Genomic DNA, 56,132 nt, shown 5'->3' with positions numbered 1-56,132 from the left:
TCGAAGCCCGGCCAGCGCGCGATCTGGTCCAGCCGCGCCAGCTCGTTCATCACGAACAGCTGGTCCTTGATGGGTGCCTTGTAGGCCATGGTCTCGTCTCCTTGTGGCTGTCGTTATGCGAAAAAAAGGGCGCCAGCGGCGCCCAGGAACTCGTTCGGCTTACAGCGCCTTGACCAGCGCCGGCACGGCCTCGAAGACATCCGCCTCCAGGCCGTAGTCGGCCACCGAGAAGATCGGCGCCTCCGGGTCCTTGTTGATCGCCACGATCACCTTGGAGTCCTTCATCCCGGCCAGGTGCTGGATCGCACCCGAGATGCCGCAGGCGATGTAGAGCGTCGGGGCCACGATCTTGCCGGTCTGGCCCACCTGCCAGTCGTTGGGGGCGTAGCCGGCATCCACCGCGGCACGCGAGGCACCCAGCGCGGCGCCGAGCTTGTCGGCCAGCGGCGTGAGCACTTCGGTGAACTTCTCGGCCGAGCCCAGGGCCCGGCCACCCGAGACGATGATCTTGGCCGCCGTCAGCTCGGGGCGATCCGACTTGGTCAGCTCGCGGCCGACGAAGGCGCTCTTGCCGCTGTCGGCCACCGGCGCCAGGGTTTCCACCGCGGCGCTGCCACCCGTGGCCGGCGCGGCGTCGAAGCCGGTGGTGCGCACGGTGATGACCTTCACCGCGTCGCCGCTCTGCACCGTGGCGATGGCGTTGCCGGCGTAGATCGGGCGCTCGAAGGTGTCCGGGCTGTCCACCTTGGTGATGTCGCTCAGTTGCGCCACGTCCAGCTTCGCAGCCACGCGCGGGGCGGCGTTGCGGCCGTTGGCGGTGCTGGGGAACAGGATGTGGCTGTAGGCCGGTGCCACGGCCAGCACCTGCGCCGCGACGTTCTCGGCCAGCTGCGTGGCGAGCGCGGGCGAGTCGGCGTGCAGCACCTTGCTCACGCCCTGGACCTGCGCGGCGGCCTGCGCCACGGCAGCGGCGTTCTCGCCGGCCACCAGCACGTGCACTTCGCCGCCGCAAGCCAGCGCGGCGGTGACGGTGTTGAGGGTCGCGCCCTTGAGGGTCGCGTTGTCGTGTTCGGCAATGACGAGGGCGGCCATGTCAGATCACCTTGGCTTCGTTCTTGAGCTTCTCCACGAGGGTGGCCACGTCGGGCACCTTCACGCCGGCGCCGCGCTTGGGCGGCTCGCTGACCTTGACGGTCTTGATGCGCGGGCTCACGTCCACGCCCAGGTCGGCCGGCTTGACGGTCTCCAGCGGCTTCTTCTTGGCCTTCATGATGTTGGGCAGCGTCACGTAGCGCGGCTCGTTCAGGCGCAGGTCGGTGGTCACCACCGCCGGCAGCGTCACGGAGACCGTTTCGAGACCACCGTCCACTTCACGCGTGACCTGGGCCTTGCCGTCCGCCACTTCGACCTTGGAGGCGAAGGTGGCCTGCGGCAGGTCCGCCAGCGCGGCGAGCATCTGGCCGGTCTGGTTGCAGTCGTCATCGATGGCCTGCTTGCCCAGGATCACCAGGCCCGGCTGTTCCTTGTCCATCAGGGCCTTGAGGAGCTTGGCCACGGCCAGCGGCTGCAGCTCGGCATCGGTTTCCACCAGGATGGCGCGGTCCGCGCCGATAGCCAGGGCGGTGCGCAGCGTCTCCTGGCACTGCGTGACGCCGCAGGACACGGCGATGATCTCCGTGGCGACGCCCTTTTCCTTGAGCCGCACCGCCTCTTCGACAGCGATCTCGTCGAAGGGATTCATGCTCATCTTCACGCCGGCGAGGTCCATGCCCGAGCCGTCGGACTTCACCCGCACCTTCACGTTGTAGTCCACCACCCTTTTCACGGGCACCAGCAGCTTCATTTGCGCTCCTGTCATCTGATTGAGGCTTGACGGCGGATTTTAGAGTGCCCCCTGCACCGGGCCGGGGCGAGGGATGCCGGCGGCTACACTGCCGCCGCCATGACTCCTGCCTCCTGCGCCGGCTGCTGTATCGGCGTGTTCGATTCCGGCGTCGGCGGCCTGTCGGTGCTGCCCTCGCTGCGCGCAGCGCTGCCCGGCGCGCGGCTGCTGTACGTGGCCGACAGCGGCCATGCGCCCTACGGCGAGCGCAGCGAGGACTTCATCGTCCAGCGCTCGCTGCACATTGCCGCCTTCCTGCGCGCGCAGGGCGCGCAGCTGCTGGTCGTCGCCTGCAACACCGCCACCGCCGCCGCGGTGGAGGCGCTGCGCCAGGCGCATGGCGACATCCCGGTGGTGGGCATCGAGCCCGGCGTGAAGCCCGCCGTGGCGCTGACCCGCAACGGCCGCGTGGGCGTGATGGCCACCGCCGGCACGCTGTCCAGCCGCAAGTTCCAGCGCCTGCTGCAGGCGCAGCCCTCGCAGGTGAGCTTCACGCTGCATGCCTGCACCGGCCTGGCCCTGGCCATCGAGCGCGGCGACCTGGGCTCGGCCGAGCTGCAGGCGGTGGTGCGCCGCCACTGCGCGCCGCTGCGCGAGGCCGGCTGCGACGTGGTGGTGCTGGGCTGCACGCACTACCCCTTTGCCGCGCCGCTGATCCGCAATGAACTGCCCGGCGTGACCCTGGTGGATACCGCCCAGGCCGTGGCGCGCCACACCGCCGCCCTGGCGGCGCGGTTGCCGGCCTCGACGCTCGATCTGCCCCCGCTGCAGCTGTGGAGCAGCGGCGAGCCGGCGCAGCTCGACGATTTCATGCAGCGCTGGCTGCAGTGGCCGGCGAAAAAGGCGCGGGTACTGGGTTGAGCCGCGCCCGGCTCCTCAAACCGCTGCCGCCTGCCCCCTGCGCAGGTCCAGCGGCCGCAGCAGCACCAGCCCCAGCACGAAGAACAGCCCCGTGACGCCGATGGCCAGGCGGTGGTTGCCGCCGGTGAGCCAGGTCACCAGGCCGTAGGTGACCGGCCCGGCGATGGCCGCCAGCCGGGTGGCGAAGGTCCACAGCCCGAAGAACTCGCCCAGCCGCGCCGGCGGCGCCAGCAGCCCCACCAGCGCGCGCCCGGCCGACTGGCTCGATCCCATGCACAGCCCGGCCAGCAGCGCCGCGGCCCAGAACAGCCCCGGCGTCGTGGCCGCCAGGGCCAGCGCCGTCATGCCGATCCAGCCCACCAGCGTCCAGCCCAGCGCGCGCTTGTGGCCGACCCGGTCCTGCCAGTAGCCGAAGGCGAAGGCCCCGGCGGCGGAGGCGATGTTGACCACGAACAGCAGCGTCATGGTCTGCGTCTGCACGAAGCCCAGCGCCTGCTCGGCATAGACCGCCGCCAGCGCCACCACCACCGCGATGCCTGCCTGGTAGGCCACGGTGCAGGCCAGCAGCTGGGCGAAGTCGGGGTAGGCGCGCGCGGTTTGCCAGGTGGCGCGCAGCCGCCGCAGCGAAGCGGCGATGCCCTCGCCCTGGGCCGCACCGGGCTGCGGCCGGGCCCGCTCCTTGAGCAGCGCGAAGGTCACCAGCGAGGCCAGGCCGTAGACGCCGGCGGTGATCCCCATGGTCACCGGCACGAACTGCGTGGCCGGCTGGCCCTGCCCCTGTGCCCACAGCACGTAGGCCAGGCACAGGCCCAGGGTCAGCATCCCGCCGCAATAGCCGAAGCTCCAGCCCCAGCCCGAGACGCGGCCCATCGCCTCGCGCGTGGACAGCTCGGGCAGGAAGGCCGCGCACAGCGACTCGCCGGCGCTGTAGAAGGCGTTGGACAGCAGCACCGCCGCCAGCGCCAGCGCCACGTCGCCCCTGCCGCCGGCGGCCAGCAGCGCGGTGGCCAGCACGCAGCCCGCGGTGACGGCGGCCAGCAGCCGCTTCTTGGCGCCATGCCGGTCGGCCCAGGCGCCCAGGGCCGGCTGCAGCGCGATCACCAGCAGGTTCGACCCCGCCAGCGCCAGCGTCCAGGCCAGCGTGGCCCAGGGTGCGTTGCCCGCCACCACGCCGACGAAGTAGGCGTTGAACACCGCCGTGAGCACCACGGTCGTGTAGCCCGAGTTGGCGAAGTCGTACATGGCCCAGCCGAACACCTCGCGCTTGCGCACGCCGGGGTTGAGCAGGGTCTGGTCGAAGAGGGACATGGCGCGGGCCGCGGCCGGCGCCGGGTGTGAACCAGGGTCGGGACCGCGTGGCAGTGACGGAACGAGGCCGAAGTGTGCGGCCTGCGCGCACGCGCGCCGGCCTGGACAGGCCACGGCAGGCCGCTCGCCGTCCAGGCGGGAAGGAATCAGAGGCTGAGGCGCGGGCTGCGCCCCAGCTCAGCAAGGCGCTTGCGTCAGCGCCCGGTGCTGCCGGAAGAGCCCGTGCCGGAGCCCGAGCTGGTGCCACCCATGCCGGAGCCCGTGGCCGCGCCGGCGCTGGGGGTGCCGCCGGTACCGGAGCCGGCACCAGGAGTGGCCTCGGTGCCCGGGGCGGGGCCGCCCTGGGTGCCGCCCTGGGCCGGTTTCTTGGCCGGGCCCGCGCCCGACTGGGCCGCGGCGGCCACCGGCGGCTTGGCGGCCTTGTTGCCGCCGGCGGGCGTGCCCGAGGCCGAGGGCTGCGCCGGCGACGCGGCGCCCGCGCCGGTGGTGGAGTCGGAGGTGCCGGTGCTGGTGCTGGTGCTGCCCTGCGCCAGGGCGGCCGGGACGAGGCAGGCGGCGAGCGTCAATCCGCCCAGCCAGCGCGCGAGCGGCACCGGGCGGGCATGGCGGTCGGTGGAAGCGGTCATGGCGAGATCTCCTCTTTGTGCTGGCTCACGGCCCGTTCACGTGCGGCGCACGGGGTGGGCGTGCCGTTTCAGGCGTGGGCAAGCGAGGGTCCCGGAACGAGAGACGAGTTCAAAGCCCGGCCGTGGCACGCAGCTCGACGCGGCAAGAGGAGATGAAAGGGAACGGGAGCGGATTGATCAGGGAGCTGGCGCCCCGCTGCGGACGCTGCGAACGTCGTCCGCCGTGGTGCCCGGAACGGGACTCGAACCCGTAAGCCTGTTGAGGGCGGCGGATTTTAAGTCCGCTGCGTCTACCGATTTCGCCACCCGGGCCACCGCCGCATGAGCTGCGGCGAGCCGCGCATTATCGCGGCAAGGCTGCCCTCTTCCTTACGGGATGTTGAGCAGCTTGTGCGTCTGCAGCCCCAGCCGCCACTTGGGGTGTGCCAGGCAGTAGTCCAGCGCCAGCCGCGTGTTGCGCTCGCGCTCCGGGCCGTCCATGGGCTGCAGGATGAAGTGCTTGAAATCCAGGCCTTCGAAGCGCTCGGGCCGCGCCTCGGCCTGCGGGAACACCAGCTTCAGCTCGTCGCCGCGCGTCAGCATCACGGGCGCGTCGGCCTTGGGGCTGACGCAGATCCAGTCCAGCCCGGCCGGCGCCGGGTGAGTGCCGTTGGTTTCCACCGCGATCTGGAAACCGCGCGCGTGCAGCGCCTCGATCAGCGGCACATCCAGCTGCAGCAGCGGCTCGCCGCCGGTGCACACCACCAGCGGCTGGCCGCCGCCGGGCCAGTGCGAGGCCACCGCATCCGCCAGCGCCTGCGCGTCGGCGAACTTGCCGCCACCCGGGCCGTCGGTGCCGACGAAGTCCGTGTCGCAGAAGCGGCACACCGCCTGCGCCCGGTCCGCCTCGCGCCCGCTCCACAGGTTGCAGCCGGCGAAGCGGCAGAACACGGCGGCCCGGCCGGCCTGCGCGCCCTCGCCTTGAAGCGTGTAGAAGATTTCCTTGACCGCGTATGCCATCGCGCCGCCCTCCCGCTCAGATCGGCAGCGCCGGCGTATCGGTGCCGAGGTGCAGCGTGGCGCCGCAGCCTGGCGTCTCGTAGAGGTCCACCCGGTCCACCTGCGGCAGCCGCTCGCGCGCCTGGGCCAGCACCCAACGCGCCAGCGTCGCCGTGTCGCAGTCGGCCAGGCCGTCGATCTCGTGCAGCGGCTGGTGGTCCAGGGAGCGGAACACCGGGTCGAACAGCCGCTTCACGTCGCCGAAGTCCAGGGTCCAGCCCATCAGCTCGTCCAGCGGCGCCGCCAGGTGCAGCCGCAGCGTGTAGGTGTGGCCGTGCAGCCGGGCATGCAGGCTGTCCGCGGGCGCGCGCTTCAGGCGCAAGGCGCTGTCCAGCGTGAACTCCTTCCAGGTGCGCCAGCCGCGGCCGTCGAAGCAGGCGCCGCAGGAAGCGGTCTCGAACACCGTCACATGCGCCAGGCCGGGCAGCGTGGGTTGCAGCTCGCGCCAGATCCAGCTGGACAGCATCTCGCTCGTGGGGTTCTCCAGCCCGGGCAGCTCGTTGAGGCAGGCGTGATGCAGCAGCGACTGCAGCGGGGCCCAGAGGGCGTCGAGCTGGTCGTGGCTCACGCCCTGGGCGTGGATCAGTGCCTCGAAGCCGTGGCCGTGCATGCGCCCGCACTTGTGGCCCTCCGGCACGTTCGGCAGCCGGTGCGCGGACTGGAAGGCATAGCGCCGCCACACATGCGCGCGGCCGGCGCCGTCGAGGTCCACGCCGCGCGTGGGCATGCTCTGCACGCCCACTTCGAGCGGCAGCCCCAGCTCGGCGCCGATCCAGCGCGCCAGGCGCTCGTCGCTGGGCTCCTCCAGCACCTCGTTGAGCAGGTGGTGGTCCAGCGCCGCGACGACCTCGCCCAGCTGCGCCTGCAGCCGCTGCACCTCGCCGCCGGGGAAGTCGGCCCAGCCCGACGGCAGCGCGCCGCGCACGCGCACCTGGAAGCCATGGCCGTGCAGGTTGCGGGCGCGGTGCCCCTCGGGCACCCCTTCCAGCCGCCGCGCCGCCTCGAAACCGGCCGCCGCCGCATGCCACACCTTCCCGTCCATCACGTCCTCAACTCCTTGCTGCCCGAGGCGCGCCACACCGGCGCGCAAAAAGCGCGGCAGTCTACGGGCTGGGTCGGCGCCTTACCGACTCATGCCGCGATGGCCTTGCAGCGGGTGCGGCGTGGTGCGCATTCCGCCACGCTGGTGGCGACTCAAGCCGCCCCTTGCCGCCACGGCGACGGCCGCTCTCAACGCCGCCCATCCTCTCGGCGCTCCATGAAAATGTCCCAGGCGGCCATGAACATGGCGGCAATGACCGGGCCGATGACGAAGCCGTTGAGCCCGAACACCGCCAGCCCGCCCAGCGTGGAGATCAGCACCAGGTAGTCGGGCATCTTGGTGTCCTTGCCGACCAGGATCGGGCGCAGCACGTTGTCCACCAGCCCGATCACGACCACGCCCCACACGATCAGCCCGACGCCCTTCCACAGCGCGCCGGTGACGATCAGGTAGACGGCCACCGGCGCCCACACCATGGCCGCGCCCACGGCCGGCAGCAGCGACAGGAAGGCCATCACCACGCCCCACAGCAGCGCGCCGTGGATGCCCAGGAACCAGAAGGCCAGGCTGCCCAGCGCGCCCTGCGCCAGCGCCACCAGGATGTTGCCCTTGACTGTGGCGCGGATCACGGTGGCGAAGCGCGCCAGCAGCGCGCGCTTGTCCTCCTCGTCCAGCGGAATGGCGCGCCGCACCCGCGCCGCCAGCCCGACGCCGTCGCGCAGCAGGAAGAAGAGCAGGTACAGCATCACGCCGAAGGCGACCAGGAAGTTGAAGGTGTCCTGCCCCACGCTCAGCGCCCGGCTGGCCAGCAGTTGCGTGCCGGCGGTGAGCCGCTCGCCCAGCCGGGCCTTGAGCGCGGCCAGGTCGGCCAGCCCGAAGCGGTCCAGCAGCCCGGTGAGCCAGTGCGGCAGCGCGGCGTAGATCTGCTCGGCGTAGCGGGTGAAGTTGATCTCGCCGCTCTGCACCCGCTGCAGCACCCCCATGGCCTCCTGCACCAGCATCGACATCACCAGCGCCGCCGGCAGGATGACGATGAACAGCACGATCAGCAGCGTCAGCAGCGCCGCGGCGTTGTCGCGGCCCTTGAGATTGACGCGGATGCGCCGCTGCACCGACGAGAACAGGATCGCCGTCACCACCGCCCAGAACACCGCGCCGTAGTAGGGCAGCAAGATCCAGCCGAAGGCCAGCGTCACCAGCACGAGCAGCCACAGCAGCGTGCGGTATTCCAGCGAGTGGCTGCGGGTGCGGGAGGCGACGGACGGTTCTTCGGGACGTGGCGGCATCGGGTTTTTCATGGGCGGCAACGGGCCGCCGCGGTGCGTGACGGCCCCTTAGCAATCCGCACGCCTCCCCGGCCTCACTCGTGCCGCAGCGCCTCGATCGGGTCCAGCCGCGCCGCGCGCCGCGCCGGGAAGTAGCCGAAGAGCACGCCGATGCCCGCCGAGAACAGGAAGGCCAGCAGGTTGATGGGCACGTCGAAGCTGTAGGGCACGTCCATCAGCCGCGCACCGGTGATGGAGAAGATGGCGGCCAGCACGATGCCCACCACGCCGCCCAGCGCCGCCAGCGCCACGGCCTCGATCAGGAACTGCAGCAGCACCTCGGCCTCCAGCGCGCCGATGGCCAGGCGCACGCCGATCTCGCGCGTCCGCTCGGTCACGCTCACCAGCATGATGTTCATGATCCCGATGCCGCCCACCAGCAGGCTCACCGCCGCCACGGCGCCCAGCAGCATCGTCATCACGCGCGTGGTGCTGGAGAAGGTCTGCGCCAGCTGCGCGGTGTCGAGCACGTTGAAGTTGTCCTCCTCGCCGGCGCCGAGCTTGCGGCGCTCGCGCAGCAGGTCGCGAATGCCGGCCTTGACGCGCTCGGCGTCGCTGCCCTCGGCCATGGACACCAGGATGGTCTGCACCCGGGTGCTGCCGGTGACGCGGCGCTGCACGGTGCTCAGCGGCAGCAGCACCACGTCGTCCTGGTCGTTGCCCATGGCGCCCTGCCCCTTGGAGCCCAGCACGCCCACCACCTCGCAGGAAAACTGTTTTACTCGCAGCCGCTGCCCCACCACCGCGGCGGCGTCGGCGCCATTGAACAGCTCGCGGCGCAGGGTCTCGCCGATCAGGCACACGGCGGCGCCGGCGCGCTCCTCGGCCTCCTCGAAGCCCCGGCCGGCGCCGATGCTCCAGTTGTTGGTGAAGAAGTAGTCGCTGGTGGTGCCGGTGACGCTGGTGCTCCAGTTGCGGCCGTTGGCCACCACCGTCACGCCGGAGCGCACCTCCGGCGCCACGGCGGCCACGCCGCCGATCTGGCTGCGGATGGCCTGCACGTCCTCCACCGTGAAGCTGGGCGCGCCGGAGCTGCCCGGGCCCAGGCGCTGGCCCGGGCGCACCATCAGCAGGTTCGTGCCCAGGCTGGTGATCTCGTTCTGCACCGCCTGCGTGGCGCCCTTGCCCAGCGTCACCATGGTGATGACGGCGCTGACGCCGATGACGATGCCCAGGATGGTCAGGAAGCTGCGCAGCAGGTGGCGGCGGATCTCGCGCAGCGCCAGCAGCAGGCTGTTCCACAGCATCAGTGCGCTCCTTGCACGGCGGTGGCGGACGCGGCCGACGCCGCGGCGCCGGCCGGGTGCGGGTTGCGCACGTCGCTGTCCACCTGTCCATCGACGAAGCGCACGATGCGCCTGGCGTAGGCGGCCATATCGCTCTCGTGCGTGACCATCAGCACCGTGATGCCGCGCTCGCTGTTGAGCCGCCACAGCAGCTCCATGATCTCGCGGCTGCGCTGGGTGTCGAGGTTGCCGGTGGGCTCGTCGGCCAGCAGCACCTTCGGGTGCGTCACCAGCGCGCGCGCGATGGCCACGCGCTGCTGCTGGCCGCCCGAGAGCTCGGCCGGCGTGTGCGAGGCCCATTGCGCCAGGCCCACGGTGTCCAGCGACTCCAGCGCCAGCCGCCGCCGCTCGGCGGCCGGCGTGCCCCGGTACAGCAGCGGCAGCTCGACGTTCTCCTGGGCCGAGGTGCGAGCGAGAAGGTTGAAACCCTGGAACACGAAGCCGAGCTGTTCGCGGCGCAGGCGGGCGCGCTGGTCGCGATTGAGCTCGTGCACCGGCAGGCCGCGAAAGAAATATTGGCCGCTGGTGGGCACGTCCAGGCAGCCCAGCAGGTTCATCACCGTGCTCTTGCCCGAGCCGCTGGGGCCCATCACGGCGACGAACTCGCCTTCGTCGATGTCGAGGTCCACGCCCTTGAGCGCCAGGAAGGAGGCTTGGCCCTGGCCGTAGCGCTTGGTGATGCCGCGCAGGCGGATCAGCGGCAGGCGCTCGGCGGGCATGGCGGTGGGTTGGGGGCTCATCGTCGGCTCACTCCTGCGTCATCGCGGCTGCGAGCGCTGGTCCACGATCACCGCCATGCCGGGCTGCAGCTGCTCGCTGCGCACCTCGGTGCGGCGGCCGTCGCTGGCGCCGGTGGTCACCGTCACGGCCTCGGGGCGGCCCTCGCGCAGCAGCCACAGCGTCTTGGTCGCGCCGCCGGCGGCGGACTCGGTGGCCTGCTTGCGCCCGCCGCGCGGCATGCGCGGCATCAGCACCGAGGCCACGCCGCCCCCGCCGCCCGGGGCGGCGCCGTCCTGCGGCGCGGCGGCCATGGCCGGGGTGAAGCGCAGCGCCTGATTCGGCACCAGCAGCACGCCGCGGCGCGGCTCGCTGTGGATGGTGGCGGTGGCGGTCATGCCCGGGCGCAGGCTCAGGTCCTCGTTCTCCACCTCCAGCAGCGTCGGGTAGGTGACGACGTTGTCGGTGGTGGCCGAGCCGAAGGCCACGCGCGTGACGCTGGCCGGATAGCGGCGCTGCGGCCAGGCGCTGACGCTGAAGTCCGCCTTCTGCCCCACCTGCACCGAGCCCACGTCGGCCTCGTCCACGTTGACCTGCAGCCGCATGCGGCGCAGGTCCTCGGCCAGGGTAAAGAGGGTCACCGCCTGCAGCGAGGCGGCCACGGCGTTGCCCGGGTCCACCGCGCGCGTGAGCACCACGCCGTCGATGGGCGAGCGGATGGCGGTCTTGCCCAGGTTGGTCTCGTCGATGAGCACCTGCGCCTGCGCGTCGGTCACCGAGGCGCGGGCGGCGGCCAGGTCCGACTGCGCGCGCGACACCGCGGCGCGGGCGCTGTCGAGCTCGGTGGCCGAGGGCACCTTGCCGCCGGACAGGCGCGCCACCTCCTCGAAGCGCGACAGCTGCGCCTGCGCCTCCTTGAGCGTGGCCTCGACCTGCGCGACCTTGGCGCGGTTGGAGGCGAGCGTGGCGCGCGAGCGCTCCAGCTGGCCCTTGAGCCGGGTCTGGTCCAGCTCGACCAGTACCTGGCCCTTCTTCACCTGGTCGTTCACGTCCACCAGCACGCGGGCGACGGTGCCGGAAAGTTCGCTGCCGATGTTGACGGTGCGGGTGGGCTGCAGCGTGCCGTTGGCGCTGACGCTGAGCTGCAGGTCACCGCGCGTCACCGGCTCGGTGACGAACACCGGCGCGGCCTGCTGGGCCTGGCGCGACTGCCAGACCAGACCACCGGCCACCGCCGCGGCCAGCAGCCCGGCCGCGATCCAGGTGGCACTGCGCCGCCACCAGGGCCGCGGCGTCGCGCCGGGGCCGAGCAGCGCTTCGAGGTCCGGGGCGGGGGCTTTGTCTTGGGGTTTCATGGCGTTGGAGGGCAATTCGGAGATCCGGGGCCGGCCGCGGGTTTCAGCATCGCGCGGCCAGCGAAAAAGTCAGGGCGCCGCCGGGGCGCCGTCCGGCTGCCAGCCGCCGCCCAGCGCCTTGTAAAGACGCACATGGGCGATGGCGGCGTCGGCCTGCGCGGCGGCCAGGTTGTCCTGCAGGGCAAGCTGGGTGCGCTGGGTCTGCAGCACGGTCTGGAAGTCCACCAGGCCGCTGCCGTACTGCTGCGTGGCCAGCAACGCGGCATTGGCGGCGGCCTCGGCGGCGCGGCCCAGCGTGGCCTGGCGCTCGCGGCTGCTGCGCAGCTCGACCAGCGCGTCCTCCACTTCCTTGAGCGCATTGAGCGCCACGGCCTGCAGGCTGGCGGCCGACTGCTGCGCGGCGGCCTGCTGCGCGCGCACCTGGGCGTCGATGGCACCGGCGTCGAACACCGGCAGCGACAGCCCGGCCAGCAGCGAGCTCACCACCGTGCCCGGGCCGGTGAGGCTGCCCAGCGTCAGCGCGCTCAGGCCCAGCGAGCCGCTGAGGCGGAAGGTGGGGTAGCGGGCGGCGTCGGCCTGGGTCACGCGCGCCAGCGCGGCGCGCACCCGGGTCTCGGCCGCGCGCACGTCGGGGCGCTGGCGCAGCGTGTCGGTGGGCAGGCTCTGCGCCAGGCCTTCGGGCGCGACCGGAATGGGCGCCACTTGGTTCAGCCGCGGAAGGGCCGGCGGGCGGCCGGTGAGCACGGCCAGCGCGCTGGCGAACTGGGCCATGGAAAGCTGCAGCGCCGGGATCTGCGCCTGCGTCTGCTCGGCGGCGGCGCGCGCCTGCTCGGCTTCCAGCGAGGTGGCGAGACCGGCCTGCAGCCGCCACTGGGCAATCTGAAAAGTCTCCTGCTGGCTCGCCAGGTTGGCCTGGGCCAGGGCCAGGCGCGCCTGCAGGCCGCGCAGCGTGATCAGGTCCACGGCGACCTCGGCCGCCAGCGACACCTGCACGTCGGCCAGCGACAGGCGGCTGGCCGCCACGTCGGCCTCGGCCGCTTCGACACCGGCGCGGGTGCGGCCGAACAGGTCGGGCTCCCAGGCCGCGTCGAAGCCGGCCTGGAACTGGTTGCTGCTGACGTTGCGCGCGCGGTTGCGGCCGGCCGAGGCCGAGGCGCCGACGTTGGGATAGAGCCCCGAGGCCGCCAGGTCGCGCAGCGCGCGCGCCTGGCGCAGCGCCGCCTGGGCCGAGGTGACTTGAGGATTGGCGCGCAGCGCCTCCTCGACCAGGCCGGGCAGCAGCGGATCGCCGAACTGGGCCCACCAGGCCGCCGCGGCGCGGTCGGCGGCCGTGGCTTCGGCGGGTTGCGCGACGGTGGCCAGCGGCGCGGCGGCCTCGGCCGAGGGGCGCACGCTCGCGCAGCCCGCCAGCAGCGCCACCGCCGCCAGCGCCACGGCCTGGCGCAGGGGACGGAGGGATGTCACTGATTGCTTCACATGCTGGAGTCTGCCAGCCGGATGTGACGCGGCCGATGCGGCTCCTTTGCTGCCGCGTAAAGCGTGGGGACAGTGCGGGGACGGCTCAGGGCTGCGCCGCAGGCTGGTATTTCCACGCCCCGTTCTCGATGCGCACCATCACGCGCGCGCGCTGGTCCAGGCCGAGGTGGTCGCCGGGCGTCATGTTGAAGATGCCGTGCGCGCCGGGCAGGTCGCGCACGTTCTCCAGCGCGTCGCGCAGCGCGGCGCGGAACTCGGCGCTGCCGGGCTGCGCCTTTTTCAAGGCCACCGGCACGGCCGCGGCCACCAGCAGTCCGGCGTCCCAGGCATGTGCGCCGAAGGCCGAGACGCTGCCCTTGCCGTAGGCGGCCTCGTAGGCGGCGACGTAAGCCTGGGCGCTCTTCTTCACCGGGTGCGTGGCTGGGAGCTGGTCGGCCACCAGCACCGGGCCGGCGGGCAGGTACGTCCCTTCCACGTCGCGGCCGCCCACGCGCAGGAAGTCGGCGTTGGCCACGCCGTGCGTCTGGTAGAAGCGGCCGGTGTAGCCGCGCTCGCGCAGCGCCTTCTGCGGCAGCAGCGCCGGGGTGCCGGCGGCGGCGATGAGCACCGCGTCGGGCTTGACCGCGAGCATCCTGAGCACCTGGACGGCGACGGCGGTGTCGGTGCGGGCGTAGCGCTCGTTGGCCACCACCTTGATCTTCTTGAACGCGGCGGCCTTGCTGAACTCCTGGAACCAGCCCTCGCCGTAGGCGTCGGCGAAGCCGATGAAAGCCACGTTCTGCACGCCCGCGGCGGCCATGTGCTCGGCAATCGCCACGGACATCGCGATGTCGTTCTGCGGCGTCTTGAACACCCAGCGCCGCCGGGCGTCCACCGGCTCGACGATGCGGGAGCTCGCGGCCAGGGAAATCATGGGCGTCTGCGACTCGGCGGCCACGTCGATCATGGCCAGCGAGCCCGGCGAGGTGGTGGAGCCCAGGATCACGTCCGCCTTGTGCTCGTTGACCAGCCGGCGCATGTTTGCGACGGCGGTGCCGGTGTCGGAGGCGTCGTCGAGCACCAGGACATTGACCTTCTGCCCGGCCATGGTCGTGGGCAGCAGCGCGATGGTGTTCTTCTCGGCGACGCCCAGCGTGCCCGCCGGCCCGGTGACCGACAGCGTGACGCCGATGTTGACGTCGGCCTGAGCCAGCGCGGCGGCCAGCAGCGCAGCGGCCAGGACGACGAGTCTTGGCGTCGGATGCTTCATGGCTTGTCTCCTGGGCCCGGGAAGCGGCCTGTGCTGGGCCAGGCGCCCCGGCGGTCTTGGGCTAGAGCGCCATTGTCGCCGCAGGGCCCCGCCCCCCACGACTGGACGGTGCGCCCGGCCATGGGCGTGGCGGTTGCTGCACTGCACACAGGACACACCGCCGCATGCCCGCACTCCTGATCTCACCCCATCTCGACGACGCCGTCTTCAGCTGCGGCGAATGGCTGCAATCTCATCCGGGCACCCGGGTGCTCACCGTCTTCGCCGGGCTGCCGCCAGACCCCGGGCAGCGCACCGACTGGGACGCGCAATGCGGCTTCTCCAGTGCTGGCGAAGCGGTGCGTGCCCGGCGCGAGGAGGATCGCGCCGCGCTGGCGCTGCTGGGCTGCGAGCCCTGCTGGCTGAGCTTCGGCGACAGCCAGTACGGCGCCACGCCGACGGTGGACGCCGTGGCGCGGGCGCTGGAGGCCGAGCTGGAGCGGCACGCGGCACAAGACCCGCTGCTCTTCCCTATGGGCCTGTTCCATTCCGACCACCGGCTGGTGCACGAGGCCTGCATGGCGGCTTGGCGGCGCCGGCCGCGCCCGGCCCTGATGTACGAGGACGCGCTCTACCGCGGCATTCCGGGGCTGCTGCAGGAGCGGCTGGCCGAGCTGCTGCGGCAAGGTTGCACCCTCACACCGGACAAAGAGATGACCCCGCGCGCCGAGGCGCTCAAGGCGCGCGCGGTGCAGTGCTATGCCAGCCAGCTGCGGGCCTTCGGCCCCGGCGGCCATGACGACACGGCGCGGCCGGAGCGGCGCTGGCGTTTCGACGCCCGGCCCGACGCGGCCTCCGCGCCCCAGCAGGAGGACGACCGATGAATGCCCAAGACCCGCGCGTGAGCGTGGTGGTGCTCACGCACGAGCGCCCGCAGGAGCTGGAGCGCACGCTGCAGCGGCTGCAGGCGCTGCCGGAGCGGCCAGCGCTGATCGTGGTCAACAACGGCAGCGCGCCGGCCGCGGCCGAGGTGGTGCGGCGCTTCGAGGGCGTCACGCTGGTGCAGTGCCCGCGCAACCTGGGCGCGGCCGGGCGCAACCTGGGCGTGGCGCGGGTGCGCACGCCCTATGTCGCTTTCTGTGACGACGACACTTGGTGGGAGCCCGGCTCGCTCTCGCGGGCCGCGGCGGTGCTGGACGCCCATCCGCGCCTGGCGGTGCTGAACGCGCGGGTGCTGGTGGGGCCGGAGAACCGCGTCGATCCGGCCTGCGAATGCATGGCCGCCAGCCCGCTGGACTCGCGCGGGCTGCCCGGGCCGCGGCTGGTGAGCTTCATGGCCGGCGCGGTGGTGATGCGGGTGCAGGCCTTCCGGGAGGCCGGCAGCTACGAGCCGCGCTTCTTCCTGGGCGCCGAGGAGGTCCTGCTGGGCCAGGACCTCATGGCCGCGGGCTGGGACATGGCCTATGTGGCGTCGGTGTGCACGCACCACCACCCTTCCCCGGCGCGCGATCGCCGCGCACGGGCACTGGTCACGACGCGCAACCGGTTGTGGCTGGCGTGGCTGCGGCTGCCGTGGCCGCTGGCCTGGCACGAGACGCGCAAGGTGTGGCGCGACGGCGTGGCGCAGGGCGTGGCCGGGGCGGCGCTGCGCGCGGCATTGGCCGGCCTGCCCTGGGTGCTGGCGCGGCGGCGGGTGCTGCCGCCGCCGGTGGTGGAGCTGATCGTGCAGGTGCATGGCGGGCCGCCGCCGGCGCGGCGCCGCGTCCACGTCACGCCCGGAGTGCAGCGCTGATGGCGGCCCCGGCACACGACATGGCAGCGCTGGACATCGCGCAGCCCACCGCCGAGCCCTCACTCGCGCCGGCCGGCGCCCAGGCCCTTGGCACAGCCGTCCCGCAGCCGCCCGCGGCAGCTGCCGGGTCGGGAACGGCGTCCGTGGAGCTGCACCCGCCGCTGCCGCGTTTCGCGCAGATCGAGCCGGTGGGCCGCTGCAACCTGGCCTGCCGCATGTGCACGGTCAATGAGCGCGGCGACACGGTGGCGGAGTTGCCGCTGGAGCGCTTCGTCGAGCTGCTGGACCAGATGCCCGGGCTGGAAGAACTGCACCTGCAGGGGCTGGGCGAGCCGATGCTGCATCCGCAGTTCTTCGAGATGGTGGAGCTGGCGGCGGCGCGCGGCATCCGCGTCTCGGCCAACACCAACCTCACCCTGCTGACGCCCAAGCGCGCGGCGCGCTGCGTGGACAGTGGCCTGAGCGCCTTGTCGGTGTCGTTGGACGGCGCCACTGCCGCGACCTACGAGTCGATCCGGCGCAAGGCGTCCTTCGCCAAGGTGGTACGCAACCTGGGCCGCCTGATGCAGGCGCGCCAAGAGGCGGGCAGCACGCTGGAGGTGCGCGGCGTGATGGTGCTGATGCGCCACAACGCCCCGGAGCTGCCGGCGCTGCTGCGTTTGCTGCACGCGCATGGGGTGGCGGAGCTGCTGGTGCAGCGGCTGTCGAGCGACCTGCAGCAGCCGGAACTGCCGGCGCGCTACATCCCGATTCGCAGCTACGTGAACGAGCACGAGATTCCGGAAACTGAGCTGCCAGCACTGGAGGCGCTGTTCGCGGAATCACGGACGCTGGCATCGGCGCTGGGCATCCGGCTGCACTTGCCGCGACTGAGAGCGCGCACCACGCGCTCATCGAACGGGCCGCGCTGCGACTGGCCCTGGGAGCAGCTCTACATCACCGCGGCCGGCCAGATGCTGCCCTGCTGCATGGCCGCCAGTGCGGACCGTGCCACTTTCGGCGACGTATTCACGGACCCGCAGGGGCTGCAGGGACGTTGGCACGGCGAGCAGGCCGTGCAGCTGCGCGCCGCGCTGGTGGCCGATCAGCCGCCAAGCCTGTGCCGCTCCTGCGCGCTGTACCGGGGCATGTTCTGACGGGAGTGGCTGGCGCTGCGCCCTGCCGGGCGCTACACGATCACATAGCCATCCGTGTGGCGCAAAAAAAAGCGGCCCACCTGGGGCCGCTAAGTACTTGATTTCTTTAGAGTTCTTTGGAGGCGCGGGGCGGAGTCGAACCGCCCTGGACGGATTTGCAATCCGCTGCATAACCGCTTTGCTACCGCGCCGCTGCATGAAAAAGGGAAGCCTGGGCTTCCCTTCGGGAGATGGAGCGGGAAACGAGGCTCGAACTCGCGACCTCAACCTTGGCAAGGTTGCGCTCTACCAACTGAGCTATTCCCGCGTGGTCTTCGCTTTGCATTGCTGCTCAGCGAAGACTCGCAGTATACACCGCTTTTTTTGATTCGCGCAAGCCTTTTTTCAGTGCTTGATCGCGTCGCCGGTGGTCGCGGCTGCGGGTTCGGGCTTGGCCGCGGCGGCTTCCGCCTTGGCGGGCAGCTCTTCCTCGGGCAGTGCTTCGGGCGCCGCCTCCAGGGCCACTTCGAGCACGCGGTCGATCCAGCGCACGGGGACGATTTCGAGCTGGTTCTTGACGTTCTCGGGGATGTCCTGCAGGTCCTTGACGTTTTCCTCGGGGATCATCACGGTCTTGATGCCGCCGCGGTGAGCGGCCAGCAGCTTCTCCTTGAGGCCGCCGATGGCCGTGACCTCGCCGCGCAGCGTGATCTCGCCCGTCATCGCCACGTCCGCGCGCACCGGGATGCCGGTGAGCGAGGAAACGAAGGCGGTGGTCATGGCAATGCCCGCGCTGGGACCGTCCTTGGGCGTGGCGCCGTCGGGCACGTGGATGTGGATGTCGCGCTTCTCGAACATCTCGTCCTTGATGCCCAGGCGCCGCGCCCGCGAGCGCACCACCGAGCGTGCCGCCTCGACCGACTCCTTCATCACGTCGCCGAGCTGGCCGGTGCGGATGATGTTGCCCTTGCCGGGCATCACCACCGCCTCGATGGTCAGCAGGTCGCCGCCCACCTCCGTCCAGGCCAGACCGACCACCTGGCCGACCTGGTTTTTCTTCTCGGCACGGCCGAAGTCGAACTTGCGCACGCCCAGGAAGTCGTGGAGGTTCTCCTCGGTCACGACCACCTTGCCTTCGTAGGTCTTGAGCTGCAGGCCCTTGACCACCTTGCGGCAGATCTTGGAGATCTCCCGCTCCAGCGAACGCACACCGGCTTCACGCGTGTAGTAGCGAATGATCCCGCGCAGCGCGCTTTCCGTGACGTCCATCTCGTCGTCGCGCACGCCGTTGTTCTTCTGCTGCTTGGGCAGCAGGTAGCGCTGGGCGATGTTGAGCTTCTCGTCCTCGGTGTAGCCGGACAGGCGGATCACCTCCATGCGGTCCAGCAGCGCCGGCGGGATGTTCATGGAGTTGGAGGTCGCCACGAACATCACATCCGAGAGGTCGAAATCGACCTCGACGTAGTGGTCGCCGAAGGTGTGGTTCTGCTCGGGGTCAAGCACCTCCAGCAGTGCCGACGACGGGTCGCCCCGGAAGTCCATGCCCAGCTTGTCGATCTCGTCGAGCAGGAACAGCGGATTGCGCGTGCCGACCTTGGTCAGGCTCTGCAGCACCTTGCCCGGCATGGAGCCGATGTAGGTGCGGCGGTGGCCACGGATCTCGGCCTCGTCACGTACGCCGCCCAGCGCCATGCGCACGAACTTGCGGCCCGTGGCCCGGGCCACGCTCTGGCCCAGCGAGGTCTTGCCCACGCCCGGGGGGCCGACCAGGCAAAGGATCGGCGCCTTGACCTTGTCCACGCGCTGCTGCACCGCGAGGTATTCCAGGATACGGTCCTTGACCTTCTCCAGGCCGTAGTGGTCCTCGTTGAGCACTTCCTCGGCGTGCGCCAGGTCATGCTTGATCTTGGTCTTCTTGGACCAGGGCAGGTTGATCAGCGTGTCGATGTAGTTGCGCACCACGGTGGCCTCGGCCGACATGGGCGACATCAGCTTGAGCTTCTTGAGCTCGCTGTCGGCCTTCTTGCGTGCCTCCTTGGGCATCTTGGCCGCGACGATCTTCTTTTCCAGCTCCTCGAGGTCGGCACCTTCCTCGCCGTCGCCGAGCTCCTTCTGGATCGCCTTGACCTGCTCGTTCAGGTAGTACTCGCGCTGGCTCTTCTCCATCTGGCGCTTGACGCGGCCGCGGATGCGCTTTTCCACCTGCAGGATGTCGACCTCGTGCTCCAGCAGCTCCAGCAGCTTCTCCAGCCGCTTGTCCACCTCATGCAGGTCCAGCACCGACTGCTTGGCTTCGAGCTTGAGCGGCAAGTGCGCGGCGATGGTGTCGGCCAGGCGGCCGGCGTCGTCGATGCCGGCGATGGAGGTGAGGATCTCCGGCGGAATCTTCTTGTTGAGCTTGACGTACTGGTCGAACTGCTGCGTCACGGCCCGGCGCAGCGCCTCGACCTCGGGCTTGGTGTCGGCTTCAGGCGGGATCGGGCGCACCTCGGCCACGAAATGCTCGCCGTTGTCGGTGATCTGGGTGGTGCGCGCGCGCTGCGTGCCCTCCACCAGCACCTTCACCGTGCCGTCGGGCAGCTTGAGCATCTGCAGGATGCTGGAGACGCAGCCGATCTCGAACATGTCGTCCGCCTTCGGCTCGTCCTTGCCGGCAGCTTTCTGCGCCACCAGCATGATCTGGCGCCCGGCCTCCATGGCCGCTTCCAGCGCCTTGATCGACTTGGGCCGCCCCACGAACAGCGGGATCACCATGTGGGGAAACACCACCACGTCGCGCAGCGGCAGCAGCGGCAGCGTGGTCGATTCGGCGGGCAATACAGGATGTCCTGACATGGGTTCCTCTCTTTCTCAGGCCCACATGAGGCCCGAGCACTGATTTGCAAGCGGGAACGGCCGCCGCCGTGTCGGGGAAGGGATGCGCGGGAGAGGCACCGCCTCAGGCACTGGCCTTCTGCTCGCGGTAAACGAGCAGCGGCTTGGCCCCCTCCTCGATGTTGTGTTCGTCGACCACCACCTTGGCCACGCCGTCGAGAGTAGGCAGGTCGAACATCGTGTCGATGAGCGCGTGCTCCATGATCGAGCGCAGGCCGCGGGCACCGGTCTTGCGCGCCAGCGCCTTGCGGGCAATGGCCGACAGTGCCGAAGGCCGGATCTCCAGTTCCACACTGTCCATGCCGAACAGCCGCTGGTACTGCTTGACCAGCGCGTTCTTGGGCTCGGTAAGGATCTGCACCAGCGCGTCCTCGGTCAGTTCGCCCAGGGTGGCAACCACCGGCAGGCGGCCCACCAACTCGGGAATGAGGCCGAACTTGATCAGATCTTCCGGCTCCGCCTCGCGGAACAGGTCCGACACCCGCTTCTCGCTCTTGCTGTGTACGGTGGCGGCAAAACCAATTCCCGATTTCTCGGTGCGGTTCTGGATTACCTTTTCCAGCCCGTCGAAGGCACCGCCGCAGATAAACAGGATGTTGGTGGTATCGATCTGCAGGAAATCCTGGTTCGGATGCTTGCGCCCACCCTGCGGCGGCACGCTGGCCATGGTGCCTTCCACCAGCTTCAGCAGAGCCTGCTGCACGCCCTCGCCCGAGACATCACGCGTGATGCTGGGGTTGTCCGCCTTGCGGCTGATCTTGTCGATCTCGTCGATGTAGACGATGCCGCGCTGGGCGCGCTCCACGTCGTAATTACAGTTCTGCAGCAGCTTCTGGATGATGTTTTCGACATCCTCGCCCACGTAGCCCGCCTCGGTCAGCGTAGTGGCGTCGGCGATGACGAAGGGCACGTTGAGCAGCCGCGCCAGCGTCTGTGCCAGCAGCGTCTTGCCCGAGCCGGTGGGGCCGATGAGTAGGATGTTGCTCTTGCTGAGCTCCACCTCCTCCTTGCCACCACCCATGTGCTTGAGCCGCTTGTAGTGGTTGTAAACCGCCACGGCCAGCGTGCGCTTGGCCACTTCTTGACCAATCACGTACTGGTCGAGGCTGGCTTTGATCTCGCCCGGGGTGGGCAGGTCGGACTTGGCGGACTTGGCAGTGCCTTCAGGCGGCACCTCGTCACGGATGATGTCGTTGCACAGCTCGATGCATTCATCACAGATGAACACCGAGGGGCCGGCGATGAGCTTCTTTACCTCGTGCTGGCTCTTGCCGCAGAACGAGCAATACAGCACCTTCTCGCTCGAAGCGCCTTTTTTGTCGGCCATGGAATTTAGGGTCGCAAATGCGCGTTAAGGGGTCGGGACAATGATAGTGCAATGGGAAACGGGGCTCTCCGAGTCCGGAGAGCCCCGTCGCCCAAGGTGCTTAAGAAGCCACGCTGCCCGCCGGTCCGCGCTCTGGCGGCGGCGTCCGGGGCATGTCTTCAGGGCCGGCGGTCAATGACCTGGTCGATCAGGCCATAACCCTTGGCCTCAGCCGCAGACATGAAGTAGTCACGCTCGGTGTCGGCCTGGATCTTCTCCAGCGGCTGCCCGGTACGTTCAGCCAGGATGCGGTTGAGCTGCTCGCGGGTCTTGAGGATCTCGCGTGCGTGAATTTCTATGTCGGTAGCCTGACCCTGCGCGCCGCCCAACGGCTGGTGGATCATGACCTTCGAATTGGGCAGGGAGAAGCGCTTGCCCTGGGCACCCGCCGCCAGCAGGAAGGCGCCCATGCTGGCCGCAATACCCATACAAAGCGTGGACACGTCAGGCTTGATGAACTGCATCGTGTCGTAGATCGACATGCCCGCGCTCACACTGCCGCCCGGCGAGTTGATGTAAAGCGAGATGTCCTTGTCCGGGTTCTCACTCTCCAGGAACAACAGCTGCGCCACCACCAAGTTGGCCGTCTGGTCGTTGACCGGCCCCACCAGGAAGATCACCCGCTCGCGCAGCAGCCGGCTGTAGATGTCGTAGGCACGCTCGCCGCGGCCCGATTGCTCAATGACGATGGGCACCATGCCCAGGTTGTTCGTATCCAACGCACTCATGAGGATTGTCCTTGCAGGGGGAGGTTCCGCGACGATTATGTCGTGAAGAAAACAAGGGCGCCGGCCTTGCGGCACGGCGCCCTGCGACCCGCTAGAAGGCGAGGCTTAACCAGCCATCAGCTCCTCGAAGGGCAGCTGCTTGTCGGTGACCTTGGCCTGGCCCAGCACGAAGTCGGTGACGTTGTTCTCGATCACCACCGCCTCCACCTCGGCCATGCGCTGGCGGTCGCTGAGATACCACCGCACCACCTCAGCCGGGTTCTCGTAGCTCTGCGCCATCTCCTCGATGTGCGCCTGCAGCTGCTCGGGCTTGGCTTGCAGATTGTTCGCACGCACCAGCTCCGCTACGACCAAACCCAGGCGCACGCGCTTCTCGGCTTGCGGCTGGAAGATCTCGGCCGGGATCGGTGCCTTGTCGGCATCCTTGATGCCGCGCTGCTTGAGGTCGGCGCGGGCGCTTTGCGTCATGCGCTCGATCTCACTTTCCACCAGGGCCTTGGGCAGGTCCAGTTCGGCGGCAGCCACCAAGGCGTCCATTACGGCCGCCTTGTTCTTGGCCTGGACGCGGAACTTCACTTCGCGCTCCAGGTTCTTCTTCACGTCGGCACGCAGCGCCTCGACCGTGCCTTCAGCAATACCCAGCGACTTGGCGAACTCCTCGTTCACCTCGGGCAGGTGCTGCTGCTCGATCTTCTTCATCGTGACCAGGAAGTCGGCTTCCTTGCCCGCGACGTCCTTGCCGTGGTAGTCCTCGGGGAACTGCAACGGGAAGGTCTTGCTCTCGCCGGTCTTCATGCCGCGCACCGCCTTGTCGAACTGCTCCAGCATCTGGCCTTCGCCGATGATGAACTGGAAGCCTTCAGCCTTGCCGCCGGCAAAAGGCTCGCCGTCGATCTTGCCTTCGAAGTCGATGGTGACGCGGTCGCTCTCGGCAGCGCCCTCCTCAGCGGCACGCTCGGAGAAGCTACGGCGCTGCTTGCGCAGGATGTCGATGGTCTTGTCGATAGCGGCGTCGCTGACCTCGGTGGAGACGCGTTCGACCTCGGCGGCCGACAGGTCACCGATCTTCACCTCCGGGTAGACCTCGAAGGTGGCGTCGAAGGCCAGCTGGCCCTCGCCCGCTTCTTCTTTCTGCGTGATCTTCGGGGCCCCGGCCACGCGCAGCTTGGCCTCGGTGGCGGCGTTGGCGAAAGCCTCGCCAACCTTGTCGTTCATGACCTCGTACTGCACCGAGAAACCGTAGCGCTGGGCCACCACGCTCAGCGGCACCTTGCCCGGGCGGAAGCCGTCGGCCTTGACGGTGCGCGAGAGCTTCTTCAAGCGCGACTGCACCTCGTTGTTGATGGCGTCCGCGGGCAGCGTCAGCGTGATGCGGCGCTCCAGCTTGTCGAGGGTTTCCACTTGGACGGTCATGATCTCGTGCTCTTTCGTTGCTTGTGTGGTGCGCGGGGCCGGACTCGAACCGGCACGCCATCGCTGGCGTCAGGACCTAAACCTGGTGCGTCTACCAATTTCGCCACCCGCGCCGTTGTCCCAGCAGTGCCGCCCGAGCGAGGCCGGCATTGCGCAGTGATTCGGGGAGGGTAAAGACAGGCCATTGCTGACCCGTCCTCCCTAAGAACCGAACGTGCGGCTTTCACCGCATTCGGCTCAAGCACAGCAAAGGCGTTCGGATCGAACCCGCGATTCTAGCGGACCCGACGAATGCCCTATGCCTCAAGCCGAAGCCGGCCTCGCAACCGATAGCCCGAGGGCGCGCAGTCGCGTAGGGCAGCCGGGGCAACTGCGCTTGGTTGGATGGGGAATCCACCCCGCCCGCCACCCGGGGGAGCAGAGGGTGGCCGTGCTACCCCGTCTGCGCTTGCCGCACAGGTCCTCGCCAGACGCGTCCCATTTCGGTCCGAAGGGGTTGAAGTCTTTTCTGACGTTCACGTGCCGGTCGATCTGCGTATCGGCCAACCGGTACAGATGCAGCGACACCGGTTCTGCATCCACAAACCGCCTGCCGGGCGCAAAGAACTCGGCATGGACAATCGCGGCCGTGAGCATCGACCACTACGAGAATTTTCCTGTCGCCTCCGTGCTGTGTCCGCCGGCGCTGCGCCCGGCTGTGATCGCCATCTACATCTTCGCGCGCACTGCCGACGACCTGGCCGACGAGGGCGACGCGTCACCCGCTCGACGCTTGGCAGACTTGGCCGCCTACCGCACCGAGCTGGAGCGCTGCGCCGCTGGCGAAGCGCCAAACGATGCGCGCTGGCGCAATGTCTTCGAGTCGCTGGCCAAGCAGATGCGGCACTTCTCGCTGCCCGCACAACCGCTGCGCGACCTGCTCACCGCCTTCGAACAGGACACGGGCAATCCCCGCTATCCGGACCGCGCCACGCTACTGGACTACTGTCGCCACTCGGCCAATCCGATCGGGCGGCTGCTGCTTCATCTCTACGGCGTACAGGACCGCGCGGCGCTGGCGCAGTCCGATGCCATCTGCAGCGCGCTGCAACTGATCAATTTCTGGCAGGACCTGAGCGTGGACCTGCCGCGCGGCCGGCACTACGTGCCGCTGGCCGACGCGGCGCGCCATGGCTTGACGCTGGAACTGCTGCAGGCCCAACGCGACACGGCCGCCACGCAGGCTCTGGTGCGCGAGCTCTGCGGCTGGGCCCGGACGTTGATGCTGTCGGGCGCGCCGCTGGTGCACCGCCTGCCGGGGCGTGCGGGCTGGGAGTTGCGGCTGGTGGTGCAGGGTGGGCTGCGCATCCTTGAGAAAATCGAACGGATGAATCACGCCACCCTCGCCCGCCGCCCCAAGCTGGAGGCTTTCGATGCGCCGCGCCTGCTGTGGCGCGCCCTGGGCATGCACGCCTTCGGCTCGGCCGGGAGCCGAGCATGACGCCGCAGCAGTACGTGCATGACAAGGCGGCAGCCAGCGGCTCGTCTTTCTATTACGCCTTCCGTTTCCTGCCGCCGGCGCGGCGCAAGGCCATCACGGCCTTCTATGCCTTTTGCCGTGAGGTGGACGACGTGGTGGACGAGGCGCACGACCCCGGCGTGGCTGCCACCAAGCTGGCTTGGTGGCACCAGGAGGTGAAGTCCTCCTTCGCCGGCAAGCCGTCCCACCCGGTGATGCGCGCACTCATGCCGCACGCGCCGGATTACGGCATCGAAGCGCAGCAACTTCATGCCGTCATCGAGGGCTGCGAGATGGACCTGCAGCAGACGCGCTACCTCGATTTTCCGTCGCTGCAGCGCTATTGCCACCTGGTGGCAGGCATCGTCGGCGAAGTAGCTGCCAACATCTTCGGCCGCACGCAGCCGCAGACGCTGCAGTACGCCCACCGCCTCGGGCTGGCGATGCAGCTCACCAACATCATCCGCGACGTGGGCGAGGACGCGCGGCGTGGCCGCATCTACTTGCCCGTGAACGAGCTGCAGCGCTTCGATGTGAAGGCCCACGAGCTTCTCAAGCGCGAGGCGCCATGGGGCTACAGCGACCGCTTCACGGCGCTCATGCGCTTCCAGGCCGAGCGCGCGCACAGGCTTTATGACGAGGCCCTGGCCCTGCTGCCCGGCGAAGACCGACGGGCGCAGCGGCCCGGGCTGATGATGGCCCACATCTACCGCACGCTGCTGCGTGAGATCGAAGCTGCGGACTTCCAGGTGCTGCACCAGCGCATCTCGCTCACACCCTTGCGCAAAGTCTGGATCGCCATGCGCACCAACTGGCAGGCGCGCTGATGGCCGCAGCATCTCGGCCTCACACCGCAGTGCGGCCGCTGGATGTGGGCGTCATCGGTGGGGGCTGGGCCGGCATCGCAGCGGCCGTCGAGGCAGTGACGCTTGGGCATCGCGTCACGCTGTTCGAGATGGCGCCACGACTGGGCGGTCGGGCCCGCGCCCTGCCCGATGGCGTGCTCGACAACGGCCAGCACATCCTCATCGGCGCCTACCGGCAGACGCTTTCGCTCATGCGCTGCGTGGGTGTGGAGCCCGAGCAAGTGCTGCAGCGCCTGCCGCTGGCGTTGGTGACCCCGGATGGCCGCGGCCTGCGCTTGCCACCAGGCCCGCCGCTGGCGACGTTCGGCTGGGCCGTGCTGCGCCGCCAAGGCTGGAGCGCCGGAGAGCGGCTACGGCTGCTGGCCACGTCGCTGCGCTGGATGGCCCTGCGCTTCCGCTGTTCGCCGTCCTGGAGCGTGGCCCAACTCTGTGCCGGGCTGCCGCGGCGGGTACGGACTGACCTGATCGATCCGCTGTGCGTGGCCGCGCTCAATACGCCGGCCGAGCGTGCCAGTGCCGCGGTGTTCCTGCGCGTGTTGCGGGATGCGCTCTTCGGTGGGCAGGGTGCGGCCGACCTGCTGCTGCCGCGGCGCCCGCTGTCCGCGCTGCTGCCGGACCCAGCTGGCCACTGGCTGCGCCGCCGGGGCGCCACACTGCATGTCGCCACCCGCGTGCAGAGCCTCGCACGCGAAGCGGATGCCTGGCATGTGCAGGGCCAGCGCTTCGATGCGCTGGTGCTGGCGGCCAGCGCAGCCGAGGCCGCACGACTGGCGCAGCCGCTGGCACCGGACTGGGCGACACGCACGGCGGCATTGCGCTATGAGCCCATCGTCACCGTGTACTTGGAAAGTCGGGGCAGCCGGCTGGCCCTGCCCATGGTGCAGCTGCACGAATCGGCCAGTGCTCCAGCACAGTTTCTGTTCGATCACGGCGCGCTGAGCGGTATGCCGGGCTGTTTTGCCGCCGTCATCAGTGGGGCAGCTCCCTGGACCGAGCGTGGGCTTCCGGCAACAGGTGAAGCCGTGCGCGCCCAATTGCAACGTGACTTCCCGGCCGGGACTTGGCACGAACCACCCCGCGTGAAGCGGATCGTGGCCGAACGGCGCGCTACCTTTGCATGCACGCCCCTGCTGCAACGCCCACCGGCCCGTATCGCACCCGGGCTTTGGGCTGCCGGCGACTATGTGGAGGGTCCCTATCCGGCCACGCTGGAAGGCGCGGTACGGGCCGGCGTCACTGCTGCTCAAGCCCTCGACGGCGCACATTGACACGCCAAGACCCAGGCGTGACCGGCTGCACACCCGGGAAAGCCCTGGGCTGCCATATCAGGCAGCAAAGTGAATTTTCGCGATGCAAAATATCGCCATCCCAAGCACAATCGGCGCCATGCAGAAGAAGGAAGTCCAGACGCCCACCATCCAGGTCCTGGAGCGCAGTTTTGCCCTGCTGGATGTACTGGCGGCGCATCGCGACCCGGTTTCGCTCAAGGAAATCAGCGAGCGCACCGGACTGCATCCGTCCACGGCGCACCGTATCCTCAATGACCTTGCGGCTGGACGCTTCGTGGACCGGCCCGAGGCGGGCAGTTACCGGCTGGGCATGCGCTTGCTGGAACTGGGCAACTTGGTCAAAGCACGGCTGGACGTCAGGGATGCGGCGCTGGGTCCGATGCGCGAGTTGCATCGGCTCACGCACCAGACGGTCAATCTGTCAGTACGCCAGGGCGACGAAATTGTCTATATCGAGCGCACCTACAGCGAGAGATCCGGCATGCAGGTGGTGCGTGCCGTAGGCGGACGGGCACCGCTGCACCTGACCTCCGTCGGCAAGCTGTTCCTGGCTCACGATGAGCCTCAGCGTGTGCGGGCCTATGCGGCACGTACGGGCCTGGCGGGTCATACGCGCAACAGCATCACGGAGCTGACACGCCTGGAGCGCGAACTTGCCAACGTGCGCCAGCAAGGCGTGGCGCGCGATGATGAAGAACTGGAGCTGGGGGTGCGCTGCATGGCTGCCGGTATCTACGACGATCAGAACCAGCTCGTGGCGGGACTGTCGCTGTCAGCACCCTCCGATCGGCTGGAAGAAGGTTGGATCGAGCGTATCAAGTCCACCGCCGCCGAGATTTCCCGCGCGCTGGGCCAGCAGTCCAGACAGAGCTGAGCCGCCACCGCGCCGGTCCGCAGCACCGCTGGAAATGAAAAAGGCCTGTCCATCTAGACAGGCCTTTTGCCAGGAAACAGAACGGCTCGCGGCCGGAAACCGGCTCGCTGTGCTCGTCAGCCGCCGGTCGGCACCACGGCCTTGATGCCGTCAGCGCCCTGCATCAACCATTTGCGCAGGCGCTCGGCATCGCCGATCCGGGAATATTTGCCCGCGGAATCCAGCAGCACCATGATGAGCTTGCGGCCGGCCAGATCAGCCTGCATCACGAGGCAGCGGCCGGCCTCAGAGATGTAACCCGTCTTCTGCAGGCCGATGTCCCAGCTGCCGCTACGCACCAACCCGTTGGTGTTGTGGAACTGAATCTGGCGGCTGCCGACCGCCACTGCATGTTCGGGCGAGGTTGAGAATTCACGCAGGATTTGGTGACCGTGCGCGGCCTTGACCAGCACGGCCAGATCCCGGGCGCTGGACTGATTGCGGCTGGACAGCCCGGTCGGCTCAGCGTAGTGGGTGTCGTCCATACCCAGCTCGCGGGCCTTGCGGTTCATGGCCGCCACAAAGGCTTCCAACCCACCGGGGTAGTGCCGTCCGAGCGCATTGGCGGCACGGTTCTCGGAGGCCATCAGTGCCAAATGCAGCATCTCGCCCCGCGGCAACCGGGTACCTACGGCCAGACGCGAGCTGCTGTTCTTTTCGGTGTCAACATCGTCCTGCGTGATGGTCAGGACCTCATCCAGCGACTGCTGGGCCTCCGTCACGATCAACGCCGTCATCAACTTGGTGATGGAGGCAATGGGCAGCACAGCTTGCGGGTTCTTGCTGAACAAGACCTCATTGGTGTCCTGATCCATCACCAGCGCGACGCTGGATTTCAGCTCCAGCGGATCGCTGGTGCTGTGCAGCCCATAAATCTGCCCGAAAGACTGGCGTGCCGGTGCGACCTCAGCCTCGATCACGCTGCGACGGGCGACTACCGTCCGCACCGCACGCGCCGTCTTGGACTTCTCCAGCTTCGCCTCCACGCGGGCCGCCGCCTTGCGCACCGGTTTTCGCCCAGCGGCTTCAGCGTCATGAGGCAGTGACAAAGTTGCACTGGCCAGCAAGGCCAGCGACCAACTCATCAGGCGAAGATTGTTAAGGCGACGCACGGTAATGCTTCCGGACTGCGGAGGCCGCAGAGTTTACGAGATGGAAAAAACATATGCAATATCAAAAACTTAGAGCAACTTCCTCAAGTTGAACATGCACATGCTTCGGTCTCTGCAGGCCAGCCGCCCCCACGCTAACCCTGTGCTGCTACGCGCTCCGCCTGACTGTGCAGCTTGTTCAGAGCCGACAGATAGGCCTTGGCCGAGGCGATGACGATGTCGGGGTCCGCCCCGACCCCGTTGACCACCCGGCCACCGAGTTGCAGCCGCACCGTCACCTCTCCCTGCGATTCTGTGCTGCCTGAGGTGATGGCATTGACCGAATACAGCAACAGTTCGGCACCACTTCTTACTTTCGACTCAATGGCTTTGAGGCTGGCATCCACCGGTCCATTGCCTTCGCTCTCCGCATGGTGCTCCTGCTCTCCGGCGGCGAACACCACACGAGCGCAGGGCCGCTCGCCAGTTTCGGAGCGCTGAGCCAACGAAAGCAGCCGGTAATGCTCATGCTCGCTGGTAACGCTCTCGTCGCCCAGCAGCGCGATGATGTCCTCGTCGAAGATCTCGCTCTTGCGGTCCGCCAAGTCCTTGAAACGTGCGAAGGCGGCATTGAGCTCGGATTCCGACTCCAACTCCACGCCCAGTTCCTGCAACCGCTGGCGGAAGGCGTTGCGGCCTGAGAGCTTGCCCAACACGATCTTGTTGGCGCTCCAGCCCACATCCTCGGCGCGCATGATTTCGTAGGTGTCGCGCGCCTTGAGCACGCCGTCCTGGTGGATGCCGCTGGCATGCGCGAAGGCATTGGCCCCCACCACCGCCTTGTTGGGCTGCACCACGAAGCCGGTGGTCTGCGCCACCAGGCGCGAGGCCGGCACGATCTGAGAGGTGTCGATGCCCACGTCCAGGCCGAAGTAGTCGCGCCGCGTCTTCACGGCCATGACCACTTCTTCCAGCGAGGTGTTGCCCGCGCGCTCGCCCAGGCCGTTGATGGTGCACTCCACTTGACGCGCGCCGCCGATCTTCACGCCGGCCAGCGAGTTCGCCACCGCCATGCCCAGGTCGTTGTGGCAGTGCACCGACCACACCGCCTTGTCCGAATTCGGCATCCGCTCGCGCAGCGTGCGGATGAAATCGCCGTAGAGCTCGGGAATGGCGTAGCCCACCGTGTCCGGCACGTTGATCGTGGTGGCGCCCTCCTCGATCACCGCTTCCAGCACGCGGCACAGGAAGTCCGGGTCGGAGCGGTAGCCGTCCTCGGGCGAGAACTCGATGTCCGGACACAGGTTACGCGCAAAGCGCACCGCCAGCCGCGCCTGCTCCAGCACCTGCTCGCGCGTCATGCGCAGCTTCTTCTCCATGTGGAGTTCGCTGGTGGCAATGAAGGTGTGGATGCGCGAGCGCGGCGCCTCCTTCAACGCCTCGGCGGCACGGGAGATGTCGCGGTCGTTGGCACGCGCCAGCGAGCACACCGTGGCCTCACGGATGTGCGAAGCGATGGTGCGCACGGCCTCGAAGTCCCCCGGGCTGGCGGCGGCGAAGCCGGCCTCGATCACGTCCACGCGCAGGCGCTCGAGCTGGCGTGCGATGCGCAGCTTCTCGTCACGGGTCATGGAGGCGCCGGGCGACTGCTCGCCGTCGCGCAACGTGGTGTCAAAAATGATCAGCTTGTCGCTCATGTCCGTGCCTCCTTCAGGCAGCCTGTTCCTGCACCGCTCCGGCGTCTGCCACGACACCGGCGCGCGCCAGCCCCGACAGCAGCGCCTTGAGCGAGGCGTTGACGATGTTGGCGTCGATACCCGCGCCGAAGAACACCTGCGTGCCCGCGCGCAGCTCGATGTAGGCGGCCGCGCGCGCCTGTGCGCCGGCGCCCAGCGCATGCTCGTGGTAGTCCAGCACCTGCAGGTCCGCGCCGGTGTGGGCGCGCAGCGCAGTCACGAAGGCGTCCACCGGGCCGTTGCCCTCGCCATGCAGCAGCAGCGCCCGGCCTTCGAGCGCGGCCTGGGCCTGCACGTGCATCCGGCCCTCACCCGCCTCCTCCAGCCGCACGGCGCCCAGCGCCACGCGCTCCAGGCGGTACTCGCGGTCGAACAGCGACCACAGGTCAGCGGCGCTGAGCTCACGGCCTTCAAGGTCCATCACCTGCTGCACGCGGCGGCTGAACTCCATCTGCAGCCTGCGCGGCAGCACCAGGCCATATTCCTTCTCCAGCAGGTAGGCGATGCCGCCCTTGCCCGACTGGCTGTTGACGCGGATCACCGCCTCGTAGCTGCGGCCCAGGTCCTGCGGGTCAATCGGCAGGTAGGGCATGTCCCACAGGTCCCCTTCCTGGCGCGCGGCGAAGGCCTTCTTGATCGCGTCCTGGTGCGAGCCGGAAAAGGAGGTGTAGACCAAGTCGCCCACGTAGGGATGGCGCGCGGGTATCGGCAGCTGGTTGCAGTGTTCGACCGTGCGGCGGATGTCGTCGATGTCCGAGAAGTCCAGCTGCGGCGCCACGCCCTGCGTGTACAGGTTGAGCGCGACGTTGACGAGATCCAGATTGCCCGTGCGCTCGCCGTTGCCGAAAAGGCAGCCTTCTAGCCGGTCGGCGCCGGCCATGAGGGCCAGCTCCGCCGCCGCGGTGCCGGTACCGCGGTCGTTGTGCGGGTGCACCGACAGCACGATGGCATCGCGTCGCGCCAAGTGCCGGTGCATCCACTCCACCATGTCGGCGAAGACGTTGGGCGTGGAGTGCTCGACGGTGGAGGGCAGGTTGATGATGCACCTGCGCTGCGGCGTTGGCCCCCACTCGGCGGTGACGGCATCGACCACGCGCTTGCAGAACTCCAGTTCGGTGCCGGAGAACATCTCGGGCGAGTACTGGAAGGTCCAGGCCGTCTCGGGCCGCGCCTCGGCCAGCTCGCGCACGAGCCGCGCGTGGCTGGCGGCCAGTTCCACGATGCCGTCCTCATCCAGCCCCAGCACCACGCGGCGCATCAGCGGCGCAGTGGCGTTGTAGAAGTGCACGATGGCGCGCGGTGCACCGGCCAGGGCCTCGAAGGTGCGGCGGATCAGCGGCTCGCGCGCCGGCGTGAGCACCTGGATCGTGACGTCCTCCGGAATGAGCTCCTGCGCGATGAGCTGGCGCACGAAGTCGAAGTCCGCCTGCGAAGCCGAGGGAAAGCCCACCTCGATCTCCTTGAAGCCGATGTCCACCAGCGCGCTGAACAGGCGCAGCTTGCGCGCCGGGTCCATGGGCTCGATCAGCGCCTGGTTGCCGTCGCGCAGGTCCACGCTGCACCACACCGGCGCGCGGGTGAGTACCGCGTCCGGCCAGGTGCGGTCGGCCAGCCGCACGGGTGCGAAGGCACGGTATTTCCGGGCGGGGTCAGACAACATCGGCATCGGGATCTCCTGGGAAAACGAAGACTCGCAGCCACGGAAAAATGCAAACGGCCCGCTGCGAGACGCTGGCGGGCCGTTGATCCGTAGGTAGGGACGAAGTCGATCAGCGCGCCCGCGGCACTCCTAGAAGCAGTAGCGAAAAAGCGCGGCGGGACGACATCGAACCAATATAGCACGCCCCTTCGGGGGCACCCCGAATGGGGTTGTCTATCGCGCCCATAACGTGCAGGACACGCGACGGCGGCTAGCGGTGCAACCCGGCTTCGTCCGGCTCGTCGGTGGAGGTGGCGATCACGCTCACCGGCTTGCCCTTGCTGCGCTTGTAGACGTACACCGCGTAACCCGAGAAGCCGTACACCACGAACAGCGCGAACAGCACCATCGGCGGGTGGATGTTGATCACCGCGATGCCCAACGCGATGGCGACGATGACGATGAAGGGCACCGTGCGTTTGAAGCTCACGTCCTTGAAGCTGTAGAAGGGCACGTTGGTGACCATGGTCAGCCCCGCGTACAGCGTCAGCGCGAAGGCGGTCCAGCGCAGCCACTGCACGCTCCAGGCGTCGCGCCAGCCGGCCGAGTCCATGACCCAGATGAAGCCGATGATCAGCGCCGCCGCGGCCGGACTGGGCAGGCCCTGGAAGAAGCGCTTGTCCACCACGCCGATGTTGGTGTTGAAGCGCGCCAGGCGCAGCGCCGCACCGGAGCAGTAGACGAAGGCGGCGATCCAGCCCAGCTTGCCCAAGCCCTTGAGCGCCCACTCGTACACGATGAGCGCCGGCGCGGCGCCGAAGCTGACCATGTCGGAGAGGCTGTCCATCTGCTCGCCGAAGGCGCTCTGCGTGTTGGTCATGCGCGCCACGCGGCCGTCCAGGCTGTCGAGCACCGCGGCGCAGAAGATGCCGATGGCCGCCTGCTCGAAGCGGCCTCCCATGGCCATCACCACGGCGTAGAAACCGCCAAACAGTGCCGCCAGCGTGAACAGGTTGGGCAGGATGTAGATGCCTTTGCGGCGCGGGCGCGGCGGCTCGTGCACTTCCGCGTCCTCCATCTCGCGATCGGGCAACGCGTCGCTCATGCGGCGGCGGCGCGGCCGCCCGGGCCACGCTTGGGGGATCGATTTTTCATGCGCGGGAGGATACCTGAACGAAAAAAGCCGCCCGAAGGCGGCTTTCATATCGTGGAATGAGGACCGCGATCAGTTGCGGCTCTTGTCCACCATCTTGTTGGCCTTGATCCAGGGCATCATGGCGCGCAGCTTCTCGCCGACCTGCTCGATCGGGTGCTCGGCGGTCAGGCGGCGGCGCGAGATCAGGGTCGGGGCGCCGGCCTTGTTCTCCAGGATGAAGCTCTTGGCGTACTCGCCGGTCTGGATGTCCTTGAGGCACTGGCGCATGGCGTTCTTGGTCTCCTCGGTCACCACGCGCGGGCCGGTGACGTACTCGCCGTACTCGGCGTTGTTGGAGATCGAGTAGTTCATGTTGCCGATGCCGCCTTCGTAGATCAGGTCCACGATCAGCTTGAGCTCGTGCAGGCACTCGAAGTAGGCCATCTCGGGCGCGTAGCCGGCTTCCACCAGCGTCTCGAAGCCGGCCTTGATCAGCTCCACGGTGCCGCCGCACAGCACGGCCTGCTCGCCGAACAGGTCGGTCTCGGTCTCTTCGCGGAAGTTGGTCTGGATGATGCCGGCCTTGCCGCCGCCGTTGGCCGCGGCGTAGGACAGGGCCAGGTCGCGCGCGCGGCCGGTCTTGTCCTGGTACACGGCGATCAGGTGCGGCACGCCGCCGCCCTGGGTGTAGGTGTGGCGCACGGTGTGGCCGGGGGCCTTCGGAGCCACCATCCACACGTCCACGTCCTCGCGCGGCACGACCTGGCCGTAGTGGACGTTGAAGCCGTGGGCGAAGGCCAGCGAGGCGCCGGGCTTGAGGTTCGGGGCCACCTCGGCGTTGTAGACGCCGGCGATCTGCTCGTCGGGCAGCAGGATCATGACCACGTCGGCTTCCTTGACCGCGTCGGCGATCTCGGCCACCTTCAGGCCGGCCTTCTCGGCCTTGACCCAGGACGCGCCGCCGCGGCGCAGACCCACCGTGACGCGCACGCCGCTGTCGTTGAGGTTCAGCGCGTGGGCATGGCCCTGCGAGCCGTAGCCGATGATGGTGACGTTCTTGCCCTTGATCAGGCTCAGGTCCGCGTCCTTGTCGTAGTAGACGTTCATGTGGTGCTTCCTAGGTGGGGTTCTCGAAGGCGTGAAGGGTGAGACGTGAAGCGTGCGGACGCTGGAACAGCAAGGTGCGAAGCGCGGCGGCTCCGCTCACCCTTCACTCTTCACGCTTCACAGGGGAAAAGGCTCTGGGCCCGTGCGGACTCAGACGCGCAGGATGCGCTCGCCGCGGCCGATGCCGCTGGCGCCGGTGCGCACCGTCTCCAGGATGGCGCCACGGTCCAGCGCCTGCAGGAAGGCGTCGAGCTTGCCGCTGTCGCCGGTGAGCTCCACGGTGTAGCTCTTGTCGGTGACGTCCACGATGTGGCCGCGGAAGATGTCGGCGGTGCGCTTGATCTCCTCGCGCTCCTTGCCCACGGCGCGCACCTTCACCAGCATGAGCTCGCGCTCGATGAAGCTGCCCTCCGTGAGGTCCACCACCTTCACCACCTCGATGAGGCGGTTGAGGTGCTTGGTGATCTGCTCGATCACGTCGTCGCTGCCGGTGGTGACGATGGTCATGCGCGAGAGCGAGGCGTCCTCGGTGGGCGCGACGGTCAGGCTCTCGATGTTGTAGCCGCGCGCCGAGAACAGCGCGACGACGCGCGACAGGGCGCCGGGTTCGTTCTCCAGCAGCAGCGCAATGATGTGTTTCATGGCTTCGTTCCTCGTGCTCTTCAGCGCCGGCGGCGGTAACCGACGGGCCTTGGCGACGCTTCTCGAATCAAAGGAAAGGAAAAGGCAGACCGGTGCCGCGACGCCGGCGGCAGCAGAAGCGCGGTAACGCCCTGCCCCGCGCGCGGCGCGCGTCAGCGCCGGTCCATCACAGGTCTTCGGAGCCCAGCAGCATCTCGGAGATGCCCTTGCCCGCCTTGACCATCGGCCAGACGTTCTCGGTCGGGTCGGTGCGCACGTCCAGGAACACCGTGCGGTCGGTGAGGCGGATGGCCTCGCGCAGCGCGGGTTCCACGTCCGAGGGGCGCTCGATCTTGAGCCCCACGTGGCCGTAGGCCTCGGCCAGCTTCACGAAGTCGGGCAGCGCGTCCATGTAGCTGTGCGAGTAGCGGCCCTCGTAATCGAGCTCCTGCCACTGCCGCACCATGCCCAGGTAGCGGTTGTTGAGCGAGATGACCTTGACCGGCGTCTTGTACTGCTGGCAGGTCGAAAGCTCCTGGATGCACATCTGGATCGAGCCTTCGCCCGTGATGCAGAACACGTCGCTCTCGGGCTTGGCCAGCTTGATGCCCATGGCGTAGGGCAGGCCCACGCCCATGGTGCCCAGCCCGCCGGAGTTGATCCAGCGCCGCGGCTCCTCGAAGCCGTAGAACTGCGCGGCGAACATCTGGTGCTGGCCCACATCGGAGGTGATGTAGGTGTCGCGCCCGCGCGTGAGCTCGGCGAGCTTCTGCACCACGTACTGCGGCTTGATGACCTCGGTGCTGTTCTTGTAGGCCAGGCATTCGCGCTGGCGCCAGCCGTTGACCTGGCTCCACCACTGCGCCAGGGCCTGCGCGTCGGGACGCTGCTGGGCCTCGCGGATCTGGGCGATCAGCTCCTGCAGCACCTCCTTGACGTCGCCGACGATGGGGATGTCCACCTTGACGCGCTTGGAGATCGAGGACGGGTCGATGTCCACGTGGACGATCTTGCGCTCCACCGACGCGAAGTGCGCCGGGTTGCCGATCACGCGGTCGTCGAAGCGCGCGCCCACGGCCAGCAGCACGTCGCAGTGCTGCATGGTCATGTTGGCCTCGTAGGTGCCGTGCATGCCCAGCATGCCCAGGAACTTCGGGTCGCTCGCGGGAATGGCGCCCAGGCCCATGAGCGTGTTGGTGCAGGGAAAGCCCAGCAGGTCGGCCAGCTCGCGCAGCTCGGCCGCCGCGTTGGCCAGCACCACGCCGCCGCCGCTGTAGATGTAGGGACGCTTGGCCTGCAACAGCAGCTGCACCGCCTTGCGGATCTGCCCGCCATGGCCCTTGCGCACCGGGTTGTAGGAGCGCATCTCGACCTTGTCGGGATAGACGAAGGGCGCCGTCTTCAGCGACACGTCCTTCGGAATATCAACGACCACCGGGCCGGGACGGCCGGTGCGCGCGATGTGGAAGGCCTTCTTCAGCGTCAGGGCCAGGTCGCGCACGTCCTTCACCAGGAAGTTGTGCTTGACGATCGGGCGCGTGATGCCCACGGTGTCGCACTCCTGGAAGGCGTCCAGGCCGATCGCGGCCGTGGGCACCTGCCCGGTGATGATCACCATGGGAATGGAATCCATGTAGGCCGTGGCAATGCCGGTGACGGCATTGGTCACGCCCGGGCCCGAGGTCACCAGCGCCACGCCGACCTCGCCGGTGGCGCGGGCATAGCCGTCGGCCGCGTGCACGGCCGCCTGCTCATGGCGCACCAGCACGTGCTGGATGCTGTCCTGCTTGTAGAGCGCGTCGTAGATATAGAGCACCGAGCCGCCGGGATAGCCCCAGAGGTACTTGACACCCTCGGCCTGCAGGCTGCGGACGAGGATTTCGGAGCCGTTGAGCTCGGCGGAGGGGGATTGCGGTTGGGCCCGGAGGGCACCCTTGACTTCCGCGGCAGACATGTCCATGGAGAACCTTTGCGAATTTCTCTGACGAAAAACCATCGGTGTCCCTCCTCGCACCCTCGTGGGGCGGATTCGGAACCTGCGCGGTCAAAAACGAGACACCCGGGATCGGGCGGCGGCTTGAGACCAAAGAGCGTTGTGCGAACCGTCGATTATGGCATCACCGCTGCGTCAGGGTCTTGACTAACGGTTAGGTAGTGCTCACCGGCAGGCATAATCGCGCGCGTTTTGCCGCCGCCGGCTCCTTGCGTCTTGGCCTCAGACAAAGAACTTTCCGACTTCCTCGCCAGCGTCGAGAAGCGCGCTTTCAAGCGCACCGCCTACACCGTCCGTGACGAGGACGCGGCGCTCGACATCGTGCAGGACGCCATGATCCGGCTGGCGGAGAAGTACGCGGACCGGCCCGCCGCGGAGCTGCCGCTGCTGTTCCAGCGCATCCTCTCCAACGCCACGATGGACTGGTTCCGCCGCCGCAAGGTGCGCTCGGCGGTGGAGCACAACTTCTCGGCTTTCGAGGGCGGCGCGGATGACGACGACTTCGACCTGCTGGAGATGCTGGAAACGCAGGACGGCAGCCTGGGCGCCGATGGCGCGGACACCGAGGCGTCGCGGGCGCAGATGTTGCAAGTCATCGAGCACGAGGTGGCGCAGTTGCCCGCGCGTCAACGGGAAGCGTTTCTGCTGCGTTACTGGGAAGAACTCGATGTCGCCGAGACCGCGACGGTCATGGGCTGCTCCGAAGGCAGTGTCAAAACGCACTGTTCCAGAGCGGTGCATGCGCTGGCCAAGGCTCTGCGCGCCAAGGGAATTGCGCCATGAACGACTCCAGACCCCTCACGACCCTGCTTGACGCGCAAGCGCTCGAAGCACGCTTTGCGCTGCGCGTGACGGCCCGCCTGAGCGAACGGGCGTCCCACCAGCCCCACGCCATCGAAGAACGGTTGCGCTTTGCGCGCCAGCAGGCGCTGGAGCGCGCGCGCGCGCGGCGCAAGCCCGCGCCGGTCACCGCGCCGAGCGTGCAAGTCGTGGGCTCCACGCTGGCCCTGGGTGGCGGGGGCCCGCAGCGCAGCAGCTGGTGGGAGCGCGCGATGGCCACGGCGTTGCCGCTGGCGGTGCTGCTGGGCGGGCTGGCCTTGATCCAGTGGAACCAGACGCATGCCGAGATCGAGGCCGCCGTGCAGATCGACGCGGAGCTGCTGGTGGACGACCTGCCGCCCACGGCCTACAGCGACCCCGGCTTCGTCGAGTTCCTGCGCAAGCAGCAGGATCGCTGACACCGTGCCCATGCGCCCTCGCCGCAGGCATCTCGCTGTGCTGGCCGCGCCCGGCCTGGCGTGGGCGTTCGCCGTCGCCGCTCAGACCACGCCCACGCCGCCGGCCGCTGCCTCGACGGCACCGGGCGTGAAGACTCCGAGCGGAGAACGCTCGTCGTCCTGGGCCTCGCTGACGCCGGCGCAGCGCGCCACGCTGGCGCCGCTGCAGCGCGAGTGGGGCAGCATCGATCCGTCGCGCCAGCGCAAGTGGCTGGAGATCGCCATGCGATTTCCCCGGCTCTCGCCCGAGGAACAGCAGCGCGTGCAGCAGCGCATGACCGAATGGGCGCGCATGACGCCCGAGGAGCGTGGCCGCGCCCGGGTGCAGTTCCAGGAGACGCGCCAGCTCAGTCCCGAGCAGCGCCAGGCGGGCTGGGAGGCCTACCAGGCTTTGCCGCCTGAGGAAAAACGTGAATTGGCCCAGCGCGCCGTTCCGACGGTGCCGCGCGCCGGCGCGCCGGCCTCCGGACCCAGTACAAAATCGAACATCGTGCGGGTGCCGAGCGCGCCGCCCGTGCTCAAGCCGGTCGGACCGACGCTGATGCAAGTGGCGCCCGGCGCCACCACCACCAGCGTCACGCGCCCGCCCGCGCCGCCGCTGCACCAGCAACCCGGGCTGCCCAAGATGGCCGCCACCCCGAACTTCGTGGACAAGAACACCCTCCTGCCCAAGCGCGGCGTCCAGGCCGCCCCCGTCAGCGCACCGGCTGCTTCCCCAGCGGCAAGCCCGCAGTGAGCGCGGCCGCTCCCGCCGCGCCGCAGACCCCCGGTCTGCCGCGCCGCCTGGCCTGCATGGTCTACGAAGGCGTGCTGCTGTTCGGGGTGCTGATGCTCGCCGGCTTCGTCTATTCGACGCTGGCGCAGCAGCGCCATGCCCTGCAGGGGCGCCAGGGCCTGCTGGCCTTCCTGTTCGTGGTGCTGGGCCTGTACTTCGTGTGGTTCTGGTCGCATGGCGGCCAGACCGTGGCGATGAAGGCCTGGCACATCCGCCTGGTGGACGCCCACGGCCAGCCCGTGTCGCCCAAGCGGGCCCTGTGCCGCTATCTGTTGAGCTGGATCTGGTTCCTGCCTGCCCTGGTGGCGGCACAGCTGGCCCACCTCACTCATTCCGCCGGCACGATCTTCGGCTTGCTGAGCGCCGGCGTGCTGGCCTATGCCCTGCTGGCACTGGTGCAGCCGCGGCGCCAGTACTGGCATGACCATCTGTGCGGCACGCAACTCGTCATCTCGCGCCCGGCGCCGCGCAAGAAACGCTGATGGACACCCAGGACCCCTCCCCCGCGCCCGGCACAATCGCGCCGATGACCAACCCGCACAAGGGACGTACCGGCCTGGACCGGGTGCTGCGCGCGACCCGCCACTCCCTGGAAGGGCTCAAGACCGCCTACCTGGGCGAACAGGCCTTCCGCCAGGAAGTCTGGCTGGCCGCGGTGCTGCTGCCGCTGGGACTGTGGCTGGGCCGCACCTGGGCCGAGACCGCGCTGCTGCTGGGCTCGGTGCTGCTGGTGCTCATCGTCGAGCTGCTGAACTCGGGCATCGAGGCCGCCATCGACCGTGTCTCGCTGGAGCTGCACGAGCTCTCCAAGCGCGCCAAGGACCTCGCCAGCGCGGCGGTGTTCCTCTCGCTGGTGCTGTGTGCCGGCGTCTGGCTGTCGGCGTTGTGGCGTGCCGCCCTGGGCGGCTGAGGGCCGCCAGACCCTGAGCGGCAGGCCGGTTCGACCGGCCTTTTTCATGCCCCCATCGTCCGCCCGGCTCACCCGCAACAGGCGGCCCGCCCATCAGCCGGCCCGAGACAGCGGCCTCTGCTCGCGCGCGGAGCCGGAGGGCTGCGCACGCACGACCTCCAGTTGCTGCAGTGGCAGGCGCAGCGAGCGGCTGCGCGCCGCCGGCCCGGCGCCGACACGCCCCATGAACACCGCCTGGCGCAGCGCCTGCGGCCCCAGCAGCGTCTCCAGCCGCTGCACGGCGCGGGCGGTTTCGGCCTCCAGGCCGGGCTGCGTCGTGAACGGCCGCTGCTCGCGCAGGTAGCGCCCGAAGATCAGCGGCGTGGTGGCCGGTTGCAGGTTCAATCCCAGGTGGGTGGCCGTCAGCCAGAAGCGCTGCACGGCCCGCCCGGCCGCGACATGGTCGTCGATGGTGCGCGGCTCGCGCGAGGCCAAGAGCACGAAGTGCGCCGCGCAGGCCACGCCGGGGAGCAAGTCCATCTGCAGCCGCGGCGCCGCGGTGCCCGCCAGGTAGCGGTTGAAGAAGCGCACCCGCTCCCAGCTGCCCAGCACGAAGCGCATCAGCCTCGCCGTGACGGCATCCACGCCCAGGGCCTGGTCCGGCACCCGGTCGATGCTGAAGCGCGCCTTCCACTCGATGATGTCGCGGTGCACCCGGTAGGCCTCGGGCATGCTCAGCCGCACCTTGGCGATGGCACTCAGCAGCCGGGCCATGGCCAGCCGCTGGCTGAAATCCTCCCGCCACAGCACGCGGCCATGCGGCGCCACGGCCGCTTCGAGCGCCCGCTTCTCCTGCGCCGTCAGCCGCCGCGTGCTCATGGCGCGGCGCTGCACGCTGCGCCGCTCGATGCTGCCCAGCAGCGGATCGGGCCGCACGCCGGCATCGGGCGTGAAGCGCAGCTCGAAGGTCGGGCGCCCGGTGGGCGCCTCGCTGCGGCGCCGAGCCTGCATGGCCAGGCCCTGCCCGGACGCGGCGATGGCCATGGTTTCGAGCAAGGTCCCCAGCGAGAGCTCGCTGGCATGGCCGTCCAGGTCGTAGACGCAATGTCCGCGGGTGTCGAAGCCGTGCACCACCACGTGATGCGCATCCACCACCTCGAAGCGCCAGGGCTGCGTGTTGTCGCCGCTGGGCGCCCAGCGTGCGAGATCCAGGATGGCGCGGAGATTGTGTTCAGTGGGCATGCTGCACCCTCAATGCCGCCATGCGGCGGCGTCCGATCGACAAGGCCAGGCGCTGCAGCGGATGGCGGTGGCCTCCCGGGCGCCAAGTGCGCACGAAACGGCCCAGATAGGCATCGAAATGCAGGCCGTGGGGCGCAGCCCAGACCTTGCCGCGTCCCAGCAGGATCTTGAGCGCCTCGGTGGCCGCCATCCCGGCCGCCAACTGGCAGCCGATGATGGTGGACGGGCCGCGCCGCTCGGCCAGGTTCAGCGCCGTCGGGTCCACCAGGTAGCGGCTGTGCAGCCCGGCCGGCGCCAGGCCGACCAGGAAGCGCAGCGCCTTTTCATCCTCGTCGTGCGCACCCCAGCCGAAATAATCCTCAAAGGACATGCCACCCGGCGTGAAATTCAATACCGCCGAACCCATGCCCAAGGGTGCGGCGGTACAGGCTGGAATATTTTTCTCCCGGCAGGCCGCAAATACCATTTGACGCGCCGAGAATGCGAAAAAATCCAGCCCATCGATATACAAATCGATGCCTCCCAAAAAGTCCCCGATATTGTCGCTATTCACCCCCTGGCCGAACACCTGAATATCCAGGGCCGGGTTGATGTCGAGCGCCATGGCCTTCAGCACCTCGGCCTTGGGCCGCTGCAGACTGGACACCGTGGCGCCGACCTGGCGATTGAAATTCACGACGTCAAAGACATCGAAATCGGCAATATGGAAGGACCCGATTCCCAGACGCGCCAGCGTCAGCAAATGCACGCCCCCCACACCGCCCATGCCGGCAATGGCCACCCGTTTGCCGCGCAAGGCGGCCTGCTCGGACCGCGTCACCCAGCCTATATTCCGGGAAAAGGCATTCTCATAATCGAACTGAGCATCCATACTTCAAGCGGAACTCACCGGCTTATTTTCGCAGCGGGCACTGTAGGCCAGGAGGCCGCTGTAACAAGCCCGATAAAGGCCAAGGAATTCACGCTTGAGGCCGCCAAGCCGGCGCAGGGCTCCGTCCTGCAGGTCGTGCGCTCGCACAGCCCGCGCCCTTCACCGGGCGCGCCGATGTGCGCAGGCACATCGGCTGGTCCTGGCTCAACCGACCACGCGCAGCGCCTTGACGAAGCCTTCGACCTTGCGGCCGCGCTTGGCGCGCTTGGCCACATAGGAGGCCACGCCCGCCCAGCGCAGCGTCTCTTCCTTGGCCTTGCCGCCTCGGCCGCTGCCCATCACGGTCAGCGACTCGCCGAAGGTGGCCGCCGACAGCAGCGGCTCCTTGGCATCGACCTCCATGAGGATCAGGCCCCGCCCGCCGCCGGGCTGCAGCTTGAGCTCGTCGCGCCCGAACACCAGCAGCCGCCCGTCCAGGCTCAAGCAGGCGACCTGCTTGTGCTGCGGCTGCACCACCGAGGGCGGCAGCAGGAGCTCCTGGTCCTCCAGCGTCAGGAAGGCTTTGCCGGCGCGGTTGCGGCCCTGCAGGTCGCTCACGCGCGCCATCAGCCCGAAGCCGCCGGTGTGGGCCAGCAGCAGCGTGGTGGCGGCGGCCCCGGCGAAGTAATGCGCCGGCTGCGTGCCCGGCTCCAGGTCGATGAGGCTGGTGATGGGCACGCCGTCGCCGCGCCCGCCCGGCAGCTGCGACACCGCCACCGAGTACACCCGCCCGCTGCCCTTGGCCGCGCTGCCGAACACCAGCAGCGTGTCCACGCTGCGGCAGGGGAAGACGCCGTAGAGCGAGTCGCCGGACTTGAAGCCCAGCGTGGCGGCGTCGATCTCGTGGCCCTTGAGCGCGCGCACCCAGCCCTTGAGGCTGACCACCACCGTCACCGGCTCGTCGGCTACCTTGAGCTCGACGCTGGCGCGCTTGTCGGCCTGGATCAGCGTGCGGCGCTCGTCGCCGAAGGTTTTGCTGTCGGCCTCGATCTCCTTGATCACCGTGCGCTTGAGCGCCTGTGGCGTGGCCAGGATGCCTTCGAGCTTTTCCTGCTCCGCGCGCAGCTGCTTGAGCTCCTGCTCGATCTTGATGGCTTCCAGCCGCGCCAGCTGGCGCAGCCGGATTTCGAGGATGTCCTCGGCCTGCCGGTCACTGAGTCTGAAACGCTCGATCAGCGCCGGCTTGGGCTCGTCGGCGTGGCGGATGATGCGGATCACCTCGTCGATGTTGAGCAGCACGAGCTGCCGGCCTTCGAGCACGTGGATGCGGTCCAGCACCTTGTCCAACCGGTGCCGCGTGCGCTTCTGCACCGTGTCGAGGCGGAAGCCGATCCACTCCAGCAGCACCTGGCGCAGGCTCTTCTGCGTGGGGCGGCCATCGGCGCCGACCATGGTCAGGTTCATGGGCGCGCCGCCTTCCAGGCTGGTGTGCGCCAGCAGCACGGTCATGAACTCCTGCTGCGACACCGTGCGGCTCTTGGGCTCGAACACCAGGCGCACCGGCGCGTCCTTGCTGGACTCGTCGCGCACCGTGTCCAGCACCCCCAGCACGGTCTGCTTGAGCTGCAGCTGCTCGGCCGTGAGCGCCTTCTTGCCGGCCTTGACCTTGGGGTTGGTCAGCTCCTCGATCTCTTCGAGCACCTTCTGCGCGCTGGCGCCCGGCGGCAGCTCGGTGACGACGATCTGCCACTGCCCGCGCGCCAGGTCCTCGACCTTCCAGCGCGCGCGCACCTTGAGGCTGCCGCGGCCCGACGCGTAGGCGTCGCGGATCTCGGCCGGGCTGCTGATGATCTGGCCGCCGCCGGGGAAGTCGGGGCCCGGCAGCAGCGTGAACAGGTCCTCGTCGGACAGCGCCTCGTTCCTGATCAGTGCCACCGCGGCGGCCGCCACCTCGCGCAGGTTGTGGCTGGGCACCTCGGTGGCCAGGCCCACGGCGATGCCCGAGGCGCCGTTGAGCAGCACGAAGGGCAGCCGCGCCGGCAGCTGCTTGGGCTCGGAAGTGGAGCCGTCGTAGTTGGGCACGAAGCTGACCGTGCCCTCGTCGATCTCGTCGAGCAGCAGCCGCGTGATGGGTGCCAGCCGCGCCTCGGTGTAGCGCATGGCGGCGGCACCGTCGCCGTCGCGGCTGCCGAAGTTGCCCTGGCCGTCGATGAGCGGGTAGCGCTGGGAGAAGTCCTGCGCCATGCGCACCAGGGCGTCGTAGGCGGCGGTGTCGCCGTGCGGGTGGTAGCGGCCCAGCACGTCGCCCACCACGCGCGCGCTCTTCACGGGCTTGGGGCCGGCGGCGGTGGTGAAGGACAGCCCCATGCGCTGCATCGCGTACAGGATGCGGCGCTGCACCGGCTTCTGGCCGTCGCACACGTCGGGCAGGGCGCGGCCCTTGACCACGCTGAGCGCGTACTCCAGGTAGGCCTGCTGCGCGTAGTGCGCCAGGGTGATGGCGTCGCCCGCGGCACCGCCGCCGTCGCCGCCGCCGCTGTTGAAGTCAAGCGTGCTTTGATCCATCTCGTTTTCAGTCAGCCCTCGCAGGCCACGGGCCGCGGGTGCCACAGCACTCGCGGCCGGTCATTAAGTCGGAAGGGGCCGGGCGTCAGACGTCGACTTCGACCGCATCCCCATGCAGTTCCATGAGTTCGCGCCGTGCCGCAGCTTCCCCTTTGCCCATCAGCTTGGTCAGCCACTGGGTGGTGGCGGCGAAGTCGAGCTGGCCCAGGGCCGCGGGCAGCAGCCGCCGCGTGTCCGGGTTGAGCGTGGTTTCCCACAGCTGCTCGGCGCTCATCTCGCCCAGGCCCTTGAAGCGGCTGATGGCCCACGAGCCCTCGCGCGCGCCTTCCTTGCGCAGCTTGTCGAGCATGGCCTCGAGCTCGCCCTCGTCCAGCGCGTAGAGCTTGGCCGCGGGCTTCTTGCCGCGCGCGGGCGCGTCGATGCGGAACAGCGGCGGCTTGGCCACGAACACATGCCCCTTCTCGATGAGCTTGGGGAAGTGGCGGAAGAACAGCGTGAGCAGCAGCACCTGGATGTGCGAGCCGTCCACGTCCGCGTCCGAGAGGATGCAGACCTTGCCGTAGCGCAGCCCGGAGAGGTCGGGCTCGTCGCCCGGGCCATGCGGGTCCACGCCCACGGCCACGGCGATGTCGTGGATCTCGTTGTTCTTGAACAGCAGGTCGCGCTCGACCTCCCAGGCGTTGAGCACCTTGCCGCGCAGGGGCAGGATGGCCTGCGTTTCCTTGTCGCGGCCCATCTTGGCGCTGCCGCCGGCGCTGTCGCCCTCGACCAGGAACAGCTCGTTGAGCGTCAGGTCGCGGCTCTCGCAGTCGGTGAGCTTGCCCGGCAGCACCGCCACGCCGGAACCCTTCTTCTTCTCGACCTTCTGCGCCGCGCGCTGGCGCGTCTGCGCCTGCTTGATCACCAGCTCCGCCAGCTTCTTGCCGTGCTCCACATGCTGGTGCAGCCACAGCTCCAGCGCCGGCTTGACGAAGGCCGACACCAGCCGCAGCGCGTCGCGCGAATTGAGCCGCTCCTTGGTCTGGCCCTGGAACTGCGGGTCCAGCACTTTGGCCGAGAGCACGAAGCTCGCGCGCGAGAACACGTCGTCGGGCATGAGCTTGACGCCCTTGGGCAGCAGGCCGTGCAGGTCCACGAAACCCTTCACGGCGCCGAACAGGCCGTCCTTGAGGCCGGCCTCGTGCGTGCCGCCGGCCACGGTGGGAATGAGGTTGACGTAGCTCTCGCGCAGCGTGCCGCCCTCCTCCGTGAAGGCCACGCACCAGGCCGCGCCCTCGCCCTCGGCGAAGTTCTCGGTTTCGGCCGGCGTGGCGTAGCGCTCGCCCTCGAACAGCGGGATCAGCGGGTCCGCGGCCAGGCTTTGCTGCAGGTAGTCGCGCAGGCCGCCCTTGTAGAGCCACTCCAGCGTCTCGCCGCTCTTTTCAATGTGCAGCGTCACGCTCACGCCGGGCATCAGCACGGCCTTGCTGCGCAGCAGGTGAATGAGTTCCTGGCGCGGCAGCTCGGAGCTCTCGAAATACTTGGGATCGGGCCACACGCGCACGCGCGTGCCGGACTTCTTCTCGGCCGCCACGGCCTTGCGCAGCGCCAGCGGCTCGATGACGTCGCCGCCGCTGAAGGCCAGGCTCGCCGCCTTGCCCTCGCGCCAGACCTCGACCTGCAGCCGCGTGGCCAGCGCGTTGGTCACGCTCACGCCCACGCCGTGCAGGCCGCCGGAGAAGCTGTAGGCGCCGCCGGCGCCCTTGTCGAACTTGCCGCCGGCGTGCAACCGGGTGAAGACGATCTCCAGCACCGGCACGCCCTCCTCGGGGTGCAGGCCGAAGGGAATGCCGCGGCCGTCGTCCTCGACGGAGACGGAGGCGTCGGCATGCAGCGTCACGGCGATGCGTTTGCCATGGCCGGCCAGGGCCTCGTCGGCGGCGTTGTCGATCACCTCCTGCACGATGTGCAGGGGGTTGTCGGTGCGGGTGTACATGCCCGGCCGCTGCTTGACGGGCTCCAGCCCCTTGAGCACACGGATCGAGCCTTCGCCGTAAGTCGCGGCGGGGGTCGTGCTTCTTGTTGCCATCGGGCGATTGTAGGGAGGCCCCTGCAGCCGCCTGGCCCGGCGTTGCCGTGAGCTTTGCAGTGGTCGGACACCACGCGGTGACCTATAAAGCAAAGTTTCAGACTTATTCTCATGTAACTTTCTTTCACCAATGCGCTCGCCTTTTCGGTGGCGCGACTTCCCACAAGGGCCCTTCCGACATGGCTTCCATCACCCTTTCCCCCTGGTTCGACCCGTATGCCCACAACGACGATACGGAGTGGACCTTGAGCTCCGTGTTGCCGACGCGGCTCGTGTTCGAGACCGCCGACACCATGGTGGTGCTGGGCGGCACCGGCTTCGCCATCAACGGCGCACAGTTCGCCGGCAGCATCACGTCGTTCCAGGTCTTCCAGCTGGACACCAGCGGGGCGGCGCTGGTGTCGCGTCCTCTGGCACAGACCACCACGGCATTGACCGGGTTGACCTTGCAGGGCTTGGTCACCGCCATCTCGTCGGCCGAGTACAGCTACAGCTGGGCTGGCTTCGACTACCTGCTGTCGGGCAACGACAGTGTCACGGGCTCGGCCGCGGATGACGAGTTCGAGGGCGGCGCAGGCAACGACACGCTGATCGGCGGCGACGGCAACGACTACCTCCAGGGCGACAGCTACAGCTACTACGGCAGCATGAACGGCGGCCGCGACTCGCTGGTCGGCGGCAATGGCGACGACCACCTGGACGGCGGCGCCAACATCGACACCATGGTGGGCGGTGCGGGCAACGACTCGTACTTCGTGTCCCAGGCCGGGGACCTGGTGATCGAGGCGGCCGCCAGCGGCGGCTACGACCGCGTGATGGTGAACGGAGGCAGCAGCGGCCTCACCAGCTACACGCTCACGGCCTACGTCGAGAACCTCGACATCAGCAACTACAACTACAGCGGCTACCCCAACGCTTCGGCGACGCCCTTCGTGGGCCGCGGCAACGAGCTCGCCAACAAGATCTCCACCGTCAACAGCAGCGCCGGCAGCATCGAGTACCTGTACGGCCTGGGCGGCAACGATCGCCTGTCCAGCGGCGACGGCAACGATGTTCTGGACGGCGGCACGGGCATCGACACCATGCTTGGCGGCTCCGGCTCGGACACCTATGTCGTGGACTCCCTGTCCGACGTGATCAGCGAAAACGTGCTGGGCACCAGCGCTGCCGACCTCGACACCGTCGTGGTGCAGATCGCCAGCGCCGGCACGTACTCGCTGGGCGGCGCCGCGGGCGGCCTGACGGTGACCAAGGCCTGGACCGGCATCGAGAAGATCACGCTGGGCGGCACGCTGGCGCAGAACGCCGTGGGCAGCGCCGCCGCCAATACGCTCACCGGAAACTCCGCCGCCAACAAGCTCTACGGCCTGGGCGGCAATGACATCCTGCTCGGTGGCCTGGGCAACGACACGCTGGACGGCGGCACGGAGAACGATGCCCTCACAGGTGGCCTGGGAAGCGACTTGCTCACCGGCGGCGCGGGCAACGACTTCTTCACGTTCACCGGCATCGCCGACATGGGCCTGGGCCTCGCGCGCGACACGATCAGCGACCTCGCTACCGGCGACAAGCTCGACTTCAGGACCTTCGACAACAACGCGACGCTCGCCGGTATCCAAGACCTGAATTTCACTTTCCTCGGCACCGGCGCCTTCACCGCGAACAGCGCCACCGGTCAGCTGCGCTTCCAAAGTGGTGTGCTCTACGGCAACACCGACGCCGATACGGCAGCGGAATTCGAGATCGCCCTGACCGGGCGGACCACGCTGTCACTGAGCGACTTCCTGCTCTGACGCCCGAGGCCGCGCGCCCCTGGCCCGGCGCGCGCGGCCCGGCCTCGGTACAGTCGCGCGATGAGCAGCAGCGCCCCGACGACCCCACTCCGCCTTTCCATGACCCAGGTGCTGCTGTGCGGCGCCGCCATCGTCACGCTGTCCATGGGCATCCGCCACGGCTTCGGGCTGTGGCTGCAGCCCGTGACCATGGACCGGGGCTGGACGCGCGAGGCTTTTGCCTTCGCGCTGGCGGTGCAGAACATCGCCTGGGGCTTGGCCGGGCCCTTCGCCGGCGCGCTGGCCGATCGCTTCGGCGCCTTCCGCGTGCTGGTGGCGGGCGCGCTGCTGTACGCGCTGGGGCTGGTGCTGATGGGGCTGTCCACCACGGCCCTGGCCTTCACCGGCAGCGCGGGGCTGCTCATCGGCATGGCGCAGTCGGGCACGACTTACGCCGTGATCTACGGCGTGATCGGCCGCCACGTGGCCCCCGACAAGCGCAGCTGGGCCATGGGCGTGGCCGCCGCGGCGGGCTCCTTTGGCCAGTTCCTGATGGTGCCGGTGGAAAACGGCCTCATCGGCGCGCTGGGCTGGCAGAACGCGCTGTTCGTGCTGGGCTGCGCGGCGCTGGCGATCGTGCCGCTGGCCTTCGGCCTGCGTGAACCGCGCGCCATCGCTCCCGCCAGCGGCGCGCCGCAGCAGAGCGTGGGCGCAGCACTCAAGGAAGCCTTCGGCTCGCGCAGCTTCCAGCTGCTCACCGCGGGCTACTTCGTGTGCGGCTTCCAGGTGGTGTTCATCGGCGTGCACCTGCCCAGCTACCTCAAGGACCACGGCCTGGAGCCGCAGGTCGCCACCACCGCCCTGGCGCTGATCGGCCTGTTCAACGTCTTCGGCACCTACGCCGCCGGCGTGCTCGGCCAGCGCCTGGCCAAGCGCCACATCCTCTCGGCCATCTACCTGCTGCGCGCGGTGGCCATCACCGCTTTCGTGACGCTGCCGCTCACGCCCATGAGCGTCTATGTCTTCGCCTCGGTGATGGGCGTGCTGTGGCTGTCCACCGTGCCCCCCACCAACGCCGTGGTGGCGCAGATCTTCGGTGTGCGCTTTCTCTCGATGCTGGGCGGGTTCGTGTTCCTGAGCCACCAGGTGGGCTCGTTCCTGGGCGTGTGGCTGGGCGGCAAGCTCTACGACGCCACCGGCAGCTACGACATCGTGTGGTGGCTGGCGGTGGCGCTGGGCGTGTTCGCGGCGCTGGTGAACCAGCCGGTGCGCGAGCAGCCCATCGCGCGGCCCGCGGCGGCCCCGGCCTGACGCTCGCCATGACACCGCGCGCGGCCCGGCTCCGGCGGCTGCTGGCCTGGGCCGCGGCCCTGCTGGCGCTGGCGCTGGTCTTCACGGCCTACCTGCAGCCGTCGATGGCCTTCAGCATCGCGAGCCAGCTCTGGAACTGCTTCTGATTTCCCGGCGCGCCCGTGCGCCGGGCCCGCGCCTCACCCGACTGCCTCATTGACCATGCACCCTGGTTTCTCTCCCGCCGACGCCGCCTCGCCCTGGGTCCGCCGCTGGACGCCGCTGCTGCGCCCGGGCGCGAGCGTGCTCGACGTGGCCTGCGGCGGCGGCCGCCACGTCCATTGGTTCGCGCAGCACGGCCATGAGGTCGTGGCGGTGGACCGCGACGCCGAGGCCGTGGCTCCGCTGCGCGGCCTGGCGCGCGTGGTGGTGGCCGACCTGGAAAACGGCCCCTGGCCGCTGCCCGGCGAGCGCTTCGGCGCCGTGGTGGTGACCAACTACCTGTGGCGCCCGCTGCTGCCGCGCCTGGTGGACAGCCTGGAAGACGGTGGCGTGCTGCTGTACGAGACCTTCGCGGTGGGCAACGAAACGGTGGGCCGGCCGCGCAGCCCGGAGTTCCTGCTGCGGCCCGGCGAGTTGCTGGCCACGGCCCAGGGGCTGCGCGTGGTGGCCTACGAGGACGGCTTTCTGGACCACCCGCCGCGCTTCGTGCAGCGCATCGCCGCGGTGCGCGAGGCTCCCGGCAGCGCGGACGCCGCGCCGGCACGCCGATCGCTGTAGCCCCCGGCGCCAGGGGTCGAAATCGGCCCAGCTAGAATCCCGTGATTAAAGGAAGCTCCTGCCCCATGAAACCGATCACCGGAAGCATCGTCGCACTGGTCACGCCCATGCACGAGGACGGCAGCGTGGACTATCCCGCGCTGCGCCGCCTCATCGATTGGCACATCGCCGAAGGCACCGATTGCATCGGCGTCGTGGGCACCACGGGCGAGTCGCCCACGGTGTCGGTGGAGGAGCACTGCGAGATCATCCGCGTGGCGGTGGAGCAGGCCGCGGGCCGCGTGCCCATCATGGCCGGCGCCGGCGCCAACTCCACGCGCGAGGCCATCGAGCTGTCGAAGTTCGCGCGCAAGGTCGGCGCCGACTGCACGCTGCAGGTGGTGCCTTACTACAACAAGCCCACGCAGGAAGGCATCTACCGCCACTTCCGCGCCATCGCCGAGGCGGTGGACATCCCCGTGGTGCTCTACAACGTGCCGGGCCGCACCGTGGCCGATATGGCGCACGACACCGTGCTGCGCCTGGCCCAGGTGCCCGGCATCGTCGGCATCAAGGAAGCCACCGGCAACATCGACCGCGCTGCCTGGCTCATCAAGCAGGCGCCCGAGGGCTTCAAGATCTATTCCGGTGACGACCCCACCGCCTTCGCGCTGATGCTGGCGGGCGGCCACGGCAACGTCAGCGTCACGGCCAACGTGGCGCCGCGCGCCATGGCCGAGCTGTGCCAGGCCGCCATGGCCGGTGATGCCCGGCGCGCCGTCGAACTGCACATGCAGCTGCTGCCGCTGCACAAGCAGCTCTTCGTCGAGCCGAACCCGATTCCCGTGAAGTGGGCGCTGGCGCACCTGGGCCGCACGGGCCCGGCGCTGCGGCTGCCCCTCACGCCGCTGTCCGAAGGCGCCCAGCCGCTGCTGGAGCAGGCGCTGCGCGACAGCGGCCTGCTCTGAGCTGAAACCGGCCTGCCGCCTTCCGCCCTTTTCGACCCTCTCCGTCCGCCGCGCGGCGGCAGCCTTTTCGATGTCTGACATGAACCGTTTCGTCGTCCCGTCCGCGCTGGTGCTGGCCCTCGGACTTGCCGGCTGTTCCACCGTCGAGAACGTGCTGTCCGGCGACAAGCTGGACTACCGCAGCCAGGCCGCCAAGACCGCCCCGCTCGACATCCCGCCCGACCTGACGCAGCTGGCGCGGGAGCAGGCACGCTACCAGCCGCAGAACGGCCCGGTGAGCGCGGCCAGCTACCAGCAGGCTGTGCCGGCGGCCGTCTCCGGCGCCGCACCCGCGGCGGCCACGACCGCGGTGGCGCCCCAGTCGCTGGGCGACATGCACATCGAGCGCGCGGGCAACGAGCGCTGGCTGGTGACCTCGGCCACGCCCGAGCAGCTGTGGCCGCAGCTGCTGGCCTTCTGGGAGGAGCGCGGCTTTGCCATCGCCACCCAGGATGCGCAGGCCGGCGTCATCGAGACCGAGTGGGCCGAGAACCGCGCCAAGATCCCGCAGGACTTCATCCGCCGCACCATCGGCAAGTTCATCGACGGCGTCTACTCCACCGGCGAGCGCGACAAGTTCCGCACCCGCATCGAGCGCACCTCCCGCGGCACCGAAGTCACCATCACGCATCGCGGCATGGAAGAGGTCTTCGTCAGTCAGCGGGAGGATCAGACCAAGTGGACCAACCGGCCGAGCGATCCGGCGCTGGAGGCCGAGTTCCTCAGCCGCCTGATGGTCAAGCTCGGCAGCAAGGAAGAAGCGGCCCGTGTCGCCGTCGCGCAGGCGGCCCAGGCCCCGACGCAGGCACCGCGCGCTCGCGTGCTTGCCGGCCAGGGCGCCGCGCTGCAAGTGGACGACGGCTTCGAGCGCGCCTGGCGCCGCGTGGGCGTGGCCCTGGACCGCAGCGGTTTCACGGTCGAGGACCGTGACCGCAGCAGCGGGCTGTACTACGTGCGCTACATCGATCCCAAGGAAGCCCAGCGCGAGGAGCCCGGCTTCTTCGGCCGCCTTTTCGGCCGCGACGACAAGCGCGCCACCACCGACCGCTACCGCGTCGCCGTCAAGTCCGAGGGCAACGCCAGCACGGTATCGGTGCAGAACGCGCAGGGCGCGCCCGACAGCGGCGCCGTGGCGCAGCGCATCGTGCAGGCGCTGCTTGACGATCTGAAGTGACGCCGCTGCGGATGCACCGCGCGTGATGCGCTTCAGCAGCCTGGGCAGCGGCAGCTCGGGCAACGCCACGCTGGTGGAGGCCGGCGATGCCGCGCGGCCCACGCGGCTGCTGGTGGACTGCGGCTTTTCGCTGCGCGAGCTCGGCCGGCGCCTGGGCGCGCGCGGCGTGGAGCCTGGGCAGATCGATGCCGTGTTCATCACCCATGAGCACGGCGACCATGTCGGCTGCGCGCTGACCCTGGCGCGCCGCCACGGCGTGCGGCTGTGCATGAGCGCCGGCACCTGGGCCGCATTGGGACAGGACGACGCGCCGGCCTCGCTGCACCTGATGGCCTGCGGCGACATGCTGGACATCGGCGCGCTGCAACTCAAACCTTTCGCCGTGCCGCACGACGCCAGCGAGCCGCTGCAGCTGCGCGTGCACGATGGCCACCACCACTTGGGCGTCCTTACCGACCTGGGCGAGGCCGGCGATGAGGTCGCGCAGGCCCTGGCCGGCTGCGACGCGCTGCTGCTGGAGGCCAACCACGATCGCGAGCTGCTGCAGTCCGGGCCCTACCCCTGGTTCCTCAAGCGCCGCATCAGCGGCCGTCTCGGTCATCTGGAAAACAGCCTGGCCGCGGCACTGCTGCAGCGGCTGCACCACGATGGTCTGCGCCATGTGGTGGCGGCACACCTGAGCCGCCAGAACAACCGGCCCGACCTGGCCGCGCAGGCCTTCGCCACCGCGCTGGGCACCTGCGCGCAGGACATCGTCGTGGCCGACCCGGCCCAGGGCTGCGGCTGGCTCGATCTTCACTGAAGCCCGCAGCGCACGTGCGGGCCCCGGCGGCGCGGCCAGCCCATCAGGCCGGGCTTGGATGCGCAAGCAACCTGATGCTGCCCGCCTTCACTTCCTGATCTCGGCCACCCGCGCCGCATGCGACGGCATTTTCACAAGCCCCGACGGGCACAAAAAAAGCCGCCTGAGGGCGGCTTTTCGAGATCCGTATGCGCTGGATTACTGCGAGGCGGCCGAGGCGGCGTTGGCAGCGGCGTCAGCAGCACCCGAGGCGGCCGAGGCGGCGGCTTCAGCGGCGCCAGCCACAGCGGAGGCGGCAGCCGAGGCGGCGTCGGTCGTGGCGGCGGGAGCCGGGGCCGTCGTCGTGGCGGCCGGAGCAGCTTCTTCCTTCTTGCCGCAAGCGGTCAGGGCGGCAGCGGCCACGATGGCAGCCAGCAGGAGCGACTTGTTCATTTGTGTGTCCTCGAATTCGAAAAGTGGTCGAACAATTACCAATCGGCTGGGGTGTTCGAAGCCCCGACTCACGTAGACGCGGAACGTTACTAGTGAACCTTGTCTAACCCCAAATTATACCGGCGCACTAGGGAAGGCCCTTACACACGCCCAGCGGCACCGCCCTGTGACGGTGCAAGCGTTGCGGGGACGCATCACTTCTGTGCCACGCCGCCACGGCAAGGTTACGGACGCCGTCTCAGGCCCGCAGAGGCTGCACCCAGCCGGCCGCGGCCCAGTCCTCCAGCAGCCCGCGCGCATCGCTGCTGAGCGCGGCAACCTCGCGCGCCGACAGCGTTCCCGCATCGGCCAGGCGGCGCATCAGCCGCGCGTCGCGCCCGCCGGCGTGGAAGGACTCGCCGTTGATGAAGACGAACTTCTCGTCGTACATCATCCGGCTGCGCCGGTGCAGCGCGACGCCAACCTCCACTTCGGCCTCGCCGTCCTGCTCGAACCAGACATTGGGCTTCGGCTCGCTCAGGATCTCCCCCAGCGCCGCCTGCAGCAGTTCGGGGTCCTTCAGCGCGCGCTCCAGCGCCCGGCGCGCGAAGTCCGCCAGCGCCGGCGGAACCAGCCCCGGCGTGTCCGTGGCCGGCTGCTTCGGGTCGCGGTAGAGGCGGCCCTTCTCCTCCTCGTCCATCAGCTCCGGCAGGCGCTGCAGCAGCTCGCGCGCGAGCTCGTCCTCTCGCGGCACCCGGAAGCCCACCGAGCAGGTCATGCATTCGCCGTCCACGGCAATGCCGTCGTGGCCCCAGCGCGGCGGCAGGTACAGCATGTCGCCCGGCTCCAGGACGACGTCCTCCTGCGGCTCGAAGTTGGCCAGGATCTTCAGCGGCACGCCTTCCACCAGCGTGTCGTCGGCCACCGGGCCGATGCGCCAGCGCCGCTTGCCGTGCACCTGGACCAGGAACACGTCGTAGTTGTCCATGTGCGGGCCGACGCCGCCGCCCTCGCTGGCCCAGGAGATCATCAGGTCGTCCAGCCGCGCCTGCGGCACGAAGCGAAAGCGCGACAGCATCTCGTGCGCCGCCGGCGCGTGCAGGTCCAGGCCCTGCACCAGCAGCGTCCAGCGCGGCTGCTTCACCGCCGGCAGCGCCTGGCGCGGCAGCGGGCCGTGGCGCAGCTTCCAGGCCTCGCCCTTGGCGACGATGAGGCGCGATTCCACGTCCTCCTGCTGCGCCAGGGCGAACATCTCGGCGCGCGTCACCGGCGGCTGCACGCCGGGCAGCGCCTGGCGCACCAGCAACGGCTTCTTCTGCCAGTGGCGGCGCATGAAGGTGGCGGGCGAAATGCCGCCGAGCAAAGTCATGGGTTGGTCAATCTGCATCCCCGGGATTGTCATCGGCCTTGTGGCATCCTCCACCGATGAACATCAACGCACCTTGCGTGGTCAGCCTCACCTGGACGCTGGCCGACGCTCAAGGCCAGACCATCGACGAGCTGGCCGATCCGGTCGAATTCTTCTTCGGCGGCGACGACCTGCTGCCCAAGGTCGAGGAAGCGCTCGCCGGCCAGGAAGTGGGCCACGAGACCTGGCTGAAGCTCGACCCCGAGCACGCTTTCGGCGACTACAAGCCCGAGCTGGTGTGCTTCGAAGCGCGCTCGCTCTTCCCCGAGAACATCGAGCCCGGCATGGCCTTCGAGGGCCTGCCCGAAGGCAGCGCCACCACCGACATGCCGCCCGACGCGATCTACATGGTCACCGAGGTCTACCCGGAACACGTGGTGCTGGACGCCAACCACCCGCTGGCGGGCATCGGGCTGCAGATGCACATCAAGGTGCGCGACGTGCGCGAGGCCACCGAGGAAGAGATCGAGGCCGGCAGCGTCGGCGGCAGCGTGCTGGCGCTGATGGCGCCGCCCTCGGGCGC

Annotated in this window: 51 protein-coding genes and 4 tRNA genes (2 of these 55 only partly in view); 21 read left to right on the top strand and 34 right to left on the bottom strand. The window is 69.1% G+C overall.

Annotated elements, in window-relative coordinates; translation table 11 throughout:
* From HHL10_RS04625 to HHL10_RS04615, 3 genes are all read right to left on the bottom strand, one after another.
* A protein-coding gene (locus tag HHL10_RS04625) for an acyl-CoA dehydrogenase (protein ID WP_169159156.1) crosses the window boundary here: on the bottom strand, positions 1-89 show its 5' end (the start). The gene continues 1,708 nt to the left of window position 1, outside the view; the window shows 89 of its 1,797 coding nt (coding positions 1-89); its start codon is at positions 87-89; its stop codon lies beyond the left edge, outside the window.
* Positions 90-159: 70 nt separating this feature from the next.
* Positions 160-1,092: an electron transfer flavoprotein subunit alpha/FixB family protein gene (locus HHL10_RS04620; protein WP_169159155.1), complete on the bottom strand. Its 933-nt coding sequence runs from the start codon at positions 1,090-1,092 to the stop codon at positions 160-162.
* A 1-nt stretch (position 1,093) separates the two neighbouring features.
* Positions 1,094-1,843, bottom strand: coding sequence for an electron transfer flavoprotein subunit beta/FixA family protein (locus HHL10_RS04615; protein WP_169159154.1), 750 nt, complete (start codon positions 1,841-1,843; stop codon positions 1,094-1,096).
* 99 nt (positions 1,844-1,942) lie between these two features.
* On the opposite strand from HHL10_RS04615, the gene murI reads away from it, so the two are divergent.
* Positions 1,943-2,743 carry a glutamate racemase gene (gene murI, locus HHL10_RS04610; RefSeq protein ID WP_169159153.1) on the top strand — a complete coding sequence of 267 codons (801 nt, stop codon included), beginning with the start codon at positions 1,943-1,945 and terminating at the stop codon, positions 2,741-2,743.
* 15 nt (positions 2,744-2,758) lie between these two features.
* Here the strand turns inward: murI and HHL10_RS04605 are convergent, their stop codons facing one another.
* From HHL10_RS04605 to HHL10_RS04555, 11 genes are all read right to left on the bottom strand, one after another.
* The gene (locus HHL10_RS04605) at positions 2,759-4,051 is read right to left on the bottom strand and encodes an MFS transporter (protein ID WP_169159152.1); all 1,293 of its coding nucleotides are present in this window, start codon (positions 4,049-4,051) and stop codon (positions 2,759-2,761) included.
* Positions 4,052-4,245: 194 nt separating this feature from the next.
* On the bottom strand, positions 4,246-4,677 hold the full coding sequence (locus HHL10_RS04600) for a hypothetical protein (RefSeq protein ID WP_169159151.1): 432 nt from the start codon (positions 4,675-4,677) through the stop codon (positions 4,246-4,248).
* A 224-nt stretch (positions 4,678-4,901) separates the two neighbouring features.
* Positions 4,902-4,989: transfer RNA gene (locus HHL10_RS04595), tRNA-Leu, on the bottom strand.
* 57 nt (positions 4,990-5,046) lie between these two features.
* A complete protein-coding gene (gene queE, locus HHL10_RS04590; protein ID WP_169159150.1) occupies positions 5,047-5,676 on the bottom strand; it encodes a 7-carboxy-7-deazaguanine synthase in 630 nt (209 codons plus the stop codon).
* A gap of 16 nt (positions 5,677-5,692) precedes the next feature.
* Positions 5,693-6,757, bottom strand: coding sequence for a 6-carboxytetrahydropterin synthase (locus HHL10_RS04585; RefSeq protein WP_169159149.1), 1,065 nt, complete (start codon positions 6,755-6,757; stop codon positions 5,693-5,695).
* Positions 6,758-6,945: 188 nt separating this feature from the next.
* On the bottom strand, positions 6,946-8,043 hold the full coding sequence (locus HHL10_RS04580; RefSeq protein WP_169159148.1) for an AI-2E family transporter: 1,098 nt from the start codon (positions 8,041-8,043) through the stop codon (positions 6,946-6,948).
* 74 nt (positions 8,044-8,117) lie between these two features.
* A complete protein-coding gene (locus HHL10_RS04575) occupies positions 8,118-9,329 on the bottom strand; it encodes an ABC transporter permease (protein ID WP_169159147.1) in 1,212 nt (403 codons plus the stop codon).
* Positions 9,329-10,108 (bottom strand): ABC transporter ATP-binding protein, encoded by a 780-nt coding sequence (locus HHL10_RS04570; RefSeq protein WP_235971073.1) that lies wholly within the window; start codon positions 10,106-10,108, stop codon positions 9,329-9,331. The genes HHL10_RS04575 and HHL10_RS04570 overlap by 1 nt, the downstream gene beginning before the upstream one ends.
* Positions 10,109-10,126: 18 nt before the next feature.
* Positions 10,127-11,440: an efflux RND transporter periplasmic adaptor subunit gene (locus tag HHL10_RS04565; protein WP_169159146.1), complete on the bottom strand. Its 1,314-nt coding sequence runs from the start codon at positions 11,438-11,440 to the stop codon at positions 10,127-10,129.
* A gap of 69 nt (positions 11,441-11,509) precedes the next feature.
* A complete protein-coding gene (locus tag HHL10_RS04560; protein ID WP_310734523.1) occupies positions 11,510-12,904 on the bottom strand; it encodes an efflux transporter outer membrane subunit in 1,395 nt (464 codons plus the stop codon).
* A 97-nt stretch (positions 12,905-13,001) separates the two neighbouring features.
* Positions 13,002-14,165: an ABC transporter substrate-binding protein gene (locus HHL10_RS04555; RefSeq protein ID WP_169159145.1), complete on the bottom strand. Its 1,164-nt coding sequence runs from the start codon at positions 14,163-14,165 to the stop codon at positions 13,002-13,004.
* A gap of 164 nt (positions 14,166-14,329) precedes the next feature.
* Between HHL10_RS04555 and HHL10_RS04550 the strand changes: the two genes are divergently transcribed.
* Genes HHL10_RS04550 through HHL10_RS04540 form a run of 3 tightly spaced genes read left to right on the top strand, consistent with a single transcriptional unit; the run spans position 14,330 to position 17,072 of the window.
* A complete protein-coding gene (locus tag HHL10_RS04550; RefSeq protein ID WP_169159144.1) occupies positions 14,330-15,028 on the top strand; it encodes a PIG-L family deacetylase in 699 nt (232 codons plus the stop codon).
* Complete coding sequence (locus HHL10_RS04545; protein ID WP_169159143.1) at positions 15,025-15,936, top strand: glycosyltransferase family 2 protein; 912 nt, start codon at positions 15,025-15,027, stop codon at positions 15,934-15,936. The genes HHL10_RS04550 and HHL10_RS04545 overlap by 4 nt, the downstream gene beginning before the upstream one ends.
* Positions 15,936-17,072, top strand: a complete 1,137-nt coding sequence (locus HHL10_RS04540) for a radical SAM protein (RefSeq protein ID WP_169159142.1) — start codon at positions 15,936-15,938, stop codon at positions 17,070-17,072. Before HHL10_RS04545 ends, HHL10_RS04540 begins: the two co-directional genes overlap by 1 nt.
* A gap of 117 nt (positions 17,073-17,189) precedes the next feature.
* Here the strand turns inward: HHL10_RS04540 and HHL10_RS04535 are convergent.
* The 7 genes from HHL10_RS04535 to HHL10_RS04505 form a co-directional block, all read right to left on the bottom strand.
* Positions 17,190-17,263 (bottom strand) — tRNA-Cys (locus HHL10_RS04535).
* A 40-nt stretch (positions 17,264-17,303) separates the two neighbouring features.
* Positions 17,304-17,379: transfer RNA gene (locus tag HHL10_RS04530), tRNA-Gly, on the bottom strand.
* A 77-nt stretch (positions 17,380-17,456) separates the two neighbouring features.
* On the bottom strand, positions 17,457-19,886 hold the full coding sequence (gene lon / locus HHL10_RS04525) for an endopeptidase La (protein WP_169159141.1): 2,430 nt from the start codon (positions 19,884-19,886) through the stop codon (positions 17,457-17,459).
* A gap of 103 nt (positions 19,887-19,989) precedes the next feature.
* Positions 19,990-21,252: an ATP-dependent Clp protease ATP-binding subunit ClpX gene (gene clpX, locus HHL10_RS04520; RefSeq protein WP_169159140.1), complete on the bottom strand. Its 1,263-nt coding sequence runs from the start codon at positions 21,250-21,252 to the stop codon at positions 19,990-19,992.
* A gap of 158 nt (positions 21,253-21,410) precedes the next feature.
* Complete coding sequence (gene clpP / locus HHL10_RS04515) at positions 21,411-22,019, bottom strand: ATP-dependent Clp endopeptidase proteolytic subunit ClpP (RefSeq protein ID WP_169159139.1); 609 nt, start codon at positions 22,017-22,019, stop codon at positions 21,411-21,413.
* A gap of 105 nt (positions 22,020-22,124) precedes the next feature.
* On the bottom strand, positions 22,125-23,432 hold the full coding sequence (gene tig / locus HHL10_RS04510; protein ID WP_169159138.1) for a trigger factor: 1,308 nt from the start codon (positions 23,430-23,432) through the stop codon (positions 22,125-22,127).
* Positions 23,433-23,458: 26 nt separating this feature from the next.
* A tRNA-Leu gene (locus HHL10_RS04505) sits at positions 23,459-23,545 on the bottom strand.
* Between the two features lie 515 nt (positions 23,546-24,060).
* On the opposite strand from HHL10_RS04505, the gene hpnC reads away from it, so the two are divergent.
* The 4 genes from hpnC to HHL10_RS04485 all read left to right on the top strand — a co-directional run bounded on the left by hpnC (position 24,061) and on the right by HHL10_RS04485 (position 27,959).
* Entirely contained in the window at positions 24,061-24,912 is an 852-nt protein-coding gene (gene hpnC / locus HHL10_RS04500) for a squalene synthase HpnC (RefSeq protein WP_310734522.1), read from the top strand.
* On the top strand, positions 24,909-25,757 hold the full coding sequence (gene hpnD / locus HHL10_RS04495; protein ID WP_169159136.1) for a presqualene diphosphate synthase HpnD: 849 nt from the start codon (positions 24,909-24,911) through the stop codon (positions 25,755-25,757). The genes hpnC and hpnD overlap by 4 nt, the downstream gene beginning before the upstream one ends.
* The gene (gene hpnE, locus HHL10_RS04490; RefSeq protein WP_205832907.1) at positions 25,757-27,064 is read left to right on the top strand and encodes a hydroxysqualene dehydroxylase HpnE; all 1,308 of its coding nucleotides are present in this window, start codon (positions 25,757-25,759) and stop codon (positions 27,062-27,064) included. The genes hpnD and hpnE overlap by 1 nt, the downstream gene beginning before the upstream one ends.
* 118 nt (positions 27,065-27,182) lie before the next feature.
* Entirely contained in the window at positions 27,183-27,959 is a 777-nt protein-coding gene (locus HHL10_RS04485; protein WP_169159324.1) for an IclR family transcriptional regulator, read from the top strand.
* A gap of 116 nt (positions 27,960-28,075) precedes the next feature.
* Here HHL10_RS04485 and pbpG read toward each other — a convergent pair whose 3' ends face one another.
* The 7 genes from pbpG to HHL10_RS04450 form a co-directional block, all read right to left on the bottom strand.
* Entirely contained in the window at positions 28,076-29,083 is a 1,008-nt protein-coding gene (pbpG, locus tag HHL10_RS04480; protein ID WP_169159135.1) for a D-alanyl-D-alanine endopeptidase, read from the bottom strand.
* A gap of 161 nt (positions 29,084-29,244) precedes the next feature.
* A complete protein-coding gene (locus HHL10_RS04475) occupies positions 29,245-30,786 on the bottom strand; it encodes a 2-isopropylmalate synthase (RefSeq protein ID WP_169159134.1) in 1,542 nt (513 codons plus the stop codon).
* 13 nt (positions 30,787-30,799) lie between these two features.
* A complete protein-coding gene (gene leuA / locus HHL10_RS04470) occupies positions 30,800-32,485 on the bottom strand; it encodes a 2-isopropylmalate synthase (RefSeq protein ID WP_169159323.1) in 1,686 nt (561 codons plus the stop codon).
* 250 nt (positions 32,486-32,735) lie between these two features.
* Positions 32,736-33,569 carry a CDP-alcohol phosphatidyltransferase family protein gene (locus HHL10_RS04465; RefSeq protein WP_510528607.1) on the bottom strand — a complete coding sequence of 278 codons (834 nt, stop codon included), beginning with the start codon at positions 33,567-33,569 and terminating at the stop codon, positions 32,736-32,738.
* 120 nt (positions 33,570-33,689) lie between these two features.
* Complete coding sequence (ilvC, locus tag HHL10_RS04460; protein WP_169159133.1) at positions 33,690-34,706, bottom strand: ketol-acid reductoisomerase; 1,017 nt, start codon at positions 34,704-34,706, stop codon at positions 33,690-33,692.
* A gap of 150 nt (positions 34,707-34,856) precedes the next feature.
* Complete coding sequence (gene ilvN / locus HHL10_RS04455; protein ID WP_169159132.1) at positions 34,857-35,348, bottom strand: acetolactate synthase small subunit; 492 nt, start codon at positions 35,346-35,348, stop codon at positions 34,857-34,859.
* 166 nt (positions 35,349-35,514) lie between these two features.
* Entirely contained in the window at positions 35,515-37,287 is a 1,773-nt protein-coding gene (locus HHL10_RS04450; RefSeq protein ID WP_169159131.1) for an acetolactate synthase 3 catalytic subunit, read from the bottom strand.
* Positions 37,288-37,536: 249 nt separating this feature from the next.
* Here HHL10_RS04450 and HHL10_RS04445 point away from each other — a divergent pair, with 249 nt between their 5' ends.
* The 5 genes from HHL10_RS04445 to HHL10_RS04425 all read left to right on the top strand — a co-directional run bounded on the left by HHL10_RS04445 (position 37,537) and on the right by HHL10_RS04425 (position 40,282).
* Positions 37,537-38,103 (top strand): RNA polymerase sigma factor, encoded by a 567-nt coding sequence (locus tag HHL10_RS04445; protein ID WP_169159130.1) that lies wholly within the window; start codon positions 37,537-37,539, stop codon positions 38,101-38,103.
* On the top strand, positions 38,100-38,558 hold the full coding sequence (locus HHL10_RS04440) for a DUF3619 family protein (protein WP_169159129.1): 459 nt from the start codon (positions 38,100-38,102) through the stop codon (positions 38,556-38,558). The genes HHL10_RS04445 and HHL10_RS04440 overlap by 4 nt, the downstream gene beginning before the upstream one ends.
* A gap of 127 nt (positions 38,559-38,685) precedes the next feature.
* Positions 38,686-39,333, top strand: a complete 648-nt coding sequence (locus tag HHL10_RS04435; RefSeq protein ID WP_310734521.1) for a DUF3106 domain-containing protein — start codon at positions 38,686-38,688, stop codon at positions 39,331-39,333.
* On the top strand, positions 39,330-39,854 hold the full coding sequence (locus HHL10_RS04430; protein ID WP_310734520.1) for an RDD family protein: 525 nt from the start codon (positions 39,330-39,332) through the stop codon (positions 39,852-39,854). Before HHL10_RS04435 ends, HHL10_RS04430 begins: the two co-directional genes overlap by 4 nt.
* Complete coding sequence (locus tag HHL10_RS04425; protein WP_375138934.1) at positions 39,854-40,282, top strand: diacylglycerol kinase; 429 nt, start codon at positions 39,854-39,856, stop codon at positions 40,280-40,282. Before HHL10_RS04430 ends, HHL10_RS04425 begins: the two co-directional genes overlap by 1 nt.
* Positions 40,283-40,375: 93 nt before the next feature.
* Here the strand turns inward: HHL10_RS04425 and HHL10_RS04420 are convergent, their stop codons facing one another.
* The 4 genes from HHL10_RS04420 to HHL10_RS04405 all read right to left on the bottom strand — a co-directional run bounded on the left by HHL10_RS04420 (position 40,376) and on the right by HHL10_RS04405 (position 46,986).
* A complete protein-coding gene (locus HHL10_RS04420; protein ID WP_169159128.1) occupies positions 40,376-41,503 on the bottom strand; it encodes a nitroreductase family protein in 1,128 nt (375 codons plus the stop codon).
* Positions 41,493-42,374, bottom strand: coding sequence for a ThiF family adenylyltransferase (locus tag HHL10_RS04415; RefSeq protein WP_169159127.1), 882 nt, complete (start codon positions 42,372-42,374; stop codon positions 41,493-41,495). Before HHL10_RS04415 ends, HHL10_RS04420 begins: the two co-directional genes overlap by 11 nt.
* Before the next feature lie 204 nt (positions 42,375-42,578).
* Complete coding sequence (gene parC / locus HHL10_RS04410; RefSeq protein ID WP_169159126.1) at positions 42,579-44,918, bottom strand: DNA topoisomerase IV subunit A; 2,340 nt, start codon at positions 44,916-44,918, stop codon at positions 42,579-42,581.
* An 85-nt stretch (positions 44,919-45,003) separates the two neighbouring features.
* On the bottom strand, positions 45,004-46,986 hold the full coding sequence (locus HHL10_RS04405) for a DNA topoisomerase IV subunit B (protein WP_169159125.1): 1,983 nt from the start codon (positions 46,984-46,986) through the stop codon (positions 45,004-45,006).
* Positions 46,987-47,165: 179 nt separating this feature from the next.
* Between HHL10_RS04405 and HHL10_RS04400 the strand changes: the two genes are divergently transcribed.
* From HHL10_RS04400 to HHL10_RS04370, 7 genes are all read left to right on the top strand, one after another.
* Complete coding sequence (locus HHL10_RS04400; protein ID WP_169159124.1) at positions 47,166-48,779, top strand: calcium-binding protein; 1,614 nt, start codon at positions 47,166-47,168, stop codon at positions 48,777-48,779.
* Positions 48,780-48,839: 60 nt separating this feature from the next.
* The gene (locus HHL10_RS04395) at positions 48,840-50,069 is read left to right on the top strand and encodes an MFS transporter (protein ID WP_169159123.1); all 1,230 of its coding nucleotides are present in this window, start codon (positions 48,840-48,842) and stop codon (positions 50,067-50,069) included.
* Between the two features lie 8 nt (positions 50,070-50,077).
* A complete protein-coding gene (locus HHL10_RS04390; protein ID WP_169158901.1) occupies positions 50,078-50,215 on the top strand; it encodes a hypothetical protein in 138 nt (45 codons plus the stop codon).
* A 55-nt stretch (positions 50,216-50,270) separates the two neighbouring features.
* Positions 50,271-50,828, top strand: a complete 558-nt coding sequence (locus HHL10_RS04385; RefSeq protein WP_169159318.1) for a class I SAM-dependent methyltransferase — start codon at positions 50,271-50,273, stop codon at positions 50,826-50,828.
* 65 nt (positions 50,829-50,893) lie between these two features.
* A complete protein-coding gene (gene dapA, locus HHL10_RS04380) occupies positions 50,894-51,775 on the top strand; it encodes a 4-hydroxy-tetrahydrodipicolinate synthase (RefSeq protein WP_169159122.1) in 882 nt (293 codons plus the stop codon).
* A 79-nt stretch (positions 51,776-51,854) separates the two neighbouring features.
* Complete coding sequence (gene bamC / locus HHL10_RS04375; protein WP_375138933.1) at positions 51,855-52,988, top strand: NlpB/DapX family lipoprotein; 1,134 nt, start codon at positions 51,855-51,857, stop codon at positions 52,986-52,988.
* A gap of 22 nt (positions 52,989-53,010) precedes the next feature.
* Positions 53,011-53,790 (top strand): MBL fold metallo-hydrolase, encoded by a 780-nt coding sequence (locus HHL10_RS04370; protein ID WP_169159120.1) that lies wholly within the window; start codon positions 53,011-53,013, stop codon positions 53,788-53,790.
* 198 nt (positions 53,791-53,988) lie between these two features.
* Here HHL10_RS04370 and HHL10_RS04365 read toward each other — a convergent pair whose 3' ends face one another.
* On the bottom strand, positions 53,989-54,222 hold the full coding sequence (locus HHL10_RS04365; protein WP_169159119.1) for a hypothetical protein: 234 nt from the start codon (positions 54,220-54,222) through the stop codon (positions 53,989-53,991).
* Positions 54,223-54,460: 238 nt separating this feature from the next.
* Positions 54,461-55,588, bottom strand: a complete 1,128-nt coding sequence (locus tag HHL10_RS04360; RefSeq protein ID WP_169159118.1) for a JmjC domain-containing protein — start codon at positions 55,586-55,588, stop codon at positions 54,461-54,463.
* Between the two features lie 38 nt (positions 55,589-55,626).
* On the opposite strand from HHL10_RS04360, the gene HHL10_RS04355 reads away from it, so the two are divergent.
* A protein-coding gene (locus tag HHL10_RS04355) for an FKBP-type peptidyl-prolyl cis-trans isomerase (protein ID WP_169159117.1) crosses the window boundary here: on the top strand, positions 55,627-56,132 show its 5' portion. Its footprint extends 25 nt past the window's final position; only the first 506 of its 531 coding nucleotides appear in the window; the start codon lies at positions 55,627-55,629; its stop codon lies beyond the right edge, outside the window.

The sequence above is a fragment of the Azohydromonas caseinilytica genome, assembly GCF_012927045.1.
Classification (GTDB): domain Bacteria; phylum Pseudomonadota; class Gammaproteobacteria; order Burkholderiales; family Burkholderiaceae_C; genus Azohydromonas; species Azohydromonas caseinilytica.
Note: the sequence above shows the minus strand (reverse complement) of the source record. Positions and strands in the feature narration are given on the sequence as shown.

Excerpts from the sequence above, each read along its gene's own strand:
- HHL10_RS04615 (WP_169159154.1), bottom strand. The coding sequence starts at position 1,843 with ATGAAGCTGCTGGTGCCCGTGAAAAGGGTGGTGGACTACAACGTGAAG.
- HHL10_RS04585 (WP_169159149.1), bottom strand. The coding sequence starts at position 6,757 with ATGGACGGGAAGGTGTGGCATGCGGCGGCGGCCGGTTTCGAGGCGGCG.
- HHL10_RS04545 (WP_169159143.1), top strand. The coding sequence starts at position 15,025 with ATGAATGCCCAAGACCCGCGCGTGAGCGTGGTGGTGCTCACGCACGAG.
- murI (WP_169159153.1), top strand. The coding sequence starts at position 1,943 with ATGACTCCTGCCTCCTGCGCCGGCTGCTGTATCGGCGTGTTCGATTCC.
- HHL10_RS04400 (WP_169159124.1), top strand. The coding sequence starts at position 47,166 with ATGGCTTCCATCACCCTTTCCCCCTGGTTCGACCCGTATGCCCACAAC.
- HHL10_RS04395 (WP_169159123.1), top strand. The coding sequence starts at position 48,840 with ATGAGCAGCAGCGCCCCGACGACCCCACTCCGCCTTTCCATGACCCAG.
- clpP (WP_169159139.1), bottom strand. The coding sequence starts at position 22,019 with ATGAGTGCGTTGGATACGAACAACCTGGGCATGGTGCCCATCGTCATT.
- HHL10_RS04450 (WP_169159131.1), bottom strand. The coding sequence starts at position 37,287 with ATGGACATGTCTGCCGCGGAAGTCAAGGGTGCCCTCCGGGCCCAACCG.
- dapA (WP_169159122.1), top strand. The coding sequence starts at position 50,894 with ATGAAACCGATCACCGGAAGCATCGTCGCACTGGTCACGCCCATGCAC.
- lon (WP_169159141.1), bottom strand. The coding sequence starts at position 19,886 with ATGTCAGGACATCCTGTATTGCCCGCCGAATCGACCACGCTGCCGCTG.
- leuA (WP_169159323.1), bottom strand. The coding sequence starts at position 32,485 with ATGTTGTCTGACCCCGCCCGGAAATACCGTGCCTTCGCACCCGTGCGG.
- HHL10_RS04605 (WP_169159152.1), bottom strand. The coding sequence starts at position 4,051 with ATGTCCCTCTTCGACCAGACCCTGCTCAACCCCGGCGTGCGCAAGCGC.
- HHL10_RS04465 (WP_510528607.1), bottom strand. The coding sequence starts at position 33,569 with ATGAGCGACGCGTTGCCCGATCGCGAGATGGAGGACGCGGAAGTGCAC.
- HHL10_RS04420 (WP_169159128.1), bottom strand. The coding sequence starts at position 41,503 with ATGCCCACTGAACACAATCTCCGCGCCATCCTGGATCTCGCACGCTGG.
- HHL10_RS04575 (WP_169159147.1), bottom strand. The coding sequence starts at position 9,329 with ATGCTGTGGAACAGCCTGCTGCTGGCGCTGCGCGAGATCCGCCGCCAC.
- HHL10_RS04620 (WP_169159155.1), bottom strand. The coding sequence starts at position 1,092 with ATGGCCGCCCTCGTCATTGCCGAACACGACAACGCGACCCTCAAGGGC.
- bamC (WP_375138933.1), top strand. The coding sequence starts at position 51,855 with ATGAACCGTTTCGTCGTCCCGTCCGCGCTGGTGCTGGCCCTCGGACTT.
- queE (WP_169159150.1), bottom strand. The coding sequence starts at position 5,676 with ATGGCATACGCGGTCAAGGAAATCTTCTACACGCTTCAAGGCGAGGGC.
- HHL10_RS04390 (WP_169158901.1), top strand. The coding sequence starts at position 50,078 with ATGACACCGCGCGCGGCCCGGCTCCGGCGGCTGCTGGCCTGGGCCGCG.
- HHL10_RS04570 (WP_235971073.1), bottom strand. The coding sequence starts at position 10,108 with ATGAGCCCCCAACCCACCGCCATGCCCGCCGAGCGCCTGCCGCTGATC.
- HHL10_RS04415 (WP_169159127.1), bottom strand. The coding sequence starts at position 42,374 with ATGGATGCTCAGTTCGATTATGAGAATGCCTTTTCCCGGAATATAGGC.
- ilvN (WP_169159132.1), bottom strand. The coding sequence starts at position 35,348 with ATGAAACACATCATTGCGCTGCTGCTGGAGAACGAACCCGGCGCCCTG.
- HHL10_RS04550 (WP_169159144.1), top strand. The coding sequence starts at position 14,330 with ATGCCCGCACTCCTGATCTCACCCCATCTCGACGACGCCGTCTTCAGC.
- tig (WP_169159138.1), bottom strand. The coding sequence starts at position 23,432 with ATGACCGTCCAAGTGGAAACCCTCGACAAGCTGGAGCGCCGCATCACG.
- hpnE (WP_205832907.1), top strand. The coding sequence starts at position 25,757 with ATGGCCGCAGCATCTCGGCCTCACACCGCAGTGCGGCCGCTGGATGTG.
- HHL10_RS04565 (WP_169159146.1), bottom strand. The coding sequence starts at position 11,440 with ATGAAACCCCAAGACAAAGCCCCCGCCCCGGACCTCGAAGCGCTGCTC.
- HHL10_RS04555 (WP_169159145.1), bottom strand. The coding sequence starts at position 14,165 with ATGAAGCATCCGACGCCAAGACTCGTCGTCCTGGCCGCTGCGCTGCTG.
- HHL10_RS04405 (WP_169159125.1), bottom strand. The coding sequence starts at position 46,986 with ATGGCAACAAGAAGCACGACCCCCGCCGCGACTTACGGCGAAGGCTCG.
- HHL10_RS04540 (WP_169159142.1), top strand. The coding sequence starts at position 15,936 with ATGGCGGCCCCGGCACACGACATGGCAGCGCTGGACATCGCGCAGCCC.
- pbpG (WP_169159135.1), bottom strand. The coding sequence starts at position 29,083 with ATGAGTTGGTCGCTGGCCTTGCTGGCCAGTGCAACTTTGTCACTGCCT.
- ilvC (WP_169159133.1), bottom strand. The coding sequence starts at position 34,706 with ATGAACGTCTACTACGACAAGGACGCGGACCTGAGCCTGATCAAGGGC.
- hpnD (WP_169159136.1), top strand. The coding sequence starts at position 24,909 with ATGACGCCGCAGCAGTACGTGCATGACAAGGCGGCAGCCAGCGGCTCG.
- HHL10_RS04360 (WP_169159118.1), bottom strand. The coding sequence starts at position 55,588 with ATGCAGATTGACCAACCCATGACTTTGCTCGGCGGCATTTCGCCCGCC.
- HHL10_RS04365 (WP_169159119.1), bottom strand. The coding sequence starts at position 54,222 with ATGAACAAGTCGCTCCTGCTGGCTGCCATCGTGGCCGCTGCCGCCCTG.
- parC (WP_169159126.1), bottom strand. The coding sequence starts at position 44,918 with ATGGATCAAAGCACGCTTGACTTCAACAGCGGCGGCGGCGACGGCGGC.
- HHL10_RS04600 (WP_169159151.1), bottom strand. The coding sequence starts at position 4,677 with ATGACCGCTTCCACCGACCGCCATGCCCGCCCGGTGCCGCTCGCGCGC.
- HHL10_RS04425 (WP_375138934.1), top strand. The coding sequence starts at position 39,854 with ATGGACACCCAGGACCCCTCCCCCGCGCCCGGCACAATCGCGCCGATG.
- HHL10_RS04440 (WP_169159129.1), top strand. The coding sequence starts at position 38,100 with ATGAACGACTCCAGACCCCTCACGACCCTGCTTGACGCGCAAGCGCTC.
- HHL10_RS04385 (WP_169159318.1), top strand. The coding sequence starts at position 50,271 with ATGCACCCTGGTTTCTCTCCCGCCGACGCCGCCTCGCCCTGGGTCCGC.
- HHL10_RS04580 (WP_169159148.1), bottom strand. The coding sequence starts at position 8,043 with ATGCCGCCACGTCCCGAAGAACCGTCCGTCGCCTCCCGCACCCGCAGC.
- clpX (WP_169159140.1), bottom strand. The coding sequence starts at position 21,252 with ATGGCCGACAAAAAAGGCGCTTCGAGCGAGAAGGTGCTGTATTGCTCG.
- HHL10_RS04475 (WP_169159134.1), bottom strand. The coding sequence starts at position 30,786 with ATGAGCGACAAGCTGATCATTTTTGACACCACGTTGCGCGACGGCGAG.
- HHL10_RS04485 (WP_169159324.1), top strand. The coding sequence starts at position 27,183 with ATGCAGAAGAAGGAAGTCCAGACGCCCACCATCCAGGTCCTGGAGCGC.